Origin of the sequence: Halorientalis salina, assembly GCF_005049285.1 — an archaeon.
Lineage (GTDB): Archaea > Halobacteriota > Halobacteria > Halobacteriales > Haloarculaceae > Halorientalis > Halorientalis salina.
Map to the genome: position 1 here is coordinate 55352 of NZ_SOSC01000011.1, position 40994 is coordinate 96345.

Here is a 40994-nt window from a genome sequence, read left to right on the forward strand (position 1 = left end):
CGAACGGGCCGACGAACCCGAACCGTGAGCGCGGATTGAGCGCTCAGGCACCGGGGTAGTGGTCGGCCCAGGGGTTCGCGTCCTCGAAGGCGGCCGCGATGGCGAGTAAGTCGTCCTCCGCAAAGCGGGAGCCGACGACCTGGAGACCGATCGGGAGGCCGTCGTCGGTCAGTCCGGCCGGGACAGACAGCACGGGGTGGCCGGTCAGGTTGAACGGCCAGGCCAGCCCCCAGTCCATCGGCAGGCCGCTGGTGGATTCACCGTCGATCTCGGTCGGATAGGGCTCGTCGTGGGTCAGCGGCGGGGTCGCGAGCGTCGGCATGACGAGCGCGTCGTGGTCGGCCAGCACCGCCTCGACGGCGTCGTACAGTTCGGTCCTGATGGTGTTCGTGTCCAGGTAGTCATCGGTGTCGTAGCCCTGGCCCATCCGGACCGTGTTGACGAACGACGGCGAGAGGTCGTCTGCGTCCTCGCCGGTCACGTCGATCCCGTGTTCCGCGGCCAGGATGCGCGCGATGCGGGCGAACTGCGGTGTCGCGGTCGTCCCGTAGGCGTAGGTCAGGTCACCCTTGCTCGGTGCGTCGACGGCAGCCTCGGTGACGGAGAGGCCGGCGTCGGCGACCGCGTCGACGGCGTCGCGACAGACCGACCGAACGGTCTCTTCGACCGGGAAGGTGTCGAGGTCCGGCGTGTACGCCAGACTGTAGTCGTCGGCGGGTCGGTCGGTCGCGGCCACGTAGTCCACGTCGGGGGCTGGGACGCTGAACGGGTCGACGTCGTCCCTGCCGACCAGCACCGAGAGCATGAGCGCGGCGTCCTCGACGGTCCGAGCCATCGGCCCGATCACGCCGAAGGGCGTGTGAGTCCCGAACGCGTCGGGCCGGTCGTCCCGAGGGACGAGTCCGTAGGTGGGTTTCACCGAGACGACGTTACAACACGAGGCGGGGTTGCGGAGCGACCCGCCCACGTCCGAACCAGTCGCCAGCGCACAGATGCCGTCGGCGAGCGCCGCCGCGCTCCCACCCGAGGAGCCGCCGGCGTTGTGCTCGCCATCGGGGTCGAACGGCGTCGGCGTGGGGCCGAGGAGTTCGTTGTCCGTCCGCATCGTGTGGCCCAGTTCCGGCGTGTTCGTCGTGCCGAGGACGATGGCGCCCGCGGCTTCGAGTCGCTCGACCACCAGGGCGGTTTCAGTGGCGACGTTGTCGGCGAGCGGCTTCAGCCCGCCGGTGTCGGGGACGCCGGCTTTCGGCTGGTGGAGGTCCTTGATGGCGATCGGCACGCCGTGGAGCGGCCCCAGATCCGCCCCCTCTTCGATGGCCTGTTCGGCCTCGTGTGCACGCTCACGGGCCTCGTCTTCGAGTACCGTGACGAAGGCGTTCAGGTCGTCGTTGCGCTCGGCGATGCGGTCGAGCGCGGTCTCCACGAGGTCGACCGGCGAGCGGTCGCCCGATCGCACCGCTGCCGCGAGCGATGTCGCCGACGAAAAGCGAGCGTCTGTCATCCGGTAGAGTCCGGACTCGCTGACCCGTAACTGTTGTGCCCCAAATAATGGGTCGCTAGTCGTCCGCCGTGGCCTCGCCGTCGCGGCGGTGAGCGGCGGCACGGCCGCGAAGCCGGTCTGAAATCGCCGGTGCGTCCGCCTCGTCGACGCCGTCCTGCGCTTCGATTTCCTCCAGCGACATGGGGAACTTGCGGAGGCCGTAGTGGATGTCGATGCCAGCCTTGGCGCCCTGTCCCATCGCGACCGGAATCTGGTTGTGGCCGGGGACGACGTCGCCGACGGCGTAGACGCCGTCGACGCTGGTCGCGCCGTGGTCGCCGACCGCGACGGTGCCGTCGTCGTTCAGTTCGACGCCGAGTTGCTCGGCGAGGTCGGTGTTGTAGTCGGAGCCGTACATGGCGAAGCCGCCGCGGTACTCCTCGAACGTCCCGTCCTCGAAGACGAAGCCTTCGAGCCAGCCGTCGTCGCCGTTCTCGACGGCCTCGATGTCGGCGTCGAACACCTCGACCGGGTGGGCGTCGAGCTGGCGGGCCGTCTCCTCGCTCCAGGTCGGCTCGTGGCCGCGCGTGAGAATGTCGACTTCGTCGGTGAAGTTGAGCATGATCATCGCGACCTTCGCCGCGCTCTCGCCGTGGCCCATCACGTAGACCGGCTCGTCGACGAACATGTAGGCGTCGCAGTGGAGACAGTAGTGGAGCCCGCTTCCCGTCCGTGGCAGCGGCGGGTCCGGCCGCTGGTCGCTAAACCCGGTCGCCAGCACCACGCGGTCAGTGAGGGCAGTCACGTTACCAGCTTCGAGCCGGAAGCGGCCGTCGTCGGTCCGCTCCGCGCTGGTCACGAAGTCCTGGTGGTAGTCGGCGCCGTACCCTTCGATCTGTTCGATCGCGGTCTGGAGGAGTTCGTTGCCCGAGACGTCCTCGGTGATGCCGATGACGTTGTGCGTGTCCTGCATCATCGCTGCGCGCCCGCCACCGCGGTTGATGACCGCCGTGTCGTGGCCCAACCGCGTCGTGTACAGGGCGGCAGTCAGTCCGGCCGGTCCGCCACCGACGACGACGACCTCGTATTCCGCTTGGTCACTCATACGTATCCATCCGTAGGGAAGGGCCGTACTAAACTTCTCCCGTAACCAGCACGTTACCGGCCCCGGTGACCCCGAGAGGCCGCCCGTCACCGTCCGGAAAACGGCCGTTCGAGTCATTGAGTGGCGTTAACACGAAACACAGTTTACACGCTTCACAGGAAGGACAGGCCATATATGATAGGGGTGCGTATATCCCAGTGAACAGCCCGGTGTCAGCCGACCGCCACTCATCCAAATCATGACCAGCCGCGTATACAGACTACATTCGACACTTGAATTGCCGCTGGAAGACGTCTACGAGTACTTCGAGGATCCTGAACTCCCCGTGGAGATGCAGGACATCGATATCACTCGTCGCAACAACACGCTAATCATCAGTGCTGTCGCCGCCGACGAGAGCATGAGCAAATACACGCCGACGGCACAGCTCAAGGCCAGCATCACCGAAAATCGGGTCTACGAGGAGGAACCCGAGGACGGTCCGGGCGGTCCGGGTGGTCGGAGCGGTGGTGGCACTGGCCCGCAGTGGGGAACCTTCGAGGAGGAAGAAGAGGAGATCGAATCCGAACTCGTCGAGTACGCCTGTTTCAAGGGCGACCGCGAGACGGTTCTCCAGAACACGTCGCTCCAGTACCCGATGTTCGAGGTGCTCTGCAACATCGCGAAGATCGCCGAAAAGGGAACGCTCACCGCCGTCGCCGCAGTCGACGGCGAACTCCGAGCGACCCGCATCGTCGACGGCGAGACCCGACCCGCCTCCATCAACGTCGTCGAAGAACCGACCGACGACGATGGCGGCGGCGGCGTCAACTGGCGCGACAACAAGTTCATCAGCTAACCGACCGAGCTACGGGTTACCTCTCTCGGCCGTTTTCGATCCGTCTCCGTACGACTACGAGGGCCGATGCCGGAACGAGACCACCGTTCCCATCCTGTCTTGCCCGTCGATGGACTCGGTCGTGACGTTCAGCGCGAGCATCTCGTCTTCGTCGACCACGTCCGTAGCGATCGATCGGAGGTCCGTCGCCTCCGCATCCTCGTCCAAGACCACCACGCGAATCGTATCGCGGTTCGTACTGACTTCCCCGATCTCGTACCCGCCGTCCTCGAGAGCGGCCTGTAGCTCGTCTTGCAACTCGCTCATACCTGTACCGACAGGCGGCAGCGCCTAAAACCCACAGGCCAGTGACCCCCGTACTGTTTGGTACAGGAGGCCATAGAACTGCCAGGTCGAAAAACACTTACCGGACCTAATTATATCTCATTACACAATGTCGGAGTTCCCCGAATACCTGGACGTCGATTACGAGGCCGGCAGCGACGAGGACCCGGCCGATTACGCGGCGATCGAGGACAAGATCGAGAAGGCCATCGAGGTCACCCGCGAGGGTCTCGAACAGTACGAGAACCCGGTGGTAATGTGGACCGGCGGGAAGGACTCGACGCTCACCCTGTACTTCATCAAGGAGGTCGCCGAGAAGTTCGACCTCGAAGTCCCGCCCGCGGTCTTCATCGACCACTTCCAGCACTTCGACGACCTCCACGACTTCGTCGACAAGTGGGCCGAGGAGTGGGACCTCGACGTCATCTACGCCCGCAACGAGGACGTGGGCGACTACGTCGACGAGCACGGCCTGACTCCCGGCGACGACATCGAGATCTCTGAGCTCTCCGAGCACAACCAGCACCACATCCGCGACCTGCTGGAATACGAGGAAGACACCTTCCCCTTCCTGCTGGACACCTACGTCGGCAACCACCTGCTGAAGACGGTGGCGCTCAACGACGCCCTCGAAGAGCACGACGTCGACGGCGTCATCTCGGGCGTCCGCTGGGACGAGCAGGAAGCCCGCGCCGACGAGACGTTCTACTCGCCGCGTCACGACCCGGACATCTACCCCCCGCACGACCGCATCCAGCCGATCCTGCAGTTCGACGAGCCCGCGGTCTGGGACGCCTTCTGGCACTTCGTCGTTCCGGACACCGTCGAGGAGTTCCCCGACGACGGCTACGTCCCCGAGGCCGACGACGACCTGCCGGGTGACCTCACCAAGGACGACATCCCTGTCAGCCCCAAGTACTTCGCCGGCTTCCGCTCGCTGGGCAGTGAAGTCAGCACGGACAAGGCCGCCGAGGAACCCGCCTGGCTGCAGGACATGGCCAACACGACCGAGCGCGCGGGCCGCGCCCAGGACAAAGAGGACCTGATGGAGCGCCTGCGCGACCTCGGCTACATGTGAACCTTTTACTTCGTCGGGTCGCGGCATAGCCGCGACCGCTCCTCGTAAAACGTTCATGAAAACGACCTTCTCGCTCGGGTCTCCGACCCTCGCGAGAAGTGAACCGCGCTCGCTGACTCGCGGTTTCACCGCTCGTCTTCCCGAGGCGCTCACGGTGCTCGCGCCTCGCTCTGCTCGCGCGGATGCTCATACAGGACTTATCGTCGATCAGCCACGGCACCCGCCGTCTGCCCGTTCTCTGCCCAAAGAAACACAGCCACTGCTGCGACGAGCCCCAGAACCGACGCCGCGATCAGCGCGACGACCGTTCCGGTCTCGAACCCGCCTGCTGCACCAAACAGAACGACGAGGAACGTAACTCCAAAGGTCCCGAGCGCGAGGGCTGGCCGTCGGCGTCCGGGACCGGCCGCGGGTCCGAGTCCGACGGCGACGATTGCTGCGACAGCGACACCGGCCAGAAGGCCGACGGGGAGGCCGACGAACAGTGAGAACTCGATGTACGGCGTAGCGAGTTCGGTTACCAGGACGCCGACAGCGAGAAACGACGCGAGCCCGCTGGCAACGACGAGAGCGAGGTTTCGAAGACGCATACTAGAGATACACAATCAGAAAGTATGACCTTTTGGTCAGCCGTGGTCGGCTCCCTACGCGTCCAGGATCTCTACCAGGTTCCCTTCGGGGTCCCGGACGAACAGGATCCGCGTGCCGCTCTCGGTGGTCTGTGGCTCGCTGATCGTCTCGGCGTCCTCGGGCAGGTTCTCGTAGAACGCGTCGACGTCGTCCACGGCGAGCCCCAGGTGTTTCGCCCCTGGCTGGTTGACGTCGCCGCCCGTGTCGTCATCGCCTTCGGGGTCGTACTCGACGAGTTCGACTCGCGCTCCGTCGGCGTCGAGGTGGGCGAAGTCCGCGCTGGCACCGTCGACGCCGACACCGGTCGCGAACGCCTCGCCGCCGATCGAGAAGCGGGCGAGGACGTCGAGTCCGAGTCCCTCGCTGTAGAATTCGACGGCGCGGTCGAGGTCGCTGACGGTGATACCGACGTGGTGGGCGCTGAGGTCCTGCATACCTGTCCTCCCGAACGACTGGCGGAAAACCACTTCGCTCCGCGACGACCGCCCCGTTACTTCTCCCGAACGGTCCCGCCGCCGAGTCCTTCCCATTCGACACGGTAGCCCAATCGCGAGAGGACCGCGCTCGCGTCGTCGATACCGTACTCGTCGAGTGCCCGCTCGACGCCGTCGAGAGCCATCCCCGCCTCGATCACCCCGTCCAACGCCTCCAGTACCCCCGGTCGAACAAGGGTCCGTCCGACCGTTTCGTGGTCCGGCAACGATTTTCCTTCGAGGGTATCTGCGCTCACGCCGTGCCGTTCGGCGAGCACGTCGAGGGCGATGGCGTCGTCGTCCGGTCGTAGCTCCGCGGGAAGATCAGCCGACGCGTCGGCGACGAGGTCGTCCTCGTACCGTCGGAGCACGTCGCGAACGTCCTTGATCCGGACGCTCCCGGAGTATGGGATCGCCCGGTGGTCGCGAGCTTCGATGTCCTCGGCGACGCCGAGGGATTCGTCGACGGCGACGACCATCTCGACGTTTTCCAGGTCGGCCAGCCGGGAGAGTTTCTTTTCGACGTACTCGGGCGTCCAGAAGCCCATGATCTCGAAGAAGACACGGAAGTCGCCGTACCGGTAGTCGAAGGCGAAATCCGGGATGACGACGTGTGCGCCGGCTTCCAGCGGTTCGGGTTCACGCACGAGGTCCCAGTCCAGATCCAGCGACTGGAAGCGCCTGGCGAAATCGGCCTCGACGCCGCTGTCGAAGGTGACCTCCGTGACCGGGTCGACGCCCGGGACCGACACGTCCGCGTCGGTGAGGGTCATCTCGCGGTCGGTTCCGCGGTCGTCGATCGTCGCCGTCAGCCGCCAGTCGGCGGTCTTGGCGATGGTTCGGAGCAGCCGGGCGAAGCGGGTGCCGTATCGCCGCGTCGACCTGAACAGGGCGTCCGGGCCGGTCACCACCACCTCGCGGTCGCCGTCCGTTCGGCGGATCTCGTACATCAGTCGGAGGCGCTTGACCGCCGAGACGACCGCTTTGGGGTCCGACGAGCGCACGCGGACCTCGGTCGCATCGAACAGTGCGGTCTGAGCCAGCGAGAGGTCGTACTGGGCGAGCAGGTCCTCGGGACTCCAGCGAACGTCCACGTCCGCGATGATCTGTCGCGTTTCGCGGTCGGCGTAGAGGGCCTGCTCGACGTCGGCCGGCGAAACCCCGAGGTCGTCGGCCGCTCGGGCCAGTGCCTGCTCGCGGTCGCTTTCGGTCACGACGCCGACGGACTCGGCGGCGGTGAACGCGGCGTCGCGCGCCCGGCGCGGCTCGACCGGGGCCCGCGTCTCGACGGTCGCCTGGCGGTCGAGCAGTTTGGCGAACCCGCGGACGAGTTTGAAGTCGTCGGCCTCGCGTTCGAGGGCGGTCAGTGCCTCGTCGAGGTCGCCCCGGGACTGCCCGACGTGGCCCTGGAAGACGCCGATGACCCGAGCCGCCAGCTCGCGGTCGTCGTCCGTGGCGAACCGGGGGTGGTAGCCGCCGCCCGCGCGGGACACCCTGAGCAGGTCCTTCGTCAGCACGCCCGGTTCTCGGACCCCGACGGGCAAAAGCGGACTGGAGAGAGAAGATTCATACCGAACGGCCGTCCACCCAGGCGTATGCAGCGCCGACAGGTCGTGCGTGCGCTCGGCCTCCTCGCGGTCGGAAGCGCGGGCTGTTCCGAGGCCCCCTCACCCACTCCAGCACCGCCGACCGGGACGCCGGGCGACCCCGACGGTGGTAACAGCGGTGGGCTCACGACGCGCAAACCGCTCCGGGTGGAGAACGATTACACCATCTCCGAGGGCCCGAACGGGAACGTCCTGATCGAAGCGACCGTCACGAACCCCGCGTCCGTCGACCGGACGGCGACGATGCGAGTCGACGCCAGCCTCGACGGCGAGGAAACCGTCGAGCGGAAGCAGATCGATGTGGAGAGCGGTGAGAGTACAGACGTCTCCATCGTCCTCGATTACCGGTACGAGGACTGGCAAGCGGGGTCGTTCTCGGTCGGGTTCAACTTCGAGTACGTCTGATTCACCGACGCCGCTCGGCCACGCTCCGCCCGCCCGACCGCGTACGCTGAGACACCCCTCACCGTCGCCGCTCGGCCACGCGGACCTCCGCCGTCTCCTCACTCACCACCTCGTACAACAGCGCTCGCCCCCCGTCGGCTTTCGGCCGCAGGATCCGCCCGAGTCGCTGCGTGAACTCCCGCTCGCTCCCGCTCCCCGACAGCACCACCGCAACGTTCGCGTCCGGCACGTCGACGCCCTCGTCCAAGACGTTCGCCGTCACGACCCGCGAGTACTCTCCGCTTCGGAACCGCTCCAGGATTTCCCGCCGTTCCGCCGTCGGCGTCTCGTGCGTGATCGCCGGCAGCAGGAACCGCTCGGAGAGCCGATACACCAGGTCGGTCGAGGCGGTGAACACGATGATCCGGTCGTCGCGATGCCGGCCGAGAATCGCTTCCAGTTCCGCGACCTTCCGATCGGCTTCCATCGTGATGTCGCGCGCTCGTTGCTTGGCCAGCAGCGCCTCCCTCGCACGCGGATCGGTGCCCGACCGCTTGACGAGTTCCTGGTAGTCGCTGCCGCTCCGTAACTGGATGTTCGACTGCGCGAGGTAATCCGTGAAGGTCTCCTGATTGCGCTCGTAGGCCTCGCGCTCCTCGGGCGTCAGTTCGACTTCGATGCGCTTGATGTCGTAGGCCGCCAGGTGGTCGCCGGCCAACTCGTCGACGTCGATGCGATAAACCAGCGGCCCGACGAGGTCCTCGACGACCTCGTGGGCACCGTCCGGCCGCTCGAAGGTCGCCGTCAGACCCATCCGTGCGGGGGCGGCCAGCAGGCGCGCAATCTCCCGGTAGCCCTCGCCGCCGAGGTGGTGGACCTCGTCGAAGAGTACGAGGCCGAACTCGTCGCCCACCTCGTCGGCTCGCAGGTACGCCGAGTCGTACGTCGAGACCGTGATCGGTTCGCGGCGCTGTTCGCCGCCGCCGAACTGCCCGACCGGGACGTCGAACTCCGCGTCGAGTTCCGCCCGCCACTGTTCGAGGAGGTCGATGGTGGGGACGACCACGAGCGTCGGCGTCCCCAGTCGCTCGATGGCCTCGATGCCGATGACGGTCTTGCCGCTCCCCGTCGGGAGTTCGAGCACGCCGCGGTCGTCGTTGTCCCGCCAGGCGTCGAGTGCGTCCCGCTGGTAGCTCCTGAGTTCGTACGTCGACGTGAGGTCGAGATCCGGGAGGTCGAAGACGCGGTCGTCGTAGGCGACCCCGCGCTCGCCGAGGGCTCGACAGAGGTCCTGATACCGGTAGGCGGGAGCGCGGGCGCTCTTCGAGCGCTGGTCCCGCTCGACGCCGGGGAGGCCGTCCGGGACGGACCCAGTGATGTGGACAGTCCCCTCGTCGTAGGTGAGCGTCAGCACGGGCGGCGCTACGCGGGTCGGGTGAAAGAGTGTATCGACGGCCGATTTCTGAACGCTTTTACCCGTCCCGAACCTTCCCGGGAACATGAGCGAGCCGGACGCCTCCGAGACGACGGACGACCAGGCAGAGCCCGACGGGACAGCGACCGACGAGCAGTCGGCTGCCGGGGCGTCCGCCGATGCAGCCGACGCACTGGACGACCTCGTCGACGGGACCGAGGTCCCAGACGACGTGTCGATAGACGAACTCACCGACGCGGCCGACGTGTCGGTCGACGACGAACTCGTCGAGCGCGTCACAAACGCCGACGCCGAGCAGGTGGCGACCGAGGTCGCCGCGCTCCGGACGAAAGTCGCGTCGCTCGAAACCCAGTTGGAGACCAGTGAGGCCGAAAAAGAGGACCTCGAATCGCGGCTCAAGCGCACGCAGGCGGACTTCCAGAACTACAAGAAGCGCATGAAAAAGCGCCGCGAGGAGGAAAAGGAGCGGGCCACCGAGGACCTGGTCGAGCGACTGCTCGACGTTCGGGACAACCTGGTGCGCGCCCTGGACCAGGACGAGGACGCCGACATCCGCGACGGCATCGAGGCGACGCTCCGCCAGTTCGACGAGGAACTCGAACGCGAGAACGTTACCGAGGTCACGCCCGACCCGGGCGATGCGGTCGACCCCCAGCGTCACGAGGTGCTCCTGCGCGTCGAGAGCGACCAGCCGGAAGGCACCGTCGCGGAGGTACACCGGCCGGGCTACGAGATGGGCGAGAAGGTAATTCGGACGGCACAGGTCACCGTCAGCGAAGGGCCCGACGGCCAGTAGGCCGGGCGATACGCCGGCCGCGGATCGAACGAACGGTCGGTTTGCGGTACCTAATATAAGTCCCGGTGACGGCGACGGGGTATGGCCGAAAACGCCGGACACGACCGAACTGCGCTGAGATCGGTCGTCACGAATCTAGCAACTTTTAACCGACTCAGACCGGTAGGTGGTGATAACATGGCGAGCAACAAGATTCTCGGTATCGACCTCGGTACCACCAACAGCGCCTTCGCGGTGATGGAAGGCGGCGACCCGGAAATCATCGTCAACAGCGAGGGCGAACGGACGACACCCTCCGTCGTCGCGTTCACCGACGACGGCGAGCGACTGGTCGGCAAACCGGCCAAGAACCAGGCCGTCCAGAACCCCCAGCAGACCATCCAGTCCATCAAGCGCCACATGGGCGAGGACGGCTACTACGTCGAACTGGACGGCGAGGAGTACACGCCCGAGCAGGTCTCGGCGATGATCCTCCAGAAGATCAAACACGACGCCGAGGAGTACCTCGGCGACGAGGTCGAAAAAGCCGTCATCACGGTCCCGGCGTACTTCTCGGACCGCCAGCGGCAGGCGACCAAGGACGCCGGCGAGATCGCCGGCTTCGAGGTCGAACGGATCGTCAACGAGCCGACCGCCGCGTCGATGGCGTACGGCCTCGACGACGAGTCCGACCAGACGGTGCTCGTCTACGACCTCGGTGGCGGGACCTTCGACGTCTCTCTGCTCGACCTCGGCGGCGGGGTCTACGAAGTGGTCGCCACCAACGGTGACAACGAACTCGGCGGGGACGACTGGGACCAGGCCATCATCGACCATCTGGCCGACGAGTTCGAGGACGAACACGGCATCGACCTCCGCGACGACCGCCAGGCCCTCCAGCGGCTGACCGAGGCCGCCGAAGAAGCCAAGGTCGAACTCTCCTCCCGGAAGGAGACGACAGTCAACCTGCCCTTCATCGCGGCCGACGACGACGGCCCGAAGGACCTCGAACAGAAGATCACGCGCGCGACCTTCGAGTCGCTGACCGAGAACCTAGTCGAGCGGACGGTCGGTCCGACCGAGCAGGCCCTCGAAGACGCGGGCTACTCCAAGAGCGACATCGACGAGGTCCTCCTCGTTGGCGGGTCGACCCGGATGCCCCAGGTCCAGGAGAAAGTCGAGGAGCTGACCGGAAAGGAGCCCAAGAAGAACGTCAACCCCGACGAGGCGGTCGCGCTGGGCGCGGCGATCCAGGCCGGCGTCCTCGGCGGCGAGGTCGACGACATCGTCCTGCTCGACGTGACGCCCCTGTCGCTGGGTATCGAAGTCAAGGGCGGCCTGTTCGAGCGCCTCATCGAGAAGAACACCACGATTCCGACCGAGGAGTCGAAGATCTTCACCACGGCCGCCGACAACCAGACCTCCGTCCAGGTCCGGGTGTTCCAGGGTGAACGCGAGATGGCCGAGGAGAACGAACTGCTCGGGGAGTTCCAGCTCACCGGCATCCCGCCGGCACCGGCCGGAACGCCCCAGATCGAGGTCGGCTTCAGCATCGACGAGGACGGCATCGTCAACGTCGAGGCCGAGGACAAGGGGTCGGGCAACACCCAGTCGATCACCATCGAGGGCGGTGCCGGCCTCAGCGACGACCAGATCGAGCAGATGCAGGAAGAAGCCGAGCAACACGCCGAAGAGGACCAGGAACGCCGCGAGCGGATCGAGGCGCGCAACGACGCCGAGGCCGCAGTCCGCCGCGCCGAGAAGCTCTTAGACGAGAACGAGGAGGACATCGACGCGGACCTCGAGGAAGACATCGAAGCAGCCGTCGAGGACGTCGAGGAGACGCTCGAAGACGAGGACGCCGACAAGGACGAACTCGAAGACGTGACCGAGACGCTTTCGGAGGAACTCCAGGAGATCGGCAAGCAGATGTACCAGCAGCAGGCCCAGCAGGCCGCCGGTGGTGCGGGTCCGGGCGGCGCTGCCGGTGCCGGCCCCGGTGGGGCTGCAGGTGCCGGACCGGGCGGCGCGGGCGCAGGCGCAGCCGGTGCCGGAGCGGGTGACGAGGAGTACGTCGATGCGGACTTCGAGGACGTCGAAGACGACGACGAAGACGAGTAACGCGAGTCTGAGCCGTCGTCTTCGGCTCGGAAGACGAAGACGAGTAAGCCGAGTCGTCGCTCACGCCGGTCCGAAAGCCGAACTGCATTTTTGCGGAGTCGAAACGAGTGTTGTAAGCTGAAGGAGTACAGGGATTTTCGCGGACTGAACGAACGAATTCGTCCGTTTATAGCTCGCGACCGGTACGCAGAGCCATCGATACTGAAATAATAACTATGCGGTGAGAAGTGGTACCGTGCTCCATGGATATCAACTGGAGAGCGGTATTCGTTGGCTTCCTGGTGGCTGTGACACTCGGACTGATCGTCTCGTGGCTGGTCCCGCCGAGTCAGACCACGGCGGTCGTCCACGCGGTACCGGGATTGATCGGTGGTGCGGTCGCCGGCTACATGGTAACCGGCGTGGGTGACGGAGCGATCCACGGTGGACTCGCGACGGTCATCGGCGGACTGCTCACGCTCGTCGTCCTCGCAGTGTTCGGGGTCCTGTTCGCAGGGGTCGTCGTCACCACGGGCGCGGTCGTCGTCGGACTGCTCGTGCTGCTCGGGCAGGCGATCCCCGGGGCCATCGCCGGTGCCGTGGGCGGCTGGGCCAGCGGGCGCGGCGAGGCACGTGAAACGACGGCGACCGAGACACAGTGAGTGCCAAACAGCCTCGGTTGCCGTTCGCTCGCTGAGTTCGCGCCATTTGGATGGACACCCGCCAGTCACCTGGGCCGCAGTTCGTCTCGGCGCGTGCCGGGCCGTTATCAGACCCGTTCTTTTCAAGTAGCTCAATCGAATAGGGACCGGTAACGAATGAGCGAGGACTTCTACGAGGTGCTGGGTGTCTCCCAAAACGCGAGCGAGGACGAGATCAAGCAGGCCTACCGGAAGAAGGCCCAGGAGTACCATCCGGACGTCAGCGACGACCCCGACGCAGAGGAGAAATTCAAGAAGATACAGCAGGCCAAAAAGGTCCTGACCGACGAGGAGAAGCGCCAGGCCTACGACCAGATGGGCCACGAGCGCTTCGAGCAGGCCCAAAAGCAGGGCGGCTTCGACGGCGGCGCGGGCGGCCGTCGCGGTGCCGGCGGTGGCCCCTTCGGTGGCGGCGGCGGCGCCGGTGGCCCGTTCGGCGACATGGGCGACATCTTCGAGCAGTTCTTCGGCGGCGGTGGCGGCGGCCGGGGCGGCCCGCGGCAGGGACCGGACCTCCGGACGACGATGGAAGTCGACCTCGAAGACGCCTACCACGGGGCCGAAAAGGAGTTGACCATCACCCGCCCCGAGAGCTGTCCGGACTGCGACGGGAGCGGTCACCCGCCGGGGAGCGACTCGGAGACCTGTCCGGAGTGTAACGGTCGCGGCCAGGTCACCAAAGTCCAGCAGACCCCGATGGGTCGGGTCCAGCAGACGACGGCCTGCCGGAACTGCAGAGGCGAGGGGACGCTGTACGAGGAGACCTGTAGCACCTGTCGCGGCGACGGCCAGGTCCGCAACGAGACGACCCTGTCGGTGGAAATCCCCGCCGGCATCGAGGACGGCCAGACGCTCCGGATGGAACGCGAGGGTGCACCCGGCGAGGAGGGCGGCCCCAACGGCGACCTGCTCATCGAGGTGTCGGTGGCCGAACACCCCGAGTTCGAGCGGGAAGGAAACGACCTCTACTACCGACAGGCGGTCTCGTTCCCGCAGGCCGTCTTCGGCGATACGGTCGCCGTCCCGACGATGGACGGCGAGGTCGAACTGGAGATCCCGGAGGGAACCCAGAGCGGCGAGGTGTTCCGACTGGAAGGCAAAGGGATGCCCCGACTGCGCCGGCGCGGTCAGGGCGACCTCTTCGTCCGCGCGCAGGTCGTCACCCCGGAGAGTCTAAACGAGGAACAACGCGAGGCGCTCGAAGCCTTCGCGGAGGCCGGCGGCGAGGAAATCGAGGTCGATCAGGGCTTCTTCGAGAAGATCAAGAACAGTTTCTGAGCGCCAGTCCGGGAACCGTTCGGTTTCCTTACTAGTCTGGCCCCGGTGTAGAACCGTCGAGAACCCATCTCGGCTGCTGAACGTATTATTTTCCTTCAATTACGCTTAATATTATGGGGGGTGTATGATACCACGGCGCGGGGTCGGTATCGGTCGAACGACCGTTACTTGTAACCCCACCCCCTTCCCCTCGGCGGCCTCGCGCCGTTTTTCCGGACGTATATGGTCCCCGAACAGCTAGCCGTCAGTATGAACGTCATCGGGGACCTCGTCGCACGAGAGCGCCGCCGGAAGGAACCGCTCGTGTACTCGAGTGCGTCACAGCCTTACACCGCCCACAAGTTCTGTACCGACGCCTGGAAGGCCGCGAGCCTCTTCCGGTATCACGGACTCGGCCCCGGACGACGGGTAGCGATCGCTGACGACGCGACGCCCCAGGCGCTGCTGGGCTTTTTCGCCGGCGCACTGCTCGGTGCCGAAGTACGGTTCGGTGACCCCACGGACGGCGACGCCAGACTCGTGTTGGGGCCGGCCGATCCGCTCGTGGACTGGGAACCGGCACCCGGAACGAAACGCGTCGTCTACGGCGACCAGCCCGACGACCCGGACGTGATTCACTTCGAGCGGGACGTCTGGAGCGAGAACCCGACGATGCCGCCGGATCGGGTCGATCCCGACACGGACGTGCTGGTGACCGACGACGAGACCTACACCCACGACCAACTCCTCTCGGCGACCGAACGGGTCATCGCCGACCAGGATCTGACGGCCGACGACGAGGTGGCCGTCGAGTCGTCGCTCGCACGCCCGGGGACGCTCGTCGCGGGCGTCCTCGCGCCGCTGTCGGTTCAGGCGACGATACTCCTTCCAGGGACGGACAGAACGGGGACGATGACGGTGACTGACGACGAGGTCTCGGATACCCGGACGGTCTCGGCCGACGCCATCCTGTAAACGCGCCCTCTCGTACGCATTGACGGCTCTATTCCGAAAGATCGTACCTCACTAGTAGGGCACGTTATATTTCCCGAAATCCTCCCTGGGTGAAATCATGACAGCCAATTCTGGCCAGCAGTCGGTCGGCTCCACCGACGGGTACAAGATCACCTCTGCGGATCGAAAAGGGGTCGATGGGAAGTCGCTCGCGACTGCCATCGGCATCGACAGCGCCGAAATCGAGTGGCGCAAGTCGTTCACCCGATTCGACGAACAGGACGCGGCAGAGTTATCGGCGGTTTCACACGTCTTCGAGGACGTCGCACAGGACCTCGTCGACGAGTTCTACACTCACCTCCAGTCCTTCGAGGATAGTACGGCCATCCTCCAGTCGTCCTCGAAGGGCGTCGAGAAACTCAAGCGAGACCAGGCGCAGTATCTCATGGACCTCGGACAGGGGTCCTACGGACAGGAGTACTTCGCACGCCGGGCCCGGATCGGGAAGATTCACGACATGCTCGACCTCGGGCCGAAGATCTACCTCGGAGCCTACAGCATCTACTACGAGGGACTGCTGGATGGACTGGCAGACGACGCGGTTTCGGAACTCGTTCCAGCGGACGCCGATTCCGAGACGAGAGAGACCGCCGAACAGGTCGCCGAGACCCTCTCCGACCGGATGGGGTCGCTGTTGAAGTTGCTCTTGCTCGACCAGGGCGTCGCGATGGACACCTACATCGACTCGTTCAACAACGACCTCGAGGCCGAACTCGATCGCCAGCAGGAGGTCGCTGCGAGCGTCGACGAGGAGATAGCCGACCTGCAGGCGATGGCCTCGGAGGTGGCCGAGCGCTCGAAGGACATCAGCGAACTCTCGAGTGACCAATCCACGAACATGGAACAGGTAGCGACGGAAGTGTCGAACCTCTCGGCGACGGTCGAGGAGGTCGCGTCGACGGCCGACGAGGTCGACGCACGGAGCAGTGAGGCCACGGACCTGGCCATCGAGGGACAGGAGTCGGCCGAAGAGGCGATCGCGATGATGGAGACCGCTGCGGACTCGGCAGACACCGTTCGTGCCGACGTCGATCAGTTACAAGAACGGGTGAGCGAGATCGACGAGATCGTCGAGGTCATCAACGACATCGCCGACCAGACGAACATCCTCGCGCTCAACGCCTCGATCGAGGCCGCCCGCGCCGGCGAGGCCGGTGAGGGGTTCGCCGTCGTCGCAGACGAGGTCAAGAGCCTCGCCGAGGAGTCCCAGGAGTACGCCGGGCAGATAGAACAGCGGATCGAGAACATCCAGCGTGACACCGAGCAGACGGTCGACAGCCTGGCGACGACCACGTCCCAGGTCGACGAGGGAATCGAGGAGGTGGAGGCCGCGATGGACAAACTGACCGACATCGTCGAGAGCATCCAGGAGGCGTCTAACGGCATCCAGGAGGTCGCAGCAGCGGCGGACGACCAGGCCGCCTCGACAGAGGAAGTCGCCAGCATGATCGACGAAGCCGTCGAGCAGGTACACGACATTACGGACGAGATCGAAGCCGTCGCAGCCTCGAACGAGCAACAGACCGACCGGGTCGAGGAGATCAGCAGCTCCGTTCAAAGGCTCCACTGAGATCCCCGATTCGTCCTCGCCGCTGACACGAGACCGGCGTCAACGGGCGTTCTCGACCTCGTCGAGTGCGTCGGGGTTCTCGATGCTGCTCATGTCGCCCAGATCCTCGTCCGTGTAGGTTGCCTGGACGGCCCGGCGGATGATTTTGCCCGACTGGGTCTTGGGGAACTCGTCGACGAACAGCACCTCCCGGGGCCGGAACGGTTTACCCAGTTCCTCGCCGACCATGCCCGTGATTTCCTCGCGCAACTCGTCGCTCTCGTCGACGCCGTCCTCGACGATGACGTAGAGAACCACCGCAGTTCCCGTCGTGTCGTCGGGGACGCCGACGGCGGCGGCCTGATTCACGCCGTCGTGTTCCATGGCCGCGCCTTCGACTTCAGCCGGGCCGACTTTGCGGCCGGCGACGTTGAGCGCGTCGTCGGCGCGGCCGTGAAGGAACCAGAAGCCGTCCTCGTCCTTCTGGGCCCAGTCGCCGTGGTCCCACAGCGGCGGGTCCTCGAAGGACGACCAGTACTCCTCGAGGTAACGGTCGTCGCCGGACCACAGCGACTTGGTCATCGAGGGACAGGAATCGCGGGCGACGAGGAATCCCCGCTCGTGAGTGTCGGCGATGGACTCGCCGGCGTGGTTCACGATGTCGATGTTCATCCCCAGACCCGGCCCGCCCAGGGTACAGGGTTTGAGGTCGTTGATGGGCATCGGCATCAGGAAACAACCCATGATCTCGGTCCCGCCGGAGATGTTGATGATCGGCGTGTCGCCCCCGCCAACCGTCTCGTGGAACCACTGCCAGGATTCGGGGTCCCAGGGTTCGCCCGTCGAGCCGAGCAGTCGGAGCGAGGAGAGGTCGTGGCCCTCGACCCAGTCGTCACCCTGCTTCCGCAGGGCACGAATGGCAGTCGGGGAGATCCCGAACTGGGTAATGCCGTGGCGGTCGATCATCTCCCAGAACCGGTCGGGCTGGGGGTGGTCGGGCGCGCCCTCGTACATGACCATCGTGCCGCCGAAGGCGTGGGTGCCGATCAGCGTCCAGGGACCCATCATCCAGCCGATGTCGCTCACCCAACAGAAGCGATCCGAGGGTTTCAGGTCGAACCCGAAGTGGAGTTCCTTCGCCGCCTGCATCAGCGCGCCCGAATGGGTGTGGACGATCCCCTTCGGTTTGCCCGTCGTCCCCGACGAATACAGCAGCATCGACTCCTGATCGGAGGGAAGCGATTTCGTCTCGTACTCGTCGGCCTGGGTTTCGACGGCCTCATCCCAGTGTTCGTCGCGGTCGGCGTCCCAGGGGATTTCGCCAGCGCTCGCCAGTCCGAGGCGGTCGTAGACGATGGTGTGCTCGACGTCGGTGTCGGCCTCCTCGATGGCCTCGTCGGCCGTTTCCTTGAGCGTGACTTCGCCGCCGCGGCGCTGGAAGCCGTCGCCGGTGAACAGGACGCTGCATTCGGGGTCCTCGATGCGGGTCGCAGTGGCGTCGACGCCGAACCCGGAGAAGATCGGGACCGCGATCGCGCCGACCTTGAAACAGCCGTAGAGAATCGAGATGACTTCCGGCACCATCGGCATGTAGAGGCCAACCGTATCGCCCGTCTCGATGCCGCGTTCTTCGAGCGCGTTTGCGACCTGGTTGGCCTGGCGGTGGAGTTCGTGATAGGTGACTTCTCGAACCTCGCCGTCCTCGGCTTCCCAGATACACGCGACCTTGTTCCGTCGTTCGTTGTCGGGCGCTGCGTGTCGATCCAGCACGTTGTAGGCAGCGTTGAGTTCACCACCGGGGTACCAGTCGGTGAACTCCGGCCCCTCGCTGTCGTCTCGCACGTGGTCGTAGTCCTCGAAAAAGTCGATGCCGAGGTAATCGACCAGTTCGTCCCAGAACCACTCGACGCCGGAGTCGTCGACCCCCTCGACGTCGGTCGTGGTACGCTCGATGAGTTCCTCGTAGTCGCCGATGTCGTACTCCTGCATGAACTGCCAGACGTTCGTCGACTCGACGAACTCCCGGCTCGGTTCGTGGACCACCTCGTCAAGCTCTGCGAGCGATTCGGATGTCATAGGTTCCGTACTCGTTTCTCGACGACCGGTGCCTAAGTAGTTTTGACGCCGGTATCGTGTTCGGCCCCCGTCGCGCTTACCCCGTGAGTTCGACGCTGACGAGTCCGCCGGACGGCCCGTTCTCGGTCGCGATCACCTCGAACTGCAAGCTGCCCGAACCGAGCAGTCGACCGTCGCCGAGGGCGAGCTGTGCCCGCGGGAGTCGCCGGAGGAGGTCGATGCCGATGGGCAGCGTCGGCATGGCGTCGGCGGTCGTCGGCAGGGCGTAATCCTCGACGGTGACGGTCCAGGACTGCCGTCCGACCGTCCGCTCCCGAGTCGCCTCGATGTCGTAGTCGTCGATGAGGGTCACGGCCTGGAGCCGGTCGAAGGTCCCTGCCAGCGGCTCCTCGTCCGTACTCGGCCCGGAGAATTCGCTCGCGGCCGCCCGGAGGACGCGGGCCTGGTCGTCGGCCGTCAGCCGCGCGTCGACCTCGACGGCCAGCGTCGACAACAGGTGGAGACAGAGGTCGTCGGGGTCGTCGATGGCGTCGGCGGACTCACAGTATGCGTCCATGATCGCCGATTCGGGGTCGTCGAACCCCTGCGCGGACAGCGCCTCGAACACCGCAGCGGCCACGTCGTGACAGAACCCCGTCAGCGACGCGTCGGGCCGCCCCGCCGTCGCCGCCCGGTAGTCGAGAACGCCGGGTCCCTCCGGAATCTCACAGGCGATGAAGTCGTACCGCGGCGCTCGCGGGTCCCAGCGCCGGAGAACCGACCGGTACGCCGTCGCCGCCTGTGCCGCCTGCTCGGCCGTCTCCCGGTCCGGGAACCGTTCGTGTCCGACCGGGACGGGACGCACCCCGGTTCGACCGCAGACGACGCAGTAGTCCCCGTCGTCGGTCGCCAGCGACTCGATTCGGGCCCGTATCTCCCCGAGGCTCTCTCCAACCATTTTAGGTTGGCCTAAAACAACCGGCCGAAAAGAGGTTTCGGTCCCGGGACGGCGGAACCATCGTCCGAGTGCGATAAACCCTTTTCACCTGGGGCGGCCAAGAGTCGCACATGTACGTCCGGGACGCGAAAAACCGCGAGGAGGTCTGGCTGCTGGATCACATAGAGGAGATGGGCCTGGACGAGACCGCCTTCCGCTCGCGCGATTACGTCATCGCCATCGACGAGGAGACGAACGAGAAGGCCGGATTCGGCCGCATTCGCATCCACAAGACCGACGAGGGCGAGGACGTGTGTGAACTCACGTCCATCGGCGTGCTCGACGACTGGCGCGAGCAGGGCGTGGGTGCACACGTCGTCGAACGACTCATCCAGAAGGCCGGGGACGAGGGGTTCGACACCGTCTACTCGCTGACCGACGAGCCGACGTATCTCCAGCAGTTCGGCTTCGATCGGACCGACCCCGCAGACCTCCCGGAGAAGCTACGGGACCGACTCGACGAGAAACGAGAGATGAGTGCGCCGGAAGCCGCCCCGATGGAACTGTCCGTCGCGGCGTTCACCATGCCCGGGAAGTTCCGCGAGGCGTTCAAGCGGGCCGACCCCGACGAGGGCGACGACGAACCCGAGGAGGGCCCCGAGGACTTCGGCATCGACCCCGACGAAGCGACCTACAAGTACGACACCGGACGCTGAGTCGAACGCGGCGAGTCGGCCGGTCGTTTCGCTTCCGTCGTCTCTTCAACTGGCTGATGCCTGATCGACCAGCGGCGCGATTCCGGTCACCTCGAAGCGGGCACCGCGAGACTCGCTGTCGGTGACCGAGATCTCCCACCCGTGGGCCTCGACGATGTTCTGGACGATCGAGAGCCCGAACCCAGTGCCGTCCTCGTTGGTGGTAAACCCGTCTTCGAAGACCTCGTTCCCGTGCTCGTCGGGAATCCCCTGGCCGTCGTCGGCGACGTAGAACCCCTCCTCAGTCGGCCCGACGGTCACGGTCGCGTCGTCGCGCCCGTGTTCGAGCGCGTTCCGAAAGAGGTTCTCGAAGACCCGCAGGAGGCGCTGCTCGTCGGCTTCGAACTCGCGGTCGCCCGTGACCCGGAGTTCGGCGTCGGTCGTCTCGACGTTGTCCCAGGCGCGGCGAGCCAGCGACCGGAGCCGGACCCGCGTTCGCTCGTCGACCCCCTGGCCCTCGCGTGCGAGTGTCAACACGTCCTCGATGATCCGGCTCATCCGTTCGTGAGCGTCCTGCACGTCCTCGAAGTGCTCGCGTTCGTCCTTGACCAGCCCGAGTTCGAGTTTCGCCGATGCGACGTTGAGGGGGTTGCGCAGGTCGTGGGAGACGACGTTGGCGAACTGTTCGAGCTGGTCGTTCTGGCGTTCGAGTTCGCGCTGGCGGCGCTTCTGGTCGGTGACGTCGTGGACGAGGAACAATCGCCCGATGAAAGTGTCGCGCTGATCGTACAGCGGGGAGATCTCGACCTGGTAGGTGCTAGCGCCGAACGACACTTCGGTTTCACGCTCGGCTTCCATATCGTCGACGTTCTCGAAACGGTCCCGAACCGCCGGATGCGACGCAAGCAGCGTCTGTGCGCGTTTCCCGATGACGTCTGTGCCTTCCAGCCCGAGCATCTCGCGGCCCGCCGGATTGATGTCGACCAGTTTGTCCTCGCGGTCGAGGACGAACACGCCGGCCCCGACGTTGTCGACGACGGTGCTGCGGGCGACCGGGACGATCTCGAGGAAGTCCTCGCTGAAGATCGCCCACCACAGCGCCAGCCCCGTGACGGCGAACGAGACCGGGGTGAGATCGACGGTGATCGGCCCGAACAGGTAGAGCGCGTTGCCGATCCAGGGGGCAAACACCGCTACCAGGATGGCCACGACCTGCCGCTGATAGAGGGCCTCCGATCGGAACGCGAAACTAACCAGCATGATAGCGGATGCCGTCAGGAGCGCGTACGAATACGCGGTGTGGGCATGAAACAGCGGTCCCATAGTGGTGGCGTAGCCGATGAAGGTAGCCGGATCGGGTGCCCCGAAGGCCATGAACGACTCCTTCATCGGTGGCACCCACGCTGCCACGTTGATGAAGACCGGTTCGATCAGCAGGAGTGCAACCGAACGCCGCGAGATGTACTCTTCGCGCCCGGTGTACCGGAGTGCCAACAGAAAGAGGCACAACACGGAACCGGTCACGCCGACGTACCAGAGTCGCGCCGCGCTTTTGGCGACGGGCGTTCCGGAGAACACGCTGGCCACGCCGGCCATGAGGATCCAGAAAAACACCGAGACGAGTACGCCGACGAGCAACTTCGCCCCGCGGCGCTCCCGGTTTCGCCAGGCGTAGGTCGCGACACCGACAGACAACAGACCTGCGACGACCAGAACGGCCTGGAACAGCAACGCTTGAACGCTCATCCGCAACACAATAACGGTCGTTCACATAAGTAATCTTAGGCCGTTTGCTGTGCTGAGGGCGGCGACGCCGCCGACCCACGTCCCCGAACTGACGAGCGTCCCGACTGCCGCGACCGCGCGCAGAACACGACGTAGGAAGCGAGACCGGCTGACGTGTAAACTCCCACTGCAGTCAAACAACGTTTATAGGCTGCCGCGCCGGATTCAGGGATATGTTCGACGAGGAGGACCTCCAGGAGATCCGATCGGCGAAAGCCGACTGGGAGGCGGAGTCGGTCGAGCCAACGGTCGAACGGTTCGGGGAACGCAAAGACGAGTTCACGACCGACACCGGAGGTCACACCGTCGACCGGTTGTACACGCCCGACGACATCGCGGAGAAAGACTACGAGGAAGAGCTGGGGTTCCCCGGCGAACCGCCGTACACCAGGGGCGTCTACCCGACGGGGTACCGGGGTCGCCTGTGGACCATGCGCCAGTACGCCGGGATGGGGACCGCCGCCGAGACTAACGAGCGGTTCAACTACCTGCGCGATGAGGGCCAGACCGGCCTCTCGATGGCCTTCGACCTGCCGACCCAGATGGGGTACGATTCGGACAACGCCATGGCCGCCGGCGAAGTCGGGAAGACCGGCGTCGCCATCGACTCGCTCGACGACATGGAGACCGTCTTCGACGGCATCCCGCTGGACGAGGTGTCGACCAGCATGACCATCAACGCCCCCGCGAGCGTCCTGCTGGCGATGTACATCGCCGTCGGCGACAAGCAGGGCGTCGACCGCGAGGAACTCAGAGGCACCATCCAGAACGACGTGCTCAAGGAGTACATCGCACGGAACACCTACATTTACCCGCCCGAACCGTCGATGCGGATCATCACCGACATCTTCGAGTTCTGCGCCGAGGAAGTCCCGAACTTCAACACCATCTCCATCTCGGGCTACCACGTCCGCGAGGCCGGCTCGACGGCCGCCCAGGAGATCGCCTTCACCCTCGGCGACGGCATCGAGTACGTCGAGGCCGCGCTGGAGGCCGGACTGGACGTCGACGAGTTCGCCCCGCAACTCTCCTTCTTTTTCGCCTCCTACAACAACATCCTGGAGGAAGTCGCGAAGTTCCGGGCCGCGCGGCGGATGTGGTACAAGATCATGGAGGAGCGCTTCGACGCGGACAACCCCAAGTCCAAACAGCTGAAGTTCCACACCCAGACCGCGGGCTCGACGCTGACCGCCCAGCAGGTCGAGAACAACGTCGTCCGTGTCGCCTACCAGGCACTCGCCGCGGTCCTGGGCGGCACCCAGAGCCTCCACACCAACGGAAAAGACGAGGCCGTCAGCCTCCCGACCGAGAAATCCGTCCGGACGGCGCTGCGCACCCAGCAGATTCTAGCCCACGAATCCGGCGCCGCCGACACCATCGACCCGCTGGCAGGCAGTTACTACGTCGAGAGCCTGACCGACGAACTCGAATCGGAGGCGTTCGACATCCTCGATCAGATCGACGACCGCGGCGGGATGTTGCCGGCCATCGAGGACCAGTGGGTCCAACGCGAGATCCAGGACACCGCTTTCGACCGCCAGCAGGAACAGGAGGCCGGCGAGCGCATCATCGTCGGCGTCAACGAGTACCAGGTCGAAGAGGAGGAGGACGTCGACATCGAGGAGGTCGACGAGGAACTGGAGCAAGAGCAGATCGACCGCGTCCAGACGCTGCGTTCGGACCGTGACAACGAGGCCGTCGACGCCAAGCTAGAGGCCGTCCGGGAAGCAGCCCGTGGGGACGAGAACCTGCTCCCCTATCTCGTCGACGCGGTGAAGGCGTACGCGACGACCGGCGAGATCTGTGACGCCATGCGTGACGTCTTCGGCGAGTATCAGGGCGGCGGCATCTGATTCCCACGAAGGAGAGAGTTCGCTACGGAGGGGTGCGGCACAATCGTTTTGGTTGCCTGGTACGTTGAGTCGGCAGTGACCGAGCGAACCGTCGCACTCGGCCATCTCGTCGACGAGGACCGGCGCTGTACTGGCGGGTCGCGTCCGCTGTCGATGGACGGCGAGGCCTGCGAGCGGGTCCGGACGTATCTGGTCTCCGCGGGATCAGTGCGCGGCGTCGAGGAGACGACGTGGGTGTTCGGTCGCCGAGTCGTCGACGAGCGGTTCGTGCTCCTGGAGTTCGGTGCCCCCGAGGACCAGTCGGCGACCGTCTGTTTCCTGACCGACACCGGCCACCTCTGTTTCGACCGCGGTGGGCCGCTCCTCGGAAACGAGTACGTCGCGGCGCTGCTCGGGGGGTACCTCCGATTTCACGATGGGGACTTCGAACTCCACGCCGAACCCGTCGGCGGCGTCGACGCACTCCGGGCGGCGAGAGACGAACTCGCCGAGACCGGACTCGTCGACGAGGCCGGCGACGGCGAGGGCCCGTTCGCCGACGGCCTGTCGCGGCTGGCGACGGAACTCGACGACGAGATCTCCCGAGCCCGGAGTTAGAGTTCCAGTTCCATCATCACCTGATCGACGCGCTCGCCGTCGATGCGGTAGTGATCCGACCGGGTGGCCGCGACCGTGGCACCGAACGCCTCGAAGAAGGTAATCGCCGACTCGTTCGTCGCCGGGAAACTGTTGTACACCTTGTGCAGGTGGGCCTCGTCGGCCCAGTCGAGTGCGCGCTCGATGAGGAGTCGCCCGATGCCGTGGCCGCGGTACTCCTCGATCAGGCCGACGGTGAGTTGGGCGGTGTGCTCGAGTTTGTCCAGTTCCGGTGTTTCGAGGTGTACCCACCCGACGACCTCGTCCTCGACGGTCGCGACGAAGAACACCCGCGACTCGCGCTCGTTGTGCCGGAGCAGCGCGCCCTCGTAATCGAGTTGCTGGGCGACGCTCTCGGCCTCGACGTACCGACCCTCCTCGACCACCTGACGCATGGTCCCGACGATCCCCCCGATGTCGTCCTGCCGTGCCGGCCGGATCGTCGCCGTCAGATCGCCCAGGTCGTGTGTTTCCCCGACGCCGGTATCGAGCGCGATTTCGAGGCGGTCGTCGTGGACATCGAGATAGCCGTCTCGATCCAGCATCGAGACGAGATGCCCGAACCGCCTGGGTTCGAATCCCAGGGCGGCCTGCGCGCGGTCGGAGGGAACGCCGCCGTGTTGCTCGACGTACTCGTAGATCCGACGGCGGTCCGCGTCCAGATCGATCGGCTCCAGCGAGTCCATGCCAGCAGTGTCGGCACGCCGCCGACTTAGTTCTTGAGTCGCGTTACCACATGTAAGACAACAATCACGTATGACGCCACCCGGTTCCACACGCGATACCCGGTCGAGACGCGGCCACCCGAACCAGCAGTTCATACGGAGTCATACAACCTGTGCAGGGCGTACGCACGGGTCATAAGAACCATTATACAGCTCAGATAGTAGGTTGTGAGTAGTTAGCGCAGATCAACATCCATACATGAATCTCGTCGAACGACTCAAGACGATCGGTCCGGGCGCGATGGTCGCCGCGGCGTTCATCGGTCCGGGAACCGTCACGACGGCAAGCGTAACAGGCGCACGGTTCGGGTACGCACTGATCTGGACGATCGCGTTCTCGGTCATCGCGACCATCGTGTTACAGGAGATGAGCGCTCGCCTCGGGCTGGTCACGCGAGAGGGGCTGGGTGAGGCGCTCAGGAAGCGCTTCGATAACCCGTTGCCCCAGTACGTGAGCGTCGCGCTCGTGGTGAGCGCGATCGGGATCGGGACGGCGGCCTACGAGGCCGGCAACATCCTCGGCGGTGCGGCCGGCCTCGAAACCATCACCGGCGTGAGCCAGACGATCTGGGGGCCGCTGATGGGCCTCATCGCCGGTGCCCTCCTGTGGACGGGTAACTACAAGCTCATCGAACGCGCGCTGGTCGGGCTCGTGGCCATCATGGGCCTGTCCTTCCTCATCGACGCGATCCTCATCGGGCCGGACTTCACCGCGATCATGGGCGGGTTCGTCCCGAAAGTCCCGGAGGGGTCGGCGTTCGTCATCACCGGACTCATCGGGACGACCGTCGTCGGATACAACCTCTTCCTGCACGCGAGCAGCGTCCAGGAGCGCTGGAGCAGCATCGAGGATCTCGGCGAGTGTCGGACCGACACCGTCCTCTCCATCGTCGTCGGGGGGCTCATCACCCTCGCGATCCTGACGACGGCGGCCGCGGCGTTCCCGGTCGGCACGGAGATCGAGGACGTGGGCACGATGGCCCAGCAACTCGAACCGCTCGTGGGTACGCACGCGAAGATATTCTTCAGCATCGGGCTGTTCGCCGCCGGGTTCACCAGCGCGACCACGGCACCGCTGGCCGGGGCGTACGCAACCGCCGGCGCGCTCGGCTGGGAGCGAGATCTCACCTCGACGCGATTTCGCGCAGTCTGGGGGACCATCCTGCTCGTGGGCGTGGTCTTCTCCGCGCTGGGAACCAGCCCGGTCCAGGCGATCCTGTTCGCACAGGTCGCCAACGGCATCCTGCTGCCGATCATCGCCCTGTTCCTCATCTACGTGATGAACGACCGCAAGTCGCTCGGCGACTACGTCAACACGACGCCACAGAACGTCCTGGGCGGCATCGTGACCCTCGTCGTCGTCTGGCTCGGCGTTCGGACACTACTGTCCATCGCAGGCGTCCTCTGATCGACCCCGACCACCGATTCTCATGAACACACCACCCACTAGCGACGGCGCTCGCACAGTCCGAGAACCGACCCCATCGCTGTCCCCGACCACACGCCCGGAGGGACAGTCGTGACGACGAGACTCGGACTCGTCGTCCCCTCCTCGAACACGACCGCCGAACCGGAGTTCGCGGCCGCGACCCCGGACGACGTGACCCGCCACGCCGCCCGAATGCCGCTCGCGGACGTGACGGCGGACGCGCTCGACGAGATGGCGGACGGTGCCCTCGACGCGGCCGACCGTCTCGCTGACGCCGGTGTCGACGGCGTCGCCTATGCCTGTACGACTGGCAGTCTGCTTCACGGCGCATCCTTCGCCCGCGACCTGGAGTCGCGGCTCGGCGCTGCGGTGGACGCACCGGCAGTCGTGACCGCGCTGTCCGTCCGCCGAGCACTGGACTACCTCGACGCGACGAAGGTGGCCGTCGTCACGCCGTACGTCGACGATCTCAACGAGCGCGAACGGCGGTTCCTGGTCGATGCCGGGTTCGAGGTCGTCACGCTCGACGGCCGCGGCATCGTCGACAACACGGAAATCGGCGCGCTGACGCCAGAGGACGCGGTCGAGCAGGTCCGAACCGCCGTCGACGCCGACACCGTGGACGCCGTCTTCGTCTCGTGTACGAACTACAACTCGCTGCCGGCGATCGAGCGGCTGGAAGCCGAAATCGGGGTGCCCGTCGTGACGAGCAACCAAGCGACTGCCTGGGACCTCTGTCGGTCAGTTGATCTTCCCACGACGGAAATTCCGGGCGCGCTCGGTGACGAGTAACTGAATTTATTCTCGCGGCGACGGTCGCTTTCCGGTTCAAACCGTCTCGGACAGCCTGGGCGGCGAGGGAGCGAAGACACGTACTCGCCGCTCCCAGAGCAGCTGCCAGGCGCGAACGATTTCTCCGAACACTCGCCAAAACGGTCGAATAAGGTGCGATGAACCGACGGCTGTCTTTCGGGGACGGGTAGTGATGTTCGTCCCACACTCCGGACACAGATAGCGAGTGACAGCCCCGGTCTCGACCAGTGTCCAGTCTCCGTCGTAGCGGCTCTGGTGGTCACAGTTTGGACAGAACAGCGTCGATTTAACTGTTTTCAGGCGCTAAGTCCCCTTCCTCAACGAGCAACGCAGGCCGAAGGCCGAGTAGCACAGTAGGGAGGGGATACAGCGTCCCCAGAATCGAAGATTCTGGTGTGCGAACGAATCGCAGAGCGATTCGTCCACGCCGTCATCGTCCCTCAAACACTCTGCGACGACCGGCCCACAGGCCCACGCCACCCACAAACTACTTGTATGCAAATTACGTAATTTATGATGTGGCAACGCGAAAGACCATCTCCATCCGTGACGACCAAGAGGAGTGGATTCAGGACAACCACCTGAACCTCTCCTCGTTCGTTCAAGAGAAACTGGACGAACTTATCGAACAACGAGAGTCATAGATGCACTACAACTACAAGTATCGACTTGACCCATCGGAAGACTTCACTGAGACGCTTCTGCACCACATCGATACTTGTAGGCAACTCTACAACCACGCCCTCTACAAACTCAACGAAGCAGACGAGATCCCCGCTCGATACGAGGTACAGGACACGCTCCCTGACCTCAAAGAGTGGTGGGATGACCTGACCGACATTCACTCGAAAGTTCTCCAGATGGTCGTCAAGCGTGTCTACGACAATCTCTCCACACTCAAAGCGCAGAAGGAGAACGGACGCGCCGTCGGGATGCTCAAGTGGAAACCGCCACGAGAGTATCGGTCGCTCACCTACAATCAGTCCGGCTTCAAACTCAAGAATACGAGTGGTCGGCCTGTCCTGTGGTTGAGCAAAATCGGTGAGATACCGATTCACCTCCACCGAGACATTCCCGAGAACGCGACCATCAAACAGGTCACGGTCAAACAAGAACCGACGGGCGAATGGTTCGCTACCTTCGGCATCGACGTGGACGAAACCATGCCGGAGAAACCAGCGAATCCCGAGAAATGCGTCGGAATCGACGTAGGGATTCTCAAGTACGCACACGATACGGACGGCACGGCGGTCGGGTCACTTGACCTGTCCGATGAGCGCGAGCGATTAGAACGCGCTCAACGTTATCTCTCACGGAAAGAACACGGCTCTGCGAATTGGGAGAAACAACGAAAAGTCGTGGCCGAGCGTCACGCCGAGTTGAAGCGGAAGCGTCGTGATTTCCTCCACAAGTTGTCGAACTACTACGCCACCGAGTATGACTTGGTGGCTGTCGAAGACTTGGACGCGAAGGGACTGGTTGAACTGCCGGGCAACTCGCGGAACCGCACAGGTGCGGCGTGGGGAACGTTCCTCCAGATGCTCGAATACAAGTGTGAGCGTGAGGGGACGCACTTCGTCGCGGTTGACCCGAGAGACACGACAAAAGAGTGTGGCTCCTGTGGTGTCAAGACGGACAAACCATTGTGGGTGCGCGAACACTCGTGTCCCTCCTGTGGGTTTGAAGCGGACAGAGACGCGAACGCGGCGTGGAACATCCTTTCTCGCGGTCTTGAAGACGTAGGAGTGGGACACTCCAAATCAACGCCTGTGGAGACTGCACTCCCTGCGGATACACCCGTATCTGCAAAGCGCGTCGTGGAAACAGGAAGCCCCACCCTCAAGGAGCGAACCGCGGCAGCGGTGAGCGAGTAGGGTGGGGTAGTTCACACGGCACACGTGCCGCTGGGGAGTCTGTCGATGTCATCGCTCGTCTCGGGGTTCGGGATACCCATCAAAAGTTCTGGGTATGAGAGCTCCATACCTCACTATACTTTCTCCGGCACTCTCGGCGTCAGACCCCCACTATCGAGACACAGAGCGAACGAGCGCCGGTCTCCTGTGTCGTTCCGTGCAACTGATAGTGTATGCCAGATGTGAAGTCGTCCACTGTGGGGTGCTGCCGGGCCAGACCCAACTCCCACGAACTCCGTGAGTCCGTCCCAGCTAGTCGTCGCTGACTTTCTCGTCGGCTTCGTCTCGGTTTCGAGCAGTCTCGTCGCGGTCCGCCGGTGAACCGTACCCGCCACCGCCGGGCGTTCGGATCGTGACGGTCGTCCCTGCCGGGGCGTCCTGCGTGGTCTTGGCCGGGACTGACTCGCCGTCGATCAGGTTCGCGCCCGTGGCTCCCGATTCGCCGCCCTCGACGCCGGCGGGCGCGTGTCGGCGGCGCTCGGTCAACAGCGAGACCACCGAGTCGACCTCGACGGTGAGCGCGCGTTCGAGCCCCAGTCCGCCGCGGTACTCGCCGTCGCCGCCGCTGTCCGGTCGGAACGCGTAGCGTTCGACCCGCAGCGGGTACTCCGTCTCGATGGATTCGACCGGGGTGTTGAGCGTGTTGGTCATCCCGACCTGAACGCCGTCCATGCCGTCCCGGCCGGCGCGGGCACCGAACCCGCCGGCGATGGTCTCGTAGTACGTGTACCCCTCGGCGTCGCGGCTCCCGATGATGAGGTTGTTCATCGTTCCCTGGCCCTGTGCGGGGACGACACCGGGGACGGCGTCGGCGAACGCGTCGAGCACCACGTCCGTCACGCGCTGGCTCGTCTCGACGTTCCCGCCGACGACCGCCGCCGGCGGCCGCGGGTTCAGCAGTGACCCCTCGGGCGCGACGACGGAGACCGGGGCGTAACAGCCGTGATTCGGGGGGATCTCCGGGTCGGTGACCGCCCGGACGACGAAGTAGACCGCGCTCTTGGCGACCGCGACCGGCGCGTTCATGTTGCCACCGACCTGGTCGGCAGTCCCCTCGAAATCGACCTCGACGGTCGCCCCGTCGATCGTGACCGTCGCCTCGATCGGCACGTCCTCGTCGGTGACGCCGTCGCCTTCCAGCACGTCGCGGGCCTCGTAAGTGCCGTCGGGGATCTCGGTCAGTTCCGCGGTGACGCGGTCCCGGGAGTAGTCGATCACCGCGTCGAAGGCCGCAGCCAGTCGGTCCCGGCCGTGTTCGGCGACGAGTTCGCCGACCCGCTCGGCCGCGCGGTCGTTTGCCGCAAGCTGTGCGCGAACGTCTGCCCGACGCTCGTCCGGATTCCGGACGTTCGCGAGGACGAGGTCGAGCACGTCGTCGACGAGGTCGCCGCCGGCCCGGAGTCTGACCCCGGGCAACCGCAGCCCCTCCTGGTAGATTTCGGTCGCTCCGGCGGGCATGCTTCCCGGCGTCATCCCGCCCACGTCGGCGTGGTGGGCTCGCGTCACAGCGTAGCCGACGATATTGCCTTCGTGGGCGATCGGTGAGACGATGGTAACGTCGGGGAGGTGCGTCCCGCCGTCGAAGGGGTCGTTCAGGAGGTAGGCGTCGCCGGGTTCGGGGTCCCGATCCCGGACGGCGTCGACGGCTTCTGGCATCGCGCCGAGGTGGACCGGGATGTGTTCGGCCTGGGCGACCAGTCGGCCGTCGGCGTCGAACAGCGCCGCCGAACAGTCCTGGCGCTCCTTGATGTTCGGCGAGTACGACCCGCGGATGAGCACCTGGCCCATCTCCTCGGCGATCCCTTCGAGTTGGTTGCGCAGGATCTCCAGCGTGATCGCGTCGATGTCGGCGTCGCTCATCGGTCGTCCCCCCTCGTCAGCACGAGCGTTCCGTCGGCCTGGACCACACCGGCCCATGCCGGGGGAACGACCGTGGTGCTTTCCTTCTGTTCGACGACCGCCGGCCCCGCGACGGTGGTGCCCGGCGCGAGCGACCGCCGGTCGTAGATCGCCGTCTCGTGTGCCGTGCCGTCGAAGTACGACTCGCGCGTGCCGAGGCGAGCGTCGCCGTCGGCCTCGTAGACGGTCTCGGCGACGCCGCGTTCGACCCGCGCCGTCGCACGCAGGTTGACGAGTTCGATCCCCTCGTCGATGCTGTACCCGTAGGCGCGTTCGTGCGCGGCGTGGAACCGCTCGCGAAGGGCGGCGGCGTCGAAGCCGTCGCCGATCGGGACCGGTAACTCGAAGCTCTGTCCCTCGTACCGGAGGTCCGCGACCGTCTCGACCGTCGCGGCGTTCGGGTCGGCGACGTCCGCGAGCACCTCCGAGGAGAGCGCTTCGAGCGCCTCGTCGACCGCCGAAACGTCGGCGTCGGAAAGCAGCGTGAGGTGCGTCCGAACCGCGTCGTACTGTTCGTCGGCGTCGAGTAGGCCGTACGCCGAGAGGACGCCGCCGGCCATCGGCACGATGACCGTCTCGATGTCGAGGTCGGCGGCCAGTTCCGCGGCGTGCATCGGTCCCGCGCCGCCGAACGCGACGAGGCCGTACTGACGGGGGTCGAACCCGCGCTCGACGGTCACCTCGCGGATGGCGCGAGTCATCTTGGCGTTCGCGACGCGGTAGACGCCGTGGGCGGCGTCGAGCGCCGAGTCGAGACCGGCCTCGTCGGCCAGCGACGCGAGCGCGTCCTCGGCCGCTTCCACGTCGAGTTCGAGTTCGCCACCCAGCGCGGTGCTATCCCCGATGTAGCCGAGGACGACGTTCGCGTCCGTGATCGTCGCACGCTCGCCGCCGCGGCCGTAGCAGGCCGGTCCCGGTTCTGACCCGGCGGACTCGGGGCCGACACGCAGCGCACCGCCGGCGTCGACCCAGGCGATGGACCCGCCGCCGGACCCGATGGTGTGGATGTCGACCATCGGCGTTCGGACCGGAACCCCGTCGATCTGCGTGTCCGTGGTGCGTTCGGCGTCCCCGTCGCGGACGAGGCTCACGTCGCTGGACGTCCCGCCCATGTCGAAGGTGACGAGCCCGTCGAGGCCGTGTTCGGTCTGGACCGTCGACGCGGCGCGGTCGGCCCCGACGACGCCGGCCGCCGGCCCCGACAGGACGGTCGTGACGGCGTGGTCCCGGACCGTCGTCGCGTCGGCGATCCCGCCGTTGGACTGCATGATGCGGGGTGCCGGCACGCCTTCTTCGGCGGCGCGCTCTTCGAGTCGGCCGATGTAGGCGTCGATCTTCGGCGTGACGTAGGCGTCGACCGCCGTCGTGGCCGTCCGCTCGAACTCGCGGAACTCCGCTAACACCTCGTGGGACGCCGACACCGGCACGTCGAGTTCCTCGCGGAGGATCGACGCTGCGCGCCGTTCGTTTTCGGGATGGGCGTAGGCGTGTAAGAACGCGACCGCGACGCTCTCGACCTCGGCGTCCCGCAGTTCCTGGGCAACCTCGCGGACGGCCGCCTCGTCGACGGGGTCTTCGATCCCCTCCGGGGTCGCCCGCTCTGCCACCTCGAAGCGGCGGCGGCGCGGGACGAGCGTCGCCGGCTTCTCGGCGTCGAGGTCGTACAGCGAGGGTCGGTCCTGGCGGCCGATTTCGAGGACGTCCCGGAACCCTTCGGTCGTGACCAGGGCCGTCTTCGCCCCGTCGCGTTCGAGCAGGGCGTTGACAGACACCGTCATGGCGTGGGTGAACTCGCGGATCTCGCCGGGGTCGATCCCAGCCTCGGTCGCGGCTTTCCGGATGCCCTCGATGACGCCGTTGCTCTGGTCGGGCGTCGAGGGGACCTTCGCCGTGACGAGTTCGCCCGCCTCGGTGACGAGCGTGACGTCGGTGAAGGTGCCGCCCACGTCGACGCCGACGCGGGGCCGGTTCATGCGCCGCTCACCTCGTGTCGGCGGCCGGATCGCCGGAGTGTGACTGCCGGTTGCATTGTATCTGTGACTATCTCTCACAGGGTACGAAATCCGCAAAAGGGTTGTTATGAACCGAACATCCGGAGTGTGAACCCGTGTGATACCCGACGGCGTGAGCACAGCGTATTTGCCGTTCGGTCCCCAGAACCGCACATGGTCGCCGACCGGATCACCGTCTCACTCGACGAGGACGCCCGCGATGCGCTGGACGAACTGGTATCCGAGACCGGGGAGGGAAACAGCGTCCTCGTCCGACGGGCGCTCTCCTTTTACGCCGCGAACTACCACGCCGCCACCGCCGAATCCAGCGTGGATCTCGAGGAGTACCACGAACTGCTCGCCGGCGGCGAGCACGCCCTCTTGGACATCGATTTCCTGCACATCCTGCTCGAGAACGTCACGGACGCCGACGGGGAGTGGCCCGAATCGTTCGTCGCCGACGTCGATACGGTCGCGGACTTCCACGCCGCCGAGTACGCCGAACGGTTCGAGGACCTCGGCGAACTCCTCGACTGGCTGTCGGTCTGTGGCTTCCTGACCGTCCGAGAGAGCGGCGAGCAGACCTTCCACGTCGTCTTCCCGACCGAAGACATCAAGTGGTTCATTCTCCGTTTCCTCCGGAAGAGTACCCGCGACCTCCCCTTCGAACTCGAGATCGAAGAGGGCGTCTCCAAAGTCCTCCTCACCGAGATCGAGCCCTGACTCGCCCTCACACCCCGCTGGGGTAGTTCGACCGCGGTGTTCCGACACGCTGAATAGCGCCTCGATGGACTCGTCTGCTATGCACCTCGACCACGCCGGAATCGCCACCGACGACGCCGCGGCACTGGCAGACACCTACGAGACGCTGCTGTCGGCCCCCGTCGTCCACGAGGAGGCGTTCGACGGCATGCGCGTCGTCTTCCTCGAACTCGGTGAGGGGTACTTCGAGCTGCTGGAGCCGCTGTCCGACGACGGGACCATCGCCTCGTATCTCGACAGTCAGGGGCCAGGCATCCACCACCTCGCGCTCGCGACCGACGACATCGAGTCGGCGCTCGCACGTGCGCGCGAACTGGATGTGAGGCTCATCGACGAGGAGCCACGGACGGGAGCCTGGGGACACGACGTGGCGTTCCTCCACCCGAAGGACACGGGCGGCGTCCTCATCGAGTTCGTCCAGCACTAGGGGTTCCACTCGGCGGCGCGGAACTCGTTTTCCGGGTGCATCCGCTCTGGCGGGTCGGCGAACCAGGCCGCGCCGTTGAGTTCGCCCGGCTGGATCCGGATCGTCCCGCCCTCGTAGCGGCCGTCGAAGAAGACCCACAGCGTGTGAAGTCGCTCGTCGTGCTCGCCCTTCGAGACGCTGACGCGCTGCCGGATCAGGAACGGTTCGACGACGGAACAGTCGATGCCCGTCTCCTCGCTGACCTCCCGAGTGGCCGCTTCCTCGTAGGTCTCGCCGCACTCGCGGCCGCCGCCGGGCAGTCCCCAGCGGTCGGTCCCCCGGGAGAGGATCATGAGGACGCGCCGGCGCTCCTCGATGTCGCTCGGGAGCGAGTCGGCGAGCGGTGCCGTTTGCTGTGGGCCGCGGACGACCCAGACGTAGCCGCCCCCGGTGTACCCCTCCCGGGCGAGGTCACGGAGTTCGGGGAAGAGACGGGCGGGTATCTCCTCGTGTTCCTCCCGGACGGACACCCCGTCGTACTCGTCGAGGAGGCGCGCCTTCCGGCGCTCGACTGCCTCGCGGTTGACGTCCGTGGGCGCCATGCTCTCGACCGCCCTTTCCAATTCGCACTGAAATGTCCTCCGACTCCGACGCTCAGGTCCGGAGCCACTCGACGATGTCCGCTTCGTTCTCCTCGACGACCGAGAGATGATCCAGGTCGGGATAGATATGTGCCTCCGCTGTCGGGATTTCCCGGGCGAGATACAACCCCATCTCCGGCGGGACGAGCACGTCGGCCTTCCCGTACCAGAGGCCCACGGGCACGTCGATGTCGGCCAGGTCGAACCCCCAGGGACTCCCGTAGATTCGCGTCTCGGTGACCAGCGGGTCCAGGCCGTGGTGACGGCGCGACTCGATCATGCTCGCGTGGACGACCTTCCCCGTCTCGCCCGTCCAGAGTTCCTCGTCGGCCGGGGCGGCCGAGTCGGCCATCGATTCGAGGAACGCCTCGCGGTCGTCGAGGGCCTGTCGGCCCCCCAGCCAGAGCGCGAGTTTGGTCACTGACGGGACGGCGCGTGCGGAGTAGTACCAGAGCCGTTCGCCGAGGCCGACCGAGGCCATCGGGGCGACGCCACAGCCGATGGCCGCCCGATCGACGCGCTCGCCGAGCAGGGCCGCAGTCGCCGCGGCGTACGGGCCACCGCCGGAGATACCGAACACGGAGAAGGTCTCGATTCCGAGCGCGTCGGCCACGTCGGCCACGTCGGCGGGCCAGTCGGTCAGTACCCTATCGGGGTCGGGGTCCGAGACCCCGAATCCCGGCCGTTCGGGGGCGATGATCCGGATTCCGTGCTCCCGGGCGACCTCGTCGAACAGCGCGCCGAACACCCGGGAGTTCGGGAACCCGTGGAAGACGAACAGTGGGTCGCCGTCGGGGTCACCCACGTCCGCGTAGCCGATCGCCCGCCCGTCGCGCGTGTCGACGGTTCGCGGGTTCGCCATGATCTCCTCGGCGAGGGCGAGCGCGGGCGGCGAGTCCTCGTCGGTCTCGATCGTTTCCGTCTCCGCTTCGTCACCGAACAGGTCCGCGAGCGCCTTCGTGAGAGATGTCATGCGCGACGATACGGCGGAGACGGTGAATATCTTGTCGACCGATGCGCACGTCGGACCGTTCGACGGGGGTCGAGGGGCGACCGTCACTCCTCGTAGCGCTCGATGTAGATCGCCAGTCCCTTCAGCCCGATGAGGATCCCCAGCGTGAGGCCGATGATGGCCTGCCCGATGATGTTGTCGACGAAAAAGGAGAGGATGCCACCGAGGACGCCACCGATGACGCCCAGGATACCGCCGAGAATGCCAGTTATCGTCCCGACGATTCCGCTCTCGTCGCTGTCGGCGTCGGACTCCTCGTCCGCGTCGTCGTCGGATCCGTCGTCGGTCCCGTTCGCTGCAGTCCCGTTCGCCGTCTGTTGGCCGAACGTGTCGCCGACGGTCGCTGCCGTCCCGGACTCGCCGTCGACGGCCGAGTGTGTCGTCGCAGCGACCGGCTGAACTGCGGCGGTCAGGAGACAGAGGGCGAAAACGAGGAGACAGAACCGAGACGATCCGACACGACGGAGATACCGACCCGAGCTCATTACCCACAGAACGAATGGGTATCACATAATATCTATGAATTCCGGGCAATTCCGGAGAAATCGAGTGGTAGCAGACCTCTCTCCTGAATACGCTCGTATTCTTCAGCCGAAATTCTCGACTTTGGCCGCGTCGGAGTCGACCCCGGCCGCTTCGATCGCGGCGGTCGCGGCGTCCAGGAAGTCGGCGAAGCCGTAGACGAAGACCTGTTCGCCGTCACCGGCGGTGACGACCTCGGCGACGGTGTCGGTCAGGTCGGCGTCGGCACCGATGACGTGGACGGTGGCGCCCTCGGCTTCGAGTGCCGCCAGCGCGTCCTCGTGGATCGGGTCGTCGTCGCGGTAGACGACCGCGGCCTCCCCGTCGTCGGCGATGGCGCGGCGTGCGATACCGATCGCGGGGCCGACGCCCGGGCCACCGGCGAGGACGACGACGCGGGGTTCGTCCTCGTAGTAGTCGCTGCCGTAGGGTCCCGACATCGTGAGCGTCTCACCGGCGGCGAGGTCGGCGAAGACGGGGCCGAGTTCGCCCTCGGGATCGATCTCGATCGTGACCTCGAACGTCCCGTCGACGTCGGCCGAGGAGATGGTGTAAAAGCGGTTCAATTGCTCGCCGTCGACGACGGTCCCGAGCTTGACGAACTGGCCGGGACGGGCCTCGAACCCGTCCGGCGTCTCGAACTCGACGACGACGGCGTCGTCACCGACGGACTCGACGGCGGCGACAGTAACGGTAACGTCTTCCATGTTCGTACTGTCCGCGTCGTCCCGAAAGGTGCTTTCGGTCACAGGACAACCCGCGGTCGAACCGTCGGACCGACCGTGAGAACAGAGGGCACGACTCTTCAGTTACGGCGCGAACAGATGTAAAAAATACCGAGACGGAGGCGAATCGTACACGGACGGAACCAGTCGGTCACGTTTATTCAGGTTTATTTAATTCTATGTGTTTTTCACGGAACAGTGAACGGATACCCACGTTTTTGTTGACGTGTCGTTCCCGTATGAATGCCGTTGCAGAAGGCTTTTGCTCCGTGGCTTGGTAGTCGGTCGTTAGTATGCCCGAGGACCTGAACTGGGCCATCGGCGGCGAAGCAGGCGACGGGATCGACTCTACGGGCAAGATTTTCGCGCAGGCTCTGTCCCGTGCCGGTCGCCACGTCTTCACGTCGAAGGACTTCGCGTCACGCATCCGTGGCGGGTACACGGCCTACAAGATACGAACCTCGGTCGACCGGATCGAGAGCGTCGTCGACAGGCTCGACGTTCTCATCGCGTTGACCGAGCGGACGATTCACGAGAACATGAACGAACTCGACGAGGGGAGCGTCATCATCTACGACGGTGAGCGCACCACCATGCAGGACGTCGAGATCCCCGACGAGATGGTCGGCCTCGACGTCCCGCTGAAGGCGCTGGCGGAGGATGCCGGCGGCGCGATCATGCGTAACGTCGTTGCACTCGGTGCCGCCTGTGCGGTGGCGAACTTTCCCATCGAGAACTTGGACGAGGCCCTGGAGAAACGCTTCTCGGATAAGGGCCAGGCCATCGTCGAGAACAACAAGAAGGCTGCACGTGTCGGCCAGGAGTACGTCGCCGAGGAGTACGACCACGAGTTCGACTACGACCTGGAGACGACCGACAACGACTACGTCCTCCTGAACGGCAACGAGGCGCTCGGAATGGGCGCACTCGCGGCCGGCTGTCGGTTCTACGCTGGCTACCCGATCACCCCGGCGACCTCCATTATGGAGTACCTGACCGGTCGCCTCGACAAGTACGGGGGGAAGGTCGTCCAGGCCGAGGACGAACTCGCCGCGATCAACATGGCGCTCGGTGCTGCCCGCGCGGGCGCACGGTCGATGACTGCGACGTCCGGGGCGGGGATCGACCTCATGACCGAGACGTTCGGACTGGTTGCGACGAGCGAGACGCCGCTGGTCATCACCGACGTACAGCGGTCCGGCCCCTCGACCGGGATGCCGACCAAACAGGAACAGGGCGATCTGAACATGGCGCTGTACGGCGGCCACGGCGAGGTCCCGCGGTTCGTCGTCGCGCCGACGAGCATCTCGGAGTGTTTCTGGAAGACGATCGAGGCGTTCAACCTCGCGGAGAAGTACCAGACGCCGGTCTTCCTGGTCTCGGACCTGGCGATGTCCGTCTCCGAGCAGACGTTCCCGCCGGAGACTTTCGACATGGACGAGGTTGAGGTCGACCGCGGGAAGGTCGTCGACGAGGACTCCATCGGCGACTGGCAAAACGAAAAGGGGCAGTTCCAGCCCCACTTCCCGTCGGCCGACGGCGTCAGCCCGCGGGCGTTCCCGGGCACCGACGGCGGCGCACACATGACGACCGGCCTCGAACACGACGAACTCGGGCGGCGGACCGAGGACACGGACGTCCGCATCGAACAAGTCGACAAGCGCCAGCAGAAAGTCGACACGGCTCGCGAGCAGGAAGACTTCGACTACCGCGAGTACGGCGACCCCGACTCCGACAACCTGGTCCTCTCCTGGGGGTCGAACGAGGGCGCGATGCGTGAAGCCCTCGACTTCCTGGACGAGAGGGACATCGACGTTCGCTTCATCTCGGTCCCGTACATCTTCCCCCGACCCGACTTATCGGAGGAGATCGAAGCGGCCGACGACGTGATCGTCGTCGAGTGTAACTCGACCGGGCAGTTCGCAGATCTGCTCGAACACGACGCGCTCACCCGCCTCAAGCGCGTCAACAAGTACAACGGCGTGCGATTCAAGGCCGACGAACTCGCAGCGGAGATCGAGACCAAACTCGCCGAACCAGCCGAAGTGGAGGCAGAATAACATGAGCTCAGACGTCAGATTCACGGACTTCAAATCCGACAAGCAGCCGACGTGGTGTCCCGGATGCGGCGACTTCGGGACGATGAACGGCATGATGAAAGCCCTCGCCGAAACCGGCAACGACCCGGACAACACGTTCGTCGTCGCCGGCATCGGGTGTTCGGGCAAGATCGGCACCTACATGCGCAGCTACGCGCTCCACGGCGTCCACGGCCGCGCGCTCCCCGTGGGCATCGGGACGAAACTCTCCAACCCGGAACTCGAAGTGATGGTCGCGGGCGGGGACGGTGACGGCTACTCCATCGGGGCCGGCCACTTCATCCACGCCGTGCGCCGGAACGTCGACATGACCTACGTCGTCATGGACAACCGCATCTACGGCCTCACCAAGGGCCAGGCCTCGCCGACCTCGCGTGAGGACTTCGAGACCTCGACGACGCCGGACGGCCCCAAACAGCCCCCGGTCAACCCGCTCGCGCTCGCGCTTGCTGCCGGCGGGAGCTTCATCGCCCAGTCCTTTAGCTCGGACTCCCAGCGCCACGCCGAGATCGTTCAGAAAGCCATCGAACACGACGGCTTCGGCTTCGTCAACGTCTACTCGCCGTGTGTCACGTTCAACGACGTCGACACCTACGACTACTTCCGCGACACCATCGTCGACCTCGGCGAAAGCGACCACGACCCGACGGACTACGACGACGCCAAGACCAAGATTCTGGACGCCGACAAGGAGTACCAGGGCGTCATCTACCAGAACGAGAACTCGGTGCCCTTCGACGAACGCGAGGGCCTGAGCGAACCCATGCACGAGATTCCCGACGGCGCACCCGAAGACGCGATGGACCTCGTCCGCGAGTTCTACTAGAACCCACTTTTTTACGTCGGGGGGTCGCCAGAGGCGACCCCCCATCGCAAAAACCTGGACTAAAAACTGCTCCAGACTCCCTGCGGTCGTCTGGAGTGAACCGCGCTCACTACGTTCGCGCGGATGCTGGTGATCAGTACAGATTAATGGTTATTCGAATCTGAATTTATTGCAGATGTGAGAGACCTATTGCGATGAGTCCAACACCTACCACTCGGTACAGCAGAATCTTCCTACTTGATGGGTTAGAAGACGTATCACGCAGGTATTTAACATCAAATTTGTATAACCTTCTTGGAACGGCAATATAAGCAATTCCGAGTATAATGGTTCCAATGGCTGCAATTTTCACTACTGTGCCCATGGAAAAAGGTTGTTAGCGATAATAGTTGAACGCTCATGGGTAGAGGATTGTTGGTCAATTCTCAGCAGTAGCTGAAAGTCGTAGCGGGCAAGGGTGGCGCGTCCGCGCCACCCGACGAAAGCATGATTCCACTCAAGACGTTCGTCTCGGAGCGTC

General features: G+C 65.3%; 38 protein-coding genes (1 of these 38 cut by a window edge). 21 read left to right on the forward strand and 17 right to left on the reverse strand.

Annotation, left to right across the window (positions count from 1 at the left end; genetic code table 11):
* Window positions 1-28, forward strand: the 3' end of a protein-coding gene (locus E2481_RS15980) for an ATP-binding cassette domain-containing protein (protein WP_136718169.1). Its footprint begins 677 nt before the window's first position; the window shows 28 of its 705 coding nt (coding positions 678-705); its start codon lies off the left edge, out of view; its stop codon occupies window positions 26-28.
* A 15-nt stretch (window positions 29-43) separates the two neighbouring features.
* On the opposite strand, the gene E2481_RS15985 is transcribed toward E2481_RS15980, so the two are convergent.
* Both E2481_RS15985 and E2481_RS15990 read right to left on the reverse strand, forming a co-directional pair.
* Complete coding sequence (locus tag E2481_RS15985; protein WP_136718170.1) at window positions 44-1501, reverse strand: amidase; 1458 nt, start codon at window positions 1499-1501, stop codon at window positions 44-46.
* Between the two features lie 55 nt (window positions 1502-1556).
* On the reverse strand, window positions 1557-2585 hold the full coding sequence (locus E2481_RS15990; RefSeq protein ID WP_136718171.1) for an NAD(P)/FAD-dependent oxidoreductase: 1029 nt from the start codon (window positions 2583-2585) through the stop codon (window positions 1557-1559).
* A gap of 238 nt (window positions 2586-2823) precedes the next feature.
* On the opposite strand from E2481_RS15990, the gene E2481_RS15995 reads away from it, so the two are divergent.
* Window positions 2824-3423 carry a DUF7110 family protein gene (locus tag E2481_RS15995; RefSeq protein ID WP_136718172.1) on the forward strand — a complete coding sequence of 200 codons (600 nt, stop codon included), beginning with the start codon at window positions 2824-2826 and terminating at the stop codon, window positions 3421-3423.
* A gap of 54 nt (window positions 3424-3477) precedes the next feature.
* On the opposite strand, the gene E2481_RS16000 is transcribed toward E2481_RS15995, so the two are convergent.
* Window positions 3478-3729 carry a hypothetical protein gene (locus tag E2481_RS16000; protein ID WP_136718173.1) on the reverse strand — a complete coding sequence of 84 codons (252 nt, stop codon included), beginning with the start codon at window positions 3727-3729 and terminating at the stop codon, window positions 3478-3480.
* Between the two features lie 127 nt (window positions 3730-3856).
* Here E2481_RS16000 and E2481_RS16005 point away from each other — a divergent pair, with 127 nt between their 5' ends.
* Entirely contained in the window at window positions 3857-4825 is a 969-nt protein-coding gene (locus tag E2481_RS16005) for a phosphoadenosine phosphosulfate reductase family protein (protein ID WP_136718174.1), read from the forward strand.
* Between the two features lie 197 nt (window positions 4826-5022).
* Here E2481_RS16005 and E2481_RS16010 read toward each other — a convergent pair whose 3' ends face one another.
* From E2481_RS16010 to E2481_RS16020, 3 genes are read right to left on the reverse strand one after another with little or no spacing between them, the layout of a single operon-like run.
* A complete protein-coding gene (locus tag E2481_RS16010; protein WP_136718175.1) occupies window positions 5023-5415 on the reverse strand; it encodes a hypothetical protein in 393 nt (130 codons plus the stop codon).
* 54 nt (window positions 5416-5469) lie between these two features.
* On the reverse strand, window positions 5470-5889 hold the full coding sequence (locus tag E2481_RS16015) for a VOC family protein (protein WP_136718176.1): 420 nt from the start codon (window positions 5887-5889) through the stop codon (window positions 5470-5472).
* A gap of 56 nt (window positions 5890-5945) precedes the next feature.
* Window positions 5946-7445, reverse strand: coding sequence for a DUF790 family protein (locus E2481_RS16020; protein ID WP_136718177.1), 1500 nt, complete (start codon window positions 7443-7445; stop codon window positions 5946-5948).
* Window positions 7446-7523: 78 nt separating this feature from the next.
* Between E2481_RS16020 and E2481_RS16025 the strand changes: the two genes are divergently transcribed.
* On the forward strand, window positions 7524-7940 hold the full coding sequence (locus E2481_RS16025; RefSeq protein WP_136718178.1) for a hypothetical protein: 417 nt from the start codon (window positions 7524-7526) through the stop codon (window positions 7938-7940).
* A 58-nt stretch (window positions 7941-7998) separates the two neighbouring features.
* Here the strand turns inward: E2481_RS16025 and E2481_RS16030 are convergent, their stop codons facing one another.
* Entirely contained in the window at window positions 7999-9333 is a 1335-nt protein-coding gene (locus E2481_RS16030; RefSeq protein ID WP_136718179.1) for a DEAD/DEAH box helicase family protein, read from the reverse strand.
* 85 nt (window positions 9334-9418) lie between these two features.
* Here E2481_RS16030 and E2481_RS16035 point away from each other — a divergent pair, with 85 nt between their 5' ends.
* The 6 genes from E2481_RS16035 to E2481_RS16060 all read left to right on the forward strand — a co-directional run bounded on the left by E2481_RS16035 (window position 9419) and on the right by E2481_RS16060 (window position 16771).
* Complete coding sequence (locus tag E2481_RS16035; RefSeq protein WP_136718180.1) at window positions 9419-10150, forward strand: nucleotide exchange factor GrpE; 732 nt, start codon at window positions 9419-9421, stop codon at window positions 10148-10150.
* A 177-nt stretch (window positions 10151-10327) separates the two neighbouring features.
* A complete protein-coding gene (gene dnaK / locus E2481_RS16040; RefSeq protein ID WP_136718181.1) occupies window positions 10328-12250 on the forward strand; it encodes a molecular chaperone DnaK in 1923 nt (640 codons plus the stop codon).
* Between the two features lie 242 nt (window positions 12251-12492).
* A complete protein-coding gene (locus E2481_RS16045) occupies window positions 12493-12891 on the forward strand; it encodes a DUF5518 domain-containing protein (RefSeq protein WP_169302468.1) in 399 nt (132 codons plus the stop codon).
* 156 nt (window positions 12892-13047) lie between these two features.
* A complete protein-coding gene (gene dnaJ, locus E2481_RS16050) occupies window positions 13048-14208 on the forward strand; it encodes a molecular chaperone DnaJ (RefSeq protein ID WP_136718182.1) in 1161 nt (386 codons plus the stop codon).
* 249 nt (window positions 14209-14457) lie between these two features.
* Window positions 14458-15162 carry a hypothetical protein gene (locus tag E2481_RS16055; RefSeq protein ID WP_136718183.1) on the forward strand — a complete coding sequence of 235 codons (705 nt, stop codon included), beginning with the start codon at window positions 14458-14460 and terminating at the stop codon, window positions 15160-15162.
* Between the two features lie 97 nt (window positions 15163-15259).
* Complete coding sequence (locus E2481_RS16060) at window positions 15260-16771, forward strand: globin-coupled sensor protein (RefSeq protein WP_136718184.1); 1512 nt, start codon at window positions 15260-15262, stop codon at window positions 16769-16771.
* 39 nt (window positions 16772-16810) lie between these two features.
* Here the strand turns inward: E2481_RS16060 and E2481_RS16065 are convergent, their stop codons facing one another.
* Window positions 16811-18826: an AMP-binding protein gene (locus E2481_RS16065; RefSeq protein ID WP_136718185.1), complete on the reverse strand. Its 2016-nt coding sequence runs from the start codon at window positions 18824-18826 to the stop codon at window positions 16811-16813.
* Window positions 18827-18902: 76 nt separating this feature from the next.
* Window positions 18903-19763 (reverse strand): DUF7551 domain-containing protein, encoded by an 861-nt coding sequence (locus tag E2481_RS16070; RefSeq protein ID WP_136718186.1) that lies wholly within the window; start codon window positions 19761-19763, stop codon window positions 18903-18905.
* 110 nt (window positions 19764-19873) lie between these two features.
* On the opposite strand from E2481_RS16070, the gene E2481_RS16075 reads away from it, so the two are divergent.
* Window positions 19874-20458, forward strand: coding sequence for a GNAT family N-acetyltransferase (locus E2481_RS16075; protein ID WP_136718187.1), 585 nt, complete (start codon window positions 19874-19876; stop codon window positions 20456-20458).
* A gap of 45 nt (window positions 20459-20503) precedes the next feature.
* Here the strand turns inward: E2481_RS16075 and E2481_RS16080 are convergent, their stop codons facing one another.
* Window positions 20504-22183, reverse strand: coding sequence for a histidine kinase N-terminal 7TM domain-containing protein (locus E2481_RS16080; protein ID WP_136718188.1), 1680 nt, complete (start codon window positions 22181-22183; stop codon window positions 20504-20506).
* A gap of 212 nt (window positions 22184-22395) precedes the next feature.
* On the opposite strand from E2481_RS16080, the gene E2481_RS16085 reads away from it, so the two are divergent.
* Window positions 22396-24075: an acyl-CoA mutase large subunit family protein gene (locus E2481_RS16085; RefSeq protein ID WP_136718189.1), complete on the forward strand. Its 1680-nt coding sequence runs from the start codon at window positions 22396-22398 to the stop codon at window positions 24073-24075.
* 75 nt (window positions 24076-24150) lie between these two features.
* Complete coding sequence (locus E2481_RS16090; RefSeq protein WP_136718190.1) at window positions 24151-24672, forward strand: hypothetical protein; 522 nt, start codon at window positions 24151-24153, stop codon at window positions 24670-24672.
* Here the strand turns inward: E2481_RS16090 and E2481_RS16095 are convergent.
* On the reverse strand, window positions 24669-25397 hold the full coding sequence (locus tag E2481_RS16095; protein ID WP_136718191.1) for a GNAT family N-acetyltransferase: 729 nt from the start codon (window positions 25395-25397) through the stop codon (window positions 24669-24671). The two genes, E2481_RS16090 and E2481_RS16095, sit on opposite strands and share 4 nt — an antisense overlap.
* 238 nt (window positions 25398-25635) lie before the next feature.
* Between E2481_RS16095 and E2481_RS16100 the strand changes: the two genes are divergently transcribed.
* The 4 genes from E2481_RS16100 (at window position 25636) to E2481_RS16110 (ending at window position 29552) form a co-directional block, all read left to right on the forward strand.
* Window positions 25636-26844, forward strand: coding sequence for an Nramp family divalent metal transporter (locus E2481_RS16100; protein ID WP_136718192.1), 1209 nt, complete (start codon window positions 25636-25638; stop codon window positions 26842-26844).
* Between the two features lie 111 nt (window positions 26845-26955).
* Complete coding sequence (locus E2481_RS16105; RefSeq protein ID WP_136718193.1) at window positions 26956-27657, forward strand: maleate cis-trans isomerase family protein; 702 nt, start codon at window positions 26956-26958, stop codon at window positions 27655-27657.
* Window positions 27658-28196: 539 nt separating this feature from the next.
* On the forward strand, window positions 28197-28322 hold the full coding sequence (locus E2481_RS19050) for a hypothetical protein (protein WP_256867908.1): 126 nt from the start codon (window positions 28197-28199) through the stop codon (window positions 28320-28322).
* Window positions 28323-29552 (forward strand): RNA-guided endonuclease InsQ/TnpB family protein, encoded by a 1230-nt coding sequence (locus E2481_RS16110; protein WP_136718194.1) that lies wholly within the window; start codon window positions 28323-28325, stop codon window positions 29550-29552.
* Window positions 29553-29843: 291 nt separating this feature from the next.
* On the opposite strand, the gene E2481_RS16115 is transcribed toward E2481_RS16110, so the two are convergent.
* Both E2481_RS16115 and E2481_RS16120 read right to left on the reverse strand, forming a co-directional pair.
* The gene (locus E2481_RS16115) at window positions 29844-31451 is read right to left on the reverse strand and encodes a hydantoinase B/oxoprolinase family protein (protein WP_136718195.1); all 1608 of its coding nucleotides are present in this window, start codon (window positions 31449-31451) and stop codon (window positions 29844-29846) included.
* On the reverse strand, window positions 31448-33463 hold the full coding sequence (locus tag E2481_RS16120; RefSeq protein ID WP_136718196.1) for a hydantoinase/oxoprolinase family protein: 2016 nt from the start codon (window positions 33461-33463) through the stop codon (window positions 31448-31450). Before E2481_RS16120 ends, E2481_RS16115 begins: the two co-directional genes overlap by 4 nt.
* Before the next feature lie 192 nt (window positions 33464-33655).
* Here E2481_RS16120 and E2481_RS16125 point away from each other — a divergent pair, with 192 nt between their 5' ends.
* Both E2481_RS16125 and mce read left to right on the forward strand, forming a co-directional pair.
* Complete coding sequence (locus E2481_RS16125) at window positions 33656-34204, forward strand: ribbon-helix-helix protein, CopG family (protein WP_136718197.1); 549 nt, start codon at window positions 33656-33658, stop codon at window positions 34202-34204.
* Window positions 34205-34283: 79 nt separating this feature from the next.
* Window positions 34284-34670, forward strand: coding sequence for a methylmalonyl-CoA epimerase (gene mce, locus E2481_RS16130; RefSeq protein WP_136718198.1), 387 nt, complete (start codon window positions 34284-34286; stop codon window positions 34668-34670).
* On the opposite strand, the gene E2481_RS16135 is transcribed toward mce, so the two are convergent.
* From E2481_RS16135 to E2481_RS16150, 4 genes are all read right to left on the reverse strand, one after another.
* The gene (locus tag E2481_RS16135) at window positions 34667-35251 is read right to left on the reverse strand and encodes an NUDIX hydrolase (protein ID WP_136718199.1); all 585 of its coding nucleotides are present in this window, start codon (window positions 35249-35251) and stop codon (window positions 34667-34669) included. The genes mce and E2481_RS16135 overlap by 4 nt on opposite strands.
* A 52-nt stretch (window positions 35252-35303) precedes the next feature.
* Window positions 35304-36263, reverse strand: a complete 960-nt coding sequence (locus tag E2481_RS16140) for an alpha/beta fold hydrolase (RefSeq protein ID WP_136718200.1) — start codon at window positions 36261-36263, stop codon at window positions 35304-35306.
* Between the two features lie 83 nt (window positions 36264-36346).
* Window positions 36347-36787: a hypothetical protein gene (locus tag E2481_RS16145; RefSeq protein ID WP_136718201.1), complete on the reverse strand. Its 441-nt coding sequence runs from the start codon at window positions 36785-36787 to the stop codon at window positions 36347-36349.
* A gap of 102 nt (window positions 36788-36889) precedes the next feature.
* On the reverse strand, window positions 36890-37531 hold the full coding sequence (locus tag E2481_RS16150) for a ferredoxin--NADP reductase (RefSeq protein ID WP_136718202.1): 642 nt from the start codon (window positions 37529-37531) through the stop codon (window positions 36890-36892).
* A gap of 311 nt (window positions 37532-37842) precedes the next feature.
* Here E2481_RS16150 and E2481_RS16155 point away from each other — a divergent pair, with 311 nt between their 5' ends.
* The gene (locus E2481_RS16155; RefSeq protein WP_136718203.1) at window positions 37843-39609 is read left to right on the forward strand and encodes a 2-oxoacid:acceptor oxidoreductase subunit alpha; all 1767 of its coding nucleotides are present in this window, start codon (window positions 37843-37845) and stop codon (window positions 39607-39609) included.
* A gap of 1 nt (window position 39610) precedes the next feature.
* On the forward strand, window positions 39611-40474 hold the full coding sequence (locus E2481_RS16160) for a 2-oxoacid:ferredoxin oxidoreductase subunit beta (protein ID WP_136718204.1): 864 nt from the start codon (window positions 39611-39613) through the stop codon (window positions 40472-40474).
* Window positions 40475-40994 lie beyond the last annotated feature (520 nt).

Coding starts and splice junctions, on each gene's coding strand:
- E2481_RS16085 (WP_136718189.1), top strand. CDS start 22,396: ATGTTCGACGAGGAGGACCTCCAGGAGATCCGATCGGCGAAAGCCGAC.
- E2481_RS16035 (WP_136718180.1), top strand. CDS start 9,419: ATGAGCGAGCCGGACGCCTCCGAGACGACGGACGACCAGGCAGAGCCC.
- E2481_RS16145 (WP_136718201.1), bottom strand. CDS start 36,787: ATGAGCTCGGGTCGGTATCTCCGTCGTGTCGGATCGTCTCGGTTCTGT.
- E2481_RS15985 (WP_136718170.1), bottom strand. CDS start 1,501: ATGACAGACGCTCGCTTTTCGTCGGCGACATCGCTCGCGGCAGCGGTG.
- E2481_RS16055 (WP_136718183.1), top strand. CDS start 14,458: ATGAACGTCATCGGGGACCTCGTCGCACGAGAGCGCCGCCGGAAGGAA.
- E2481_RS16000 (WP_136718173.1), bottom strand. CDS start 3,729: ATGAGCGAGTTGCAAGACGAGCTACAGGCCGCTCTCGAGGACGGCGGG.
- E2481_RS16140 (WP_136718200.1), bottom strand. CDS start 36,263: ATGACATCTCTCACGAAGGCGCTCGCGGACCTGTTCGGTGACGAAGCG.
- E2481_RS16125 (WP_136718197.1), top strand. CDS start 33,656: ATGGTCGCCGACCGGATCACCGTCTCACTCGACGAGGACGCCCGCGAT.
- E2481_RS16075 (WP_136718187.1), top strand. CDS start 19,874: ATGTACGTCCGGGACGCGAAAAACCGCGAGGAGGTCTGGCTGCTGGAT.
- E2481_RS16010 (WP_136718175.1), bottom strand. CDS start 5,415: ATGCGTCTTCGAAACCTCGCTCTCGTCGTTGCCAGCGGGCTCGCGTCG.
- E2481_RS16120 (WP_136718196.1), bottom strand. CDS start 33,463: ATGAACCGGCCCCGCGTCGGCGTCGACGTGGGCGGCACCTTCACCGAC.
- E2481_RS16005 (WP_136718174.1), top strand. CDS start 3,857: ATGTCGGAGTTCCCCGAATACCTGGACGTCGATTACGAGGCCGGCAGC.
- E2481_RS16025 (WP_136718178.1), top strand. CDS start 7,524: ATGCAGCGCCGACAGGTCGTGCGTGCGCTCGGCCTCCTCGCGGTCGGA.
- E2481_RS16115 (WP_136718195.1), bottom strand. CDS start 31,451: ATGAGCGACGCCGACATCGACGCGATCACGCTGGAGATCCTGCGCAAC.
- E2481_RS16100 (WP_136718192.1), top strand. CDS start 25,636: ATGAATCTCGTCGAACGACTCAAGACGATCGGTCCGGGCGCGATGGTC.
- E2481_RS16095 (WP_136718191.1), bottom strand. CDS start 25,397: ATGGACTCGCTGGAGCCGATCGATCTGGACGCGGACCGCCGTCGGATC.
- E2481_RS16065 (WP_136718185.1), bottom strand. CDS start 18,826: ATGACATCCGAATCGCTCGCAGAGCTTGACGAGGTGGTCCACGAACCG.
- dnaJ (WP_136718182.1), top strand. CDS start 13,048: ATGAGCGAGGACTTCTACGAGGTGCTGGGTGTCTCCCAAAACGCGAGC.
- E2481_RS16015 (WP_136718176.1), bottom strand. CDS start 5,889: ATGCAGGACCTCAGCGCCCACCACGTCGGTATCACCGTCAGCGACCTC.
- dnaK (WP_136718181.1), top strand. CDS start 10,328: ATGGCGAGCAACAAGATTCTCGGTATCGACCTCGGTACCACCAACAGC.
- E2481_RS16155 (WP_136718203.1), top strand. CDS start 37,843: ATGCCCGAGGACCTGAACTGGGCCATCGGCGGCGAAGCAGGCGACGGG.
- E2481_RS16160 (WP_136718204.1), top strand. CDS start 39,611: ATGAGCTCAGACGTCAGATTCACGGACTTCAAATCCGACAAGCAGCCG.
- E2481_RS16150 (WP_136718202.1), bottom strand. CDS start 37,531: ATGGAAGACGTTACCGTTACTGTCGCCGCCGTCGAGTCCGTCGGTGAC.
- E2481_RS16045 (WP_169302468.1), top strand. CDS start 12,493: ATGGATATCAACTGGAGAGCGGTATTCGTTGGCTTCCTGGTGGCTGTG.
- mce (WP_136718198.1), top strand. CDS start 34,284: ATGCACCTCGACCACGCCGGAATCGCCACCGACGACGCCGCGGCACTG.
- E2481_RS16135 (WP_136718199.1), bottom strand. CDS start 35,251: ATGGCGCCCACGGACGTCAACCGCGAGGCAGTCGAGCGCCGGAAGGCG.
- E2481_RS16080 (WP_136718188.1), bottom strand. CDS start 22,183: ATGAGCGTTCAAGCGTTGCTGTTCCAGGCCGTTCTGGTCGTCGCAGGT.
- E2481_RS16110 (WP_136718194.1), top strand. CDS start 28,323: ATGCACTACAACTACAAGTATCGACTTGACCCATCGGAAGACTTCACT.
- E2481_RS16060 (WP_136718184.1), top strand. CDS start 15,260: ATGACAGCCAATTCTGGCCAGCAGTCGGTCGGCTCCACCGACGGGTAC.
- E2481_RS15990 (WP_136718171.1), bottom strand. CDS start 2,585: ATGAGTGACCAAGCGGAATACGAGGTCGTCGTCGTCGGTGGCGGACCG.
- E2481_RS16070 (WP_136718186.1), bottom strand. CDS start 19,763: ATGGTTGGAGAGAGCCTCGGGGAGATACGGGCCCGAATCGAGTCGCTG.
- E2481_RS15995 (WP_136718172.1), top strand. CDS start 2,824: ATGACCAGCCGCGTATACAGACTACATTCGACACTTGAATTGCCGCTG.